General features: G+C 63.3%; 52 protein-coding genes (1 of these 52 running past the window's edge). 17 read left to right on the forward strand and 35 right to left on the reverse strand.

Annotated elements, in window-relative coordinates:
- Positions 1–255: 255 nt before the first annotated feature.
- From AB4Y82_RS18410 to AB4Y82_RS18460, 11 genes are all read right to left on the reverse strand, one after another.
- Positions 256–1,734, reverse strand: a complete 1,479-nt coding sequence (locus tag AB4Y82_RS18410; protein WP_441604997.1) for an efflux transporter outer membrane subunit — start codon at positions 1,732–1,734, stop codon at positions 256–258.
- A complete protein-coding gene (locus AB4Y82_RS18415) occupies positions 1,721–2,917 on the reverse strand; it encodes an efflux RND transporter periplasmic adaptor subunit (protein WP_441604998.1) in 1,197 nt (398 codons plus the stop codon). Before AB4Y82_RS18415 ends, AB4Y82_RS18410 begins: the two co-directional genes overlap by 14 nt.
- A complete protein-coding gene (locus tag AB4Y82_RS18420; RefSeq protein ID WP_441604999.1) occupies positions 2,910–6,119 on the reverse strand; it encodes an efflux RND transporter permease subunit in 3,210 nt (1,069 codons plus the stop codon). Before AB4Y82_RS18420 ends, AB4Y82_RS18415 begins: the two co-directional genes overlap by 8 nt.
- Positions 6,120–6,276: 157 nt before the next feature.
- A complete protein-coding gene (locus AB4Y82_RS18425) occupies positions 6,277–7,710 on the reverse strand; it encodes a sensor histidine kinase (protein ID WP_441605000.1) in 1,434 nt (477 codons plus the stop codon).
- Positions 7,707–8,405 carry a response regulator transcription factor gene (locus tag AB4Y82_RS18430; protein WP_441605001.1) on the reverse strand — a complete coding sequence of 233 codons (699 nt, stop codon included), beginning with the start codon at positions 8,403–8,405 and terminating at the stop codon, positions 7,707–7,709. Before AB4Y82_RS18430 ends, AB4Y82_RS18425 begins: the two co-directional genes overlap by 4 nt.
- 111 nt (positions 8,406–8,516) lie before the next feature.
- Complete coding sequence (rpoH, locus tag AB4Y82_RS18435; RefSeq protein WP_046971328.1) at positions 8,517–9,374, reverse strand: RNA polymerase sigma factor RpoH; 858 nt, start codon at positions 9,372–9,374, stop codon at positions 8,517–8,519.
- A gap of 184 nt (positions 9,375–9,558) precedes the next feature.
- On the reverse strand, positions 9,559–10,260 hold the full coding sequence (ung, locus tag AB4Y82_RS18440) for a uracil-DNA glycosylase (protein ID WP_441605002.1): 702 nt from the start codon (positions 10,258–10,260) through the stop codon (positions 9,559–9,561).
- Positions 10,257–11,099 carry a response regulator gene (locus tag AB4Y82_RS18445; RefSeq protein WP_441605003.1) on the reverse strand — a complete coding sequence of 281 codons (843 nt, stop codon included), beginning with the start codon at positions 11,097–11,099 and terminating at the stop codon, positions 10,257–10,259. Before AB4Y82_RS18445 ends, ung begins: the two co-directional genes overlap by 4 nt.
- Positions 11,100–11,238: 139 nt before the next feature.
- Positions 11,239–12,225 (reverse strand): permease-like cell division protein FtsX, encoded by a 987-nt coding sequence (gene ftsX / locus AB4Y82_RS18450; protein ID WP_441605004.1) that lies wholly within the window; start codon positions 12,223–12,225, stop codon positions 11,239–11,241.
- On the reverse strand, positions 12,222–12,899 hold the full coding sequence (gene ftsE / locus AB4Y82_RS18455) for a cell division ATP-binding protein FtsE (RefSeq protein WP_441605005.1): 678 nt from the start codon (positions 12,897–12,899) through the stop codon (positions 12,222–12,224). Before ftsE ends, ftsX begins: the two co-directional genes overlap by 4 nt.
- Before the next feature lie 118 nt (positions 12,900–13,017).
- Complete coding sequence (locus AB4Y82_RS18460) at positions 13,018–14,739, reverse strand: DEAD/DEAH box helicase (protein WP_441605006.1); 1,722 nt, start codon at positions 14,737–14,739, stop codon at positions 13,018–13,020.
- 492 nt (positions 14,740–15,231) lie between these two features.
- Between AB4Y82_RS18460 and trxA the strand changes: the two genes are divergently transcribed.
- Together trxA and rho are read left to right on the forward strand one after the other, a co-directional pair.
- On the forward strand, positions 15,232–15,582 hold the full coding sequence (gene trxA, locus AB4Y82_RS18465; RefSeq protein WP_121883921.1) for a thioredoxin TrxA: 351 nt from the start codon (positions 15,232–15,234) through the stop codon (positions 15,580–15,582).
- Positions 15,583–15,774: 192 nt separating this feature from the next.
- Positions 15,775–17,535 carry a transcription termination factor Rho gene (gene rho, locus AB4Y82_RS18470; protein ID WP_441605007.1) on the forward strand — a complete coding sequence of 587 codons (1,761 nt, stop codon included), beginning with the start codon at positions 15,775–15,777 and terminating at the stop codon, positions 17,533–17,535.
- Between the two features lie 78 nt (positions 17,536–17,613).
- Here the strand turns inward: rho and AB4Y82_RS18475 are convergent, their stop codons facing one another.
- The gene (locus tag AB4Y82_RS18475) at positions 17,614–17,874 is read right to left on the reverse strand and encodes a GlsB/YeaQ/YmgE family stress response membrane protein (protein WP_441605008.1); all 261 of its coding nucleotides are present in this window, start codon (positions 17,872–17,874) and stop codon (positions 17,614–17,616) included.
- A 465-nt stretch (positions 17,875–18,339) separates the two neighbouring features.
- Here AB4Y82_RS18475 and AB4Y82_RS18480 point away from each other — a divergent pair, with 465 nt between their 5' ends.
- On the forward strand, positions 18,340–19,116 hold the full coding sequence (locus tag AB4Y82_RS18480) for a hypothetical protein (RefSeq protein ID WP_441605009.1): 777 nt from the start codon (positions 18,340–18,342) through the stop codon (positions 19,114–19,116).
- An 88-nt stretch (positions 19,117–19,204) separates the two neighbouring features.
- Here the strand turns inward: AB4Y82_RS18480 and AB4Y82_RS18485 are convergent, their stop codons facing one another.
- From AB4Y82_RS18485 to AB4Y82_RS18500, 4 genes are all read right to left on the reverse strand, one after another.
- The gene (locus tag AB4Y82_RS18485; RefSeq protein WP_441605010.1) at positions 19,205–19,822 is read right to left on the reverse strand and encodes an OmpA family protein; all 618 of its coding nucleotides are present in this window, start codon (positions 19,820–19,822) and stop codon (positions 19,205–19,207) included.
- A 250-nt stretch (positions 19,823–20,072) separates the two neighbouring features.
- On the reverse strand, positions 20,073–20,321 hold the full coding sequence (locus AB4Y82_RS18490) for a hypothetical protein (protein WP_441605011.1): 249 nt from the start codon (positions 20,319–20,321) through the stop codon (positions 20,073–20,075).
- 95 nt (positions 20,322–20,416) lie between these two features.
- Positions 20,417–22,072, reverse strand: a complete 1,656-nt coding sequence (locus AB4Y82_RS18495; RefSeq protein ID WP_441605012.1) for a methyl-accepting chemotaxis protein — start codon at positions 22,070–22,072, stop codon at positions 20,417–20,419.
- A gap of 134 nt (positions 22,073–22,206) precedes the next feature.
- Complete coding sequence (locus AB4Y82_RS18500) at positions 22,207–22,602, reverse strand: GFA family protein (RefSeq protein ID WP_441605013.1); 396 nt, start codon at positions 22,600–22,602, stop codon at positions 22,207–22,209.
- A 126-nt stretch (positions 22,603–22,728) separates the two neighbouring features.
- Between AB4Y82_RS18500 and AB4Y82_RS18505 the strand changes: the two genes are divergently transcribed.
- Positions 22,729–23,571, forward strand: a complete 843-nt coding sequence (locus AB4Y82_RS18505; protein ID WP_441611549.1) for an endonuclease/exonuclease/phosphatase family protein — start codon at positions 22,729–22,731, stop codon at positions 23,569–23,571.
- Positions 23,572–23,856: 285 nt separating this feature from the next.
- Here AB4Y82_RS18505 and rsgA read toward each other — a convergent pair whose 3' ends face one another.
- The 4 genes from rsgA to AB4Y82_RS18525 form a co-directional block, all read right to left on the reverse strand.
- Positions 23,857–24,906: a ribosome small subunit-dependent GTPase A gene (gene rsgA / locus AB4Y82_RS18510; RefSeq protein ID WP_441605015.1), complete on the reverse strand. Its 1,050-nt coding sequence runs from the start codon at positions 24,904–24,906 to the stop codon at positions 23,857–23,859.
- Between the two features lie 389 nt (positions 24,907–25,295).
- On the reverse strand, positions 25,296–25,814 hold the full coding sequence (locus AB4Y82_RS18515; protein ID WP_441605016.1) for a PH domain-containing protein: 519 nt from the start codon (positions 25,812–25,814) through the stop codon (positions 25,296–25,298).
- A gap of 84 nt (positions 25,815–25,898) precedes the next feature.
- Positions 25,899–26,252 carry a hypothetical protein gene (locus AB4Y82_RS18520; RefSeq protein WP_441605017.1) on the reverse strand — a complete coding sequence of 118 codons (354 nt, stop codon included), beginning with the start codon at positions 26,250–26,252 and terminating at the stop codon, positions 25,899–25,901.
- A gap of 50 nt (positions 26,253–26,302) precedes the next feature.
- Positions 26,303–26,947, reverse strand: coding sequence for a glutathione S-transferase family protein (locus tag AB4Y82_RS18525; RefSeq protein WP_441605018.1), 645 nt, complete (start codon positions 26,945–26,947; stop codon positions 26,303–26,305).
- A gap of 112 nt (positions 26,948–27,059) precedes the next feature.
- Between AB4Y82_RS18525 and AB4Y82_RS18530 the strand changes: the two genes are divergently transcribed.
- Positions 27,060–27,647: a TetR/AcrR family transcriptional regulator gene (locus AB4Y82_RS18530; RefSeq protein ID WP_441605019.1), complete on the forward strand. Its 588-nt coding sequence runs from the start codon at positions 27,060–27,062 to the stop codon at positions 27,645–27,647.
- Here the strand turns inward: AB4Y82_RS18530 and AB4Y82_RS18535 are convergent.
- The 3 genes from AB4Y82_RS18535 to AB4Y82_RS18545 all read right to left on the reverse strand — a co-directional run bounded on the left by AB4Y82_RS18535 (position 27,634) and on the right by AB4Y82_RS18545 (position 30,808).
- Positions 27,634–28,149 (reverse strand): hypothetical protein, encoded by a 516-nt coding sequence (locus AB4Y82_RS18535; protein ID WP_441605020.1) that lies wholly within the window; start codon positions 28,147–28,149, stop codon positions 27,634–27,636. The two genes, AB4Y82_RS18530 and AB4Y82_RS18535, sit on opposite strands and share 14 nt — an antisense overlap.
- A 74-nt stretch (positions 28,150–28,223) precedes the next feature.
- On the reverse strand, positions 28,224–29,708 hold the full coding sequence (locus tag AB4Y82_RS18540) for a hemopexin repeat-containing protein (RefSeq protein WP_441605021.1): 1,485 nt from the start codon (positions 29,706–29,708) through the stop codon (positions 28,224–28,226).
- A gap of 569 nt (positions 29,709–30,277) precedes the next feature.
- Positions 30,278–30,808, reverse strand: coding sequence for a DUF6630 family protein (locus tag AB4Y82_RS18545; RefSeq protein WP_441605022.1), 531 nt, complete (start codon positions 30,806–30,808; stop codon positions 30,278–30,280).
- 131 nt (positions 30,809–30,939) lie between these two features.
- Between AB4Y82_RS18545 and AB4Y82_RS18550 the strand changes: the two genes are divergently transcribed.
- From AB4Y82_RS18550 to AB4Y82_RS18570, 5 genes are all read left to right on the forward strand, one after another.
- On the forward strand, positions 30,940–31,629 hold the full coding sequence (locus AB4Y82_RS18550; RefSeq protein WP_441605023.1) for a hypothetical protein: 690 nt from the start codon (positions 30,940–30,942) through the stop codon (positions 31,627–31,629).
- A 177-nt stretch (positions 31,630–31,806) separates the two neighbouring features.
- Positions 31,807–33,123: a lysozyme inhibitor LprI family protein gene (locus AB4Y82_RS18555; protein WP_441605024.1), complete on the forward strand. Its 1,317-nt coding sequence runs from the start codon at positions 31,807–31,809 to the stop codon at positions 33,121–33,123.
- Positions 33,124–33,297: 174 nt separating this feature from the next.
- Positions 33,298–34,125 carry a restriction endonuclease gene (locus AB4Y82_RS18560; RefSeq protein WP_441605025.1) on the forward strand — a complete coding sequence of 276 codons (828 nt, stop codon included), beginning with the start codon at positions 33,298–33,300 and terminating at the stop codon, positions 34,123–34,125.
- A gap of 110 nt (positions 34,126–34,235) precedes the next feature.
- A complete protein-coding gene (locus AB4Y82_RS18565; protein WP_441605026.1) occupies positions 34,236–35,072 on the forward strand; it encodes a hypothetical protein in 837 nt (278 codons plus the stop codon).
- A gap of 401 nt (positions 35,073–35,473) precedes the next feature.
- Positions 35,474–35,758, forward strand: a complete 285-nt coding sequence (locus AB4Y82_RS18570) for a HigA family addiction module antitoxin (protein WP_441605027.1) — start codon at positions 35,474–35,476, stop codon at positions 35,756–35,758.
- 39 nt (positions 35,759–35,797) lie between these two features.
- On the opposite strand, the gene AB4Y82_RS18575 is transcribed toward AB4Y82_RS18570, so the two are convergent.
- Positions 35,798–36,646: a hypothetical protein gene (locus AB4Y82_RS18575; RefSeq protein ID WP_441605028.1), complete on the reverse strand. Its 849-nt coding sequence runs from the start codon at positions 36,644–36,646 to the stop codon at positions 35,798–35,800.
- Positions 36,647–36,658: 12 nt separating this feature from the next.
- Here AB4Y82_RS18575 and AB4Y82_RS18580 point away from each other — a divergent pair, with 12 nt between their 5' ends.
- Positions 36,659–36,760 carry a hypothetical protein gene (locus AB4Y82_RS18580; protein WP_441605029.1) on the forward strand — a complete coding sequence of 34 codons (102 nt, stop codon included), beginning with the start codon at positions 36,659–36,661 and terminating at the stop codon, positions 36,758–36,760.
- 217 nt (positions 36,761–36,977) lie between these two features.
- On the opposite strand, the gene AB4Y82_RS18585 is transcribed toward AB4Y82_RS18580, so the two are convergent.
- Entirely contained in the window at positions 36,978–37,463 is a 486-nt protein-coding gene (locus tag AB4Y82_RS18585; RefSeq protein WP_441605030.1) for a hypothetical protein, read from the reverse strand.
- Between the two features lie 266 nt (positions 37,464–37,729).
- On the opposite strand from AB4Y82_RS18585, the gene AB4Y82_RS18590 reads away from it, so the two are divergent.
- Entirely contained in the window at positions 37,730–38,143 is a 414-nt protein-coding gene (locus AB4Y82_RS18590) for a biotin/lipoyl-binding protein (protein ID WP_441611551.1), read from the forward strand.
- Positions 38,144–38,331: 188 nt separating this feature from the next.
- Here the strand turns inward: AB4Y82_RS18590 and AB4Y82_RS18595 are convergent, their stop codons facing one another.
- The 3 genes from AB4Y82_RS18595 to AB4Y82_RS18605 form a co-directional block, all read right to left on the reverse strand.
- On the reverse strand, positions 38,332–39,078 hold the full coding sequence (locus AB4Y82_RS18595) for a TSCPD domain-containing protein (protein ID WP_441605037.1): 747 nt from the start codon (positions 39,076–39,078) through the stop codon (positions 38,332–38,334).
- Between the two features lie 177 nt (positions 39,079–39,255).
- Positions 39,256–39,852, reverse strand: a complete 597-nt coding sequence (locus AB4Y82_RS18600; protein ID WP_441605038.1) for a histidine biosynthesis protein HisIE — start codon at positions 39,850–39,852, stop codon at positions 39,256–39,258.
- 115 nt (positions 39,853–39,967) lie between these two features.
- Complete coding sequence (locus tag AB4Y82_RS18605; protein WP_441605039.1) at positions 39,968–42,112, reverse strand: adenosylcobalamin-dependent ribonucleoside-diphosphate reductase; 2,145 nt, start codon at positions 42,110–42,112, stop codon at positions 39,968–39,970.
- A 347-nt stretch (positions 42,113–42,459) separates the two neighbouring features.
- On the opposite strand from AB4Y82_RS18605, the gene AB4Y82_RS18610 reads away from it, so the two are divergent.
- The 5 genes from AB4Y82_RS18610 to AB4Y82_RS18630 all read left to right on the forward strand — a co-directional run bounded on the left by AB4Y82_RS18610 (position 42,460) and on the right by AB4Y82_RS18630 (position 49,789).
- Positions 42,460–43,830 carry a Do family serine endopeptidase gene (locus AB4Y82_RS18610; RefSeq protein WP_441605040.1) on the forward strand — a complete coding sequence of 457 codons (1,371 nt, stop codon included), beginning with the start codon at positions 42,460–42,462 and terminating at the stop codon, positions 43,828–43,830.
- A 259-nt stretch (positions 43,831–44,089) separates the two neighbouring features.
- Positions 44,090–45,271 (forward strand): substrate-binding domain-containing protein, encoded by a 1,182-nt coding sequence (locus AB4Y82_RS18615; protein ID WP_441605041.1) that lies wholly within the window; start codon positions 44,090–44,092, stop codon positions 45,269–45,271.
- An 11-nt stretch (positions 45,272–45,282) separates the two neighbouring features.
- Positions 45,283–45,978: an HAD family hydrolase gene (locus AB4Y82_RS18620; RefSeq protein WP_441605042.1), complete on the forward strand. Its 696-nt coding sequence runs from the start codon at positions 45,283–45,285 to the stop codon at positions 45,976–45,978.
- Positions 45,979–46,338: 360 nt separating this feature from the next.
- A complete protein-coding gene (locus AB4Y82_RS18625; RefSeq protein WP_441605043.1) occupies positions 46,339–47,718 on the forward strand; it encodes a leucyl aminopeptidase family protein in 1,380 nt (459 codons plus the stop codon).
- Positions 47,719–48,061: 343 nt separating this feature from the next.
- Positions 48,062–49,789, forward strand: a complete 1,728-nt coding sequence (locus tag AB4Y82_RS18630; protein WP_441605044.1) for a M1 family metallopeptidase — start codon at positions 48,062–48,064, stop codon at positions 49,787–49,789.
- Between the two features lie 263 nt (positions 49,790–50,052).
- Here the strand turns inward: AB4Y82_RS18630 and AB4Y82_RS18635 are convergent, their stop codons facing one another.
- The 7 genes from AB4Y82_RS18635 to mltB form a co-directional block, all read right to left on the reverse strand.
- Positions 50,053–52,317 carry a carboxy terminal-processing peptidase gene (locus tag AB4Y82_RS18635; protein WP_441605045.1) on the reverse strand — a complete coding sequence of 755 codons (2,265 nt, stop codon included), beginning with the start codon at positions 52,315–52,317 and terminating at the stop codon, positions 50,053–50,055.
- 17 nt (positions 52,318–52,334) lie between these two features.
- Positions 52,335–53,336 (reverse strand): lipoyl synthase, encoded by a 1,002-nt coding sequence (gene lipA / locus AB4Y82_RS18640; protein ID WP_441605046.1) that lies wholly within the window; start codon positions 53,334–53,336, stop codon positions 52,335–52,337.
- Positions 53,337–53,346: 10 nt separating this feature from the next.
- On the reverse strand, positions 53,347–54,015 hold the full coding sequence (gene lipB, locus AB4Y82_RS18645; protein WP_441605047.1) for a lipoyl(octanoyl) transferase LipB: 669 nt from the start codon (positions 54,013–54,015) through the stop codon (positions 53,347–53,349).
- 123 nt (positions 54,016–54,138) lie between these two features.
- Entirely contained in the window at positions 54,139–54,426 is a 288-nt protein-coding gene (locus tag AB4Y82_RS18650) for a YbeD family protein (protein WP_441605048.1), read from the reverse strand.
- Between the two features lie 14 nt (positions 54,427–54,440).
- On the reverse strand, positions 54,441–55,673 hold the full coding sequence (locus AB4Y82_RS18655) for a D-alanyl-D-alanine carboxypeptidase family protein (RefSeq protein ID WP_441605049.1): 1,233 nt from the start codon (positions 55,671–55,673) through the stop codon (positions 54,441–54,443).
- Between the two features lie 58 nt (positions 55,674–55,731).
- Entirely contained in the window at positions 55,732–56,679 is a 948-nt protein-coding gene (locus AB4Y82_RS18660) for a septal ring lytic transglycosylase RlpA family protein (protein WP_441605050.1), read from the reverse strand.
- Positions 56,676–57,671, reverse strand: the 3' portion of a protein-coding gene (gene mltB / locus AB4Y82_RS18665; protein ID WP_441605051.1) for a lytic murein transglycosylase B. 33 nt of this gene lie beyond the right edge of the window; only the last 996 of its 1,029 coding nucleotides appear in the window; the start codon falls outside the window, past its right edge — the gene reads right to left on this strand; the stop codon is at positions 56,676–56,678. Before mltB ends, AB4Y82_RS18660 begins: the two co-directional genes overlap by 4 nt.

The following is a 57,671-nucleotide window of genomic DNA, read 5'->3' on the forward strand; positions in this document are numbered from 1 at the left end:
TTTCTTTGGGTTACTTTTCTTTTACTCCGGGCATCCTGCCCTCCGCCCTTCGGGCCGGCTTCGCCGTTCGCACGCGCTCCTGCGCGTGCGTGGGCCAGCAAAAGAAAAGTGACTCGAGCGGCGGCAGCCGTTCGAAACGCCCGCCGCGTAGGCGGCACCCTGGCCTCGAGGCGACAACCAAACACCGAGGCTCTAGACCCCGGCCTGCGCCGGGATGACGATCAAACGCCGGCAATCCAAATCACGCCAGAGAAATCACTTGAGGCCCTGCGCCTTAGCGTCTGCCGCCAAGTGATCCGTCGCAATATCATCACTCGTCCACCCACCACCCAACGCCCGCACCAACTGCACGCTCGCCCGCAGCTGATTCGTCTGCAGCGACAACAAACTCAGATGCGCATTGAGCGCATCCACCTGCGCCGTCACCACGTCGAGATAACTATTGGCCCCCTGCTTGTACAACGCAGTGGAAAGCTTCAGCGTCTTGTCGGCCGCATTGGTGGCGTCGTTCTGATCCACCAAGGCATTGCCGAAGTTATTGATCAACGACTGGTTGTCTTCCACCTGCTGGAAGGCGCTGAGCACGGTACCGCGATACTGCGCACTGGCTTCGTCAAACGCCGCGTGCGCCTGCGCCACCTTGGCGCGACGTAGGCCACCATCGAACACGCTCAGCAACAGGTTCGGACCCAACGCCCACATCTGGCTCGGCGCATTGAGCAGGTTGCCCCAGGCGCCGCTGGAATAGCCGCCGGCCGCGCTCAAGGTCAGCGACGGGAAGAACGCCGAACGCGCCACGCCGATCTGCGAGTTCGCCTCCGCCGTACGGCGTTCGGCCGCGGCGATGTCCGGACGACGCTGCAACAGCGTCGACGGTATGCCGACCGGGACCGTTGGCAGAGCCGGCAGATCGGTCTTCGCATCGATCGCAAAGGTGGATGCCGACTGACCTACCAACACGGCAATCGCGTGCTGCAACACCTCACGCTGCGCCTTGGCCTGCGAGAGCGCGGATTTGGTGGACGACAGCTGCGTCTGCGCGCGATCCACGTCGAGTCCGGAGACCGCGCCGCCAGCGTGCAGCGTGGTCGTTAGCTGCAGCGCGCGTTGATAGGCGTCCACCGTACTCTGCAACAGGTCGATCTGGCGATCGGCGCCCAACAGCTGCAGATAGGTATCGGCCAGCGTCGCTTCCAGGCTGAGGCGAGTCGAGGCGAGATCGGCTGCCGATGCCTGCACCTCTGCGCGTCCGGCTGCCACGTTGTCGCGTACGCGGCCCCACAGGTCCACTTCGTACGAGGCCTGCAGCTGGACCGAATTCAGGTTGTAGTACTCGGGCGACGTCGTGCCGTGCAGCGGCGAGTTGAGCGACTGGCGATTGCGGGTCGCACCCGCGCCCGCGGAAATCTGCGGAAACAAGTCAGCACGCACCTGGGCCAGCACGTCGCGCGACTGCCGATAACTGGCCAGCGCCGCGGCGAGATCGGCATTGTGCGCGATCAGCTGGTCCTCGAGCCCGTTGAGGCGATCGTCGCCGTACAGCTTCCACCAGTCTTCGCGCGGCAACTGGTCGGCCGGCTGTGCCGGCGTCCACGGACCGTTTTGCTGCTGATACTGATCGGCCACCGGTGCGTCCGGTGTCTTGTACGTCGGCGCCATCGAACAGGCGCCCAGCACCAACGTAGCCGCCACCGTCACGGCGAGTTTCGTGGCGATGTACTTACGCTTTGTCATGAGGCTTGCCCGCCTGCGGGTTCTTCGCAATGCGCACTTCGTCGCCATCGGCCAGGCCGTCCGGCGGGTTGATGATCACGCGGTCATTGCCGACCAGGCCCGAGCCCACTTCGATGGTCTTGCCGTAGTCGCGGCGGATGGTGACCTTCTTGAAGTGCACGTGATCGCTCGCGTCCAGCGTGGCGACATGCAGACCCTTGTCGTCGAAGATCAGCGCTTCGGCCGGCACGCGCAGACCCAGTGCGCCCGAACCGATCTTGAAGCTCACGCTCGCGTAGCTGCTCGGCAGCAGCTTGCCGTCGGGGTTGTCGACCAGCAGCTGCACCAGGGTGGTGCCCGAGGTCGGCGTGATCGAGCGGGCGTCCGCTTCCACCTTGGCGGTGAACGACTTGCCCGGATACTCAGGCACGCTGAGCGTGGCTTCGTCGCCGCGATGGATGGCCGGTGCATACACCTGCGGCACGCGCACATACACGCGCAGCTTGCTGGTGTCGGAGACGGTGAACAGCGGCGTGCCGGTACCGCTGGTGTCAGCGGTGATCAGCGCGCCCACGTCGGTGTTGCGGGCGGTCACGCGGCCATCAAACGGAGCTACCAGCCTGGCGTACGACTTCAGCGCCTTCAGTCGATCGACGTTGGCCTGCGCCGAATTGGCCAGTGCCTGCTTGGCGGCGAGATCGCCGTTGAACTGGTCGACCGACTGCTGCGAGACCGAATCGGGATCGGTCTGGCGCAGTACCTGCCAGCGTTTCGCCGTGGTGCCAGCGAGCGCGGCATTGGCCTTGGCACTGGCCAGGTCGGCCAGACCCTGCAGCAGTTGCTGGTCAAGATCGGGCGTATCGATGACCCCGAGCACATCGCCCGCCTTCACCTGCGCGCCGATGTCCTTGTCCCACGACTTCAGGTAACCGCTGGTGCGCGCGAAGATCGGAGCGTTGGTGAACGCATCCATCTGCGCGGGCAGTTCCAGCGGCGAGGAGCCGTTGGCGGATTCGGGTTCGGAGATGACGACGGTGGGGATGGCCTGTTCGTCGGTCCACTGGTGCAGGTTGCGCGCCTGCACGATGCGGGTGGTCACGCCGATCACCACGATCGAGCCGAAGACGACGGCAGCGATCACGGCGGCCAGTCGCAGACGACGCGGCGACAAGTGGACCTCAGGAAGCTGGGTATGTTCAGACATGGGCGGGTACTCCGGCATGGTCAGCCGAATCAGCGTCAGGCGCGTGCTTGTAACGCGCATGCACAATGGAGAAAACGACGGGAACGAAGATCAGCGTGGCGGTGGTCGCAAACAGCAGGCCACCGATCACGGCGCGACCCAGCGGTGCGTTCTGCTCACCGCCGTCGCCCAGGCCAAGCGCCATCGGCACCATGCCGATGATCATGGCCAGCGCGGTCATCAGCACCGGACGGAAGCGCACGAAGCCTGCCTCGCGCGCCGCCAGCGTGGCGTCGCCGTGGATGGCCAGGCGCTCGCGGCAGAAACTCACCACCAGCACCGAGTTGGCGGTCGCCACACCCATGCACATGATGGCGCCCGTGAGTGCCGGCACCGACAACGTGGTGTGCGTGACGAACAGCATCCATACGATGCCGGCGAGCGCCGCAGGCAAGGCAGTGATGATCACGAACGGATCGGTCCAGGACTGGAAGTTCACCACGATCAGCAGATACACCAGCACCGCCGAACCCAGCAGGCCAAACAACAGGCCGAAATAGGCGTCGTGCATGGTCTGCACCTGGCCCAGCAGCGCCACGTTCGCGCCCTTGGGCAGGTCTTTCTTGGTGTCGTCCAGCACCTTCTGGATATCACCGGCTACCGCGCCAAGATCACGGCCCTGAATGGCCGTATAGATCTCCACCATCGACTGGATGTTGTACTGGCTCACGATGGTGTTGCGATGCGTGCGCGTGATGTCGGCCAGTGCGCCCAGCACCTGCGGATTGCCGCCACTCTTGGCGGTGATCGGCAGATTGCTCAGCTGCGCCAGCGAGTCCAGCTGGTACTGCGGCACCTGGGCGGAGATCGGATAGGTGACGTTGTTGTCCGGATTCAACCAATACGTCGGCGCCACCTGCGCCGTACCGGAAAGGTCGGCGATCAGGCTGTTGGTCACGTCGCCTTCGGTCAGGCCCAGCAACTGTGCACGCGTGCGGTCCACGTCGATGCGGAACGCCGGCTGCGCCTGCGACTGCTGCAGGCGTGCATCGACCACGCCGGGAATCTGGCGCAGCTTGTTGAGCAGGATGTTGGCGTACGCGAAGTCCTTCTCCAGGCTCCTGCCGCGGATCTGCAGATCGATCGGCGCGGGCGAACCGAAGTTCAGGATCTGGCTGACGATGTCCGCCGGCGGGAACGAGAACGTGGTGCCCGGGAACAACCGCGGCAGCCTTTCGCGCAGGACCTTCACGTATTCCGCGCTCGGGTGATGACCTTCCTTCAGCGAAATCTGGATATCGCCGTCGGACTCGCCCACTTCGCCGGTATTGTTGTAGATCGTGTTGATCGAGCTCGAATACTGGCCGATGTTGTCGATCATGGCATCGAGTTCGTCCGGCGGTATCACCTGACGGATGGCCTTCTGGATGTCTGCAAATTCCGCCGCGGTGGTCTCCACACGCGTGCCTACGGGAACGCGTGCGTGCACAAGGATCTGGCCGCCGTCGACATCAGGGAAGAAGTTGCTGCCCAGTCCCGGCAACAGCGCGAACGACAGCAGCACAAAGGCGAGGAAGCCGATCACGAACACCTTGCGGTTTTCCAGCGCCAGATGCAGCACGCCGCTATAACCGGCACGGAATTTCTCAAAGCGATTGACGAAGCCCTGCTGGAAGCGGCCGAGCATCGTCTTCGGCGCCGGCTGCTCGATATGCTGGCCATGTTCGTCCACCGTCGCCGGATGCGCCTGCAACAGGTATTTCGCCATGGTCAGCACGAGCGTACGCGACAGGATGAAGGAGAAGATCATCGCGAAGATCACCGCCTCCGCCATCGGCACGAACAGGTAGCGCGCCACGCCCGGCAGGAAGAACATCGGCACGAACACGATGCAGATGCAGCACAGCGACACGAATGCCGGCACGATGATCTGCGCCGAACCATCCACGATCGCGGTGATGACGTCCTTGCCCTGCTCCAGGTGCCAGTTGATGTTCTCGATGGTCACCGTGGCTTCGTCCACCAGGATGCCCACCGCCAGCGCCAGGCCGCCCAGCGTCATGATGTTGAGCGTCTGGCCGATCGCCGACAGCGTGAACACCGAGCCCAGCACCGCCAGCGGAATCGACGTGGTGATGATCAGGGTCGAGCGCCAGCTGCCCAGGAACAACAGGATCATCAAGCTGGTCAGCGCCGCGGCAATGATGCCTTCGCGGACCACGCCATCGATGGAGGCGCGCACGAACACCGACTGATCGCCGATCGGCTTGATGGTCAGGTTGTCCGGCAGCGAATCCTTCATCTCCACCAGCTTCTGGCGCGCGCCCGCCACGATGGCGAGGGTGGAGGTGGAGCCGTTCTTCAGGATCGACAGCATCGTCGAGCGCACGCCATCCACGTGCACGATGTTCGTCTGCGGCGGGGCTCCGTCGCGCACATGGGCCACGTCGCGCACATAGATCGTGGTGCCGTTGACCATCTTGACCGGCAGGTCTTCCAGCTCGTCCACGTGAGTGGCGGCGTTGTTCAGCTCCATCACGTATTCGTACTTGCCGATCTTCTGCGTGCCGATCGGGCTGATCTGCTGCTGGTTGGCCAGCGCGTTCGCCACGTCCTGGGTGGACAGGCCGCGCGCCTGCAGCGCCGCCGGATCCACGTCCAGCTGCACCTGGCGCGTCTTGCCGCCGAACGGATAGGGAATCGCCGCGCCCGGCACCGTCACCAGCTGCGGACGCAACTGGTTCAAGCCAAGGTCGCCCAGCTGCTGCTCGGACAGGCCCTTGCCGGACAGCGCCACCTGCAGGATCGGCACCGTGGACGCGTTGTAATTGACGATCAGCGGCGGCGTGGCGCCGGCGGGCATCTGCTTCAGGATCGTCTGCGCAATGGCCGTCACCTGCGCATTGGCCGTGGCGATGTTCACGCCCGGCTGAAAGAAGATCTTGGTGATGCCCATGCCATTGATCGACTCCGACTCGATGTGCTCGATGTCGTTGACGGTCGTGGTGAGCACGCGCTCGAACGGCGTGTTCATGCGGCCGGACATCTGGTCGGGCGTCATGCCGGTGAACTGCCAGGACACGGCGATCACCGGAATATTGATTTCCGGAAAGATGTCGGTGGGCGTTCGTGCCGCCGACATCACACCAAAGATGAGGATGGTCAGGGCGAAAACGATGAATGTGTAGGGCCGCGTGAGCGCGATCCGGACGATGCCAAGCATGCGGGGGATTTCCGTGCGCGAAATGATGCGTCGCGGCAAATTTTCGCATGCAGCGAAAACTCTCAATAGAGCTTGGAGGATGAAGATAATTTCATGTTCTACGTGGCGCCTGCATTGCGCACGCAGATGAAACTATCTTCATCTGGCCGATCGGCCCTCAGGCCGTCATCGGCGTGACTTCCGGCACGGAGCGGGACAGGCAGGTGCCGACTTTTTCGTCCGGCGCGAGTGCGTAGCAATACAAAGTCAGTCGCGCACCGTTGCTGCTGGCATCGCCGATGTCGAGCGCATAGCCGTGCAGACGCACGATGGCGCTGACGATGCTGAGCCCCAGGCCCGAGCCGCCGGTAGTGCGACTGTTGTCGCCGCGGTAGAAGCGACGCGTCACCGCGTCGCGCTCGTCGGCCGGAATACCCGGGCCGCTGTCGATCACGTCCACGCGCGGGCCACGCTTGTCCATGCTGGCGCGCAGGCTCACCTTGCCGCCCGCCGGGGTGAACTTGATGGCATTGCCGACCAGGTTCGCCAGCGCTTCGAACAGCAGATGCGCATCGGCGCGCACGGGCTGCAGCGACTGGATGTCGACCTCGAAGGTCTGGCCACGATCCTCGGCGACAGGCGCGTAGAACTCGTGCACCTGACGCAGCACCTGCCCCACGTCCACTTCGTCGAAGCAAGCGGCGCGATGACGGTCTTCGAGTTCGGACACACGCAGCAGCGCGCGGAAACGCGTCAGCACTTCGTCGATATCGACGATGCACGATTCCACCAGCGCCGATTCGGGCTCGCCATCAAGTTGCTGCTGCGTGCGATACAGGCGTGCGCGCAAGCGCGTCAGCGGCGTGCGCAGGTCGTGCGCGATGTTGTCGCAGACGCCCTTCACTTCATTCATCAAGCGCTCGATCTCGCCCAGCATCGTGTTGACGATGCCTGCCAGCTGGTCGAGCTCGTCGCCGCGCCGACTGATCGGCAGGCGCTTGGAAAGATCGCCTTGGCGGATAGGATCGGTCGCATCCTGCAGCGCACGGATGCGCTTCTCCGGACCGCGGCGCAACAGGAAACCGCCGAGCAGGCCAGGAATGATGGTCAGCGAGATGCCCCAAAGCAGCGCGCGACGAACGATCGCACCGATGCCGTCGATGGTGCTGATGTCCTTGGCAATGACGAGGATGTCGCCATTGGGCAGCGTCGAAGCCAGGCCGCGTGCGCGCACGCGCTCCGCATCGCGGTCGGAGCGCGGCAGGCCATGCTTGAGCAGGTGCACCTGGCCATCGCGCAGCAGCGACGTGGGCAGATGGTCGATATTGCCTGCCACCGGCTGATGGTCCTTGTCGAACAAGCCCACCGACATGATGCCGTGCGGATCGATCGCGGCGGCGGCATCCACCGTGGTGGCGAGGCGGGCGGGATCGGTCGAGGCGATGTAATGCATACGTTGCTGCAGCATCTGGTCGATGACGCTGTTGAGATAGCGCGTGGTTTCCCACTGGATCGCGCCGACCAGCACCGCGCCCCATACGACGAACAAGGCGCCGTAGATGAGGATCAACCTCGAGGTGGTCGAATGCCAGCTGTTGGGACGTGCTTTCATGACACCACCGGGGCAGTTTCATTGGCGGCCGCGAGCATATAACCGGTGCCGCGCACAGTGTGGATCAACGCCGGTTGGCCGGCGCCGTCGATCTTGCGCCGCAAACGCGCGATATGCACGTCGATCACATTGGTGCCGGGATCGAAATGGAAACCCCACACCGTCTCGAAAATCATCGTGCGGGTAAGCACCTGCCCGGAATTGCGCATCAGGAATTCGAGCAGGCGGTATTCGGTGGGCAGCAGGGTCAGCGGCTGGCCACCGCGATACGCCACGTGGCTGACCAGATCCAGCTCCAGGTCGGCCACGCGCAGGCGCTGGACCGACTGCGGCTGGCGACGGCGCAGCAGCACTTCCGCGCGCGCCGACATTTCATCAGGTGCGAAGGGCTTGGTGAGGTAGTCGTCGCCGCCCGCGCGCAAGCCGCGCACGCGCTCGTCGACATCGCTCAAGGCGCTGATCATCAGCACCGGCGCGTCGCTGCCTGCGCGGCGCAATTCGGCCACCACGTCGATGCCGTCCATGCCGGGCAGCATGCGGTCCAGCGTGATCAGGTCGTAGCCGCCTTGCAGCGCATGCGCCAGGCCATCGCGGCCGTTGGCCACCCATTCCGCGAACATGCCGTGCGCGCTCAACTCCGCGACGATTTCTCGCGCGGTGGTTTCGTCGTCTTCGATGACCAGCACTCGGGGCATGACGGCACTACAAACGGGGATCCGGTGGTGAGAACGCGGGGACAGCCGTGTCCTCGCAAAGGCAAACGGCCCCTGGAGGGGCCGCTTGTCATCTTACGCCGACAGAGAAGATCAGGCCGCGAACAGGCCGCGCATCTTCTTCATGGCGTTGGCCTCGACCTGGCGGATACGTTCGGCGGAAACGCCGTACTCGTCCGCAAGATCCTGCAGCGTGGCCTTGTCTTCGTTCAACCAGCGGCGCTGGATGATGTCGCGCGAGCGCTCGTCCAGGTTCTTCAACGCCGCCGACAAGGTGTCGAGCTGGTTGTCGGCCTGGTCGGCATCGGCCACGTTGTCGTACGGGTCGGCGCCATCGTCGATCAGGAACGCTTCCGGTGCCGGCTTGGCATCGTCCTCGGCATCCGCCGGGGCTTCGAAGCCAATGTCACGGCCCGACAGACGCGATTCCATCTCGCGCACCGTCGCTTCGGGCACGCCCAGATCCTTGGCCACCGTGCGCACTTCTTCGGCGTTCATCCAGCCCAGGCGCTTCTTGCTCTTGCGCAGGTTGAAGAACAGCTTGCGCTGCGCCTTGGTCGTGGCGACCTTGACGATGCGCCAGTTGCGCAGGATGAACTCGTGCATTTCGGCACGGATCCAGTGCACGGCAAAGCTCACCAGGCGCACGCCCTGATCCGGGTCGAATCGCTTCACAGCCTTCATCAGGCCGATATTGCCTTCCTGGATCAGGTCGGCGATCTGCAGACCATAGCCGCTGTAGCCACGCGCCACGTGCACCACGAAGCGCAGGTGGGACATGACCAGTTTGCGGGCGGATTCAAGGTCTTCCTGTTCGTTGTAGCGGCGCGACAGCGCCTGCTCCTCGTCCTGGCTGAGTACCGGAATCCGATGGACCGCCGAGATATAGGCATCCAGGCTGCCGACGACACTCGGCACCGGCAGGTTGGCGGTCACCAAAGCTTGAGACATGGACGGAACCTCCTGTGAGGGAATCAGCTTAGCACTCGGGTATTACGAGTGCTAAAGGCCCCGAAAGGTTCCGGGACCTTTGATGTACTCAATAGTACAGGAATTTGAGGCACCTGTCCAGCAGGCACCCCGGGGAGGCTCCACTATGCGTATCGGGCGGTTCAGCAGCCGTGAAATGCCTGTTTCAGGCTAGTTCGGCCCGCATCGGCAAAGACCAGTCGATAGGCGGCTCGCCGCGGCTTTCCAGGTACTGGTTGGCCGCCGAGAAGTGCCCGCAGCCGATGAAACCGCGATGCGCTGATAAGGGAGATGGGTGCACGGAGCGCAAAATGCAATGGCGGCTGCCGTCGATCAGCTGGCCCTTCTTCTGGGCATACGAGCCCCACAGCAGGAAGACCAGCCCTTCCCGCTCGCGGTTGAGTGCGTCGATCGCCGCATCGGTAAAGCCTTCCCAGCCTTTGCCCTGATGCGAGCCGGCGGTGGCCTGCTGGACGGTGAGCGTGGCATTGAGCAGCAGCACACCGCGGTCGGCCCAAGGGGTCAGGCAGCCGTGGTCCGGGGCCCGGAAACCCAGGTCGCGCTGGATCTCCTTGAAGATGTTCAGCAGCGACGGCGGCGTGGCCACGCCCGGCCGTACCGAGAAACACAGGCCATGCGCCTGGTTCGGACCGTGGTACGGATCCTGGCCCAGGATCACCACGCGCGTGGCATCAAATGGTGTGTGGTCGAAGGCGGCGAAAATCTCCGGACCCGGCGGATAAATCACCTTGCCGGCCTGCTTTTCGCTGCGCAGGAAGTCGGACAGCGCGCGCATGTCCGGGCGCGCCAGATACTCGCCGATGCGGTCCTTCCAGGACGGCTCCAGCCTTACCGGATGTTCCGTCACGCCGCCTCGCCCCGCTCGCGCAGGTGCTGGGATACACGCAGCTGGAAGAGCAGCTTGGTCATCAGCAATTTTTCCTCGATCGGCTTTTCGACCAGATCGTTGGCGCCGGCGCGCAGCAGCGCAGCCTGGTTGGCCGGGTTCTCATCGCCCGTCATCACCAGCACGGGCAGCCTGCCCTTGCTGTAGAGGTATTCGCGGCGGATGCGCTCGAGCAGGTCGCCGCCGGTCAGTTCGCCCTTGAGGCTGACGTCGGTGAGCACGATGTCCGCGCCGACCTTGTCCTGTTCCTTGGCCTTGTCCAGCAGCACCAGGGCGTCCTCGACGCTGACCACGTGATAGACGGTCAGGCCGTGCTTTTCGAGGATGCGGCGGGTCGCCAGCGCGACCACGCGGCTGTCTTCCACGTAGAGCACTTCGCCCTCGGCCGAATCGACGGGCTTCACGTAGCCGCGGATGAACTCCGCCAGCGCCTGGAACCCCAGCGACTTGTCGAAATAATCGGTGACGTGCTCCCCCAGCGTGCGACTGTGCAGGCGACCGTCGACATCGCCCGAGACGACCACGATGGGCACATAAGCCTGGGCGGCGGATTCGCGCACATGGCGGGCGAGTTCCAGCCCGTCCATGTCGGGCAGGCGCAGCGCGATGGTGATGAAGTCGAACGCACCGGCCTCCAGCAGCTCCTTGGCTTCGGCGCCGCTGCCGGCACCCACCACGTCGCTGTCGGGCAGTTCGCTCTTGAGCACGCGGGAGATCAGCTGGCGCACGACTTTGGAGCCATCCACCACCAGCACCCTAGGCGCTGTTCCCACCACTCGACTGCTGAAACTTCCGCTCATCCCCAATCACCCACGTAGTGTCCAGCTGTACCCGCCGACGTCATGCCGGTGCTTCCCCGGTCACCCCGAGCGGGCATGCTGCACCATCCCCACCAAGCTTGCATGACAACATTGCTCCGGGCGTGAGCCGGCGCACGCTTCATGCCGCCTTGCGCAATTGCCAGGCGCTGACCAGGCGGGCGCCCAGCCAGCCGAGCACGGCCGCAGCCACCGGGACGGCAGCCAGCAACCATATCGGCAGCACATCGACCTGCAGCTTGCCGGCATACACCTGACCCAGGCGCTGCACCGGCTCGGCCAGCGCCAGCTCGACCAGCACGGCGAAGCCCACCGCCAGCACGCCGGCGAACAGCCCGTACCAGATGCCCGCATACAAATACGGACGACGCACGAAGGCGCGGCTCGCCCCCACCAGCATCAACACGCCGATTTCCTCGTGCCGGCTGGCGATATCCACGCGCACGGTATTACCCACCACCAGCAGCACGGCCACGGCCAGCAGTCCGGCAAGAATCATCACGATGCGTTCGCCGACGCCGAGCAGCGCCTCGAGGCGCTGCCGCCAGGTGCCACCGTCCTGCACCTGATCCACGCCCGACATGCCGCGCATGTCGGCGACGAGGCGATCCACGCTGTCGGCACTCGCGCCCGCCTTGGGCTGCACTTCCAGCACGAACGGCAGCGGGTTGACGTCCAGCGTATGCAACGCGCCGGAGAAGCCCTGCATCTTGGCCAGCTCGTCCATGCCCTGGTCGGGCGACTTCAGCTTCACGCCGGCGACTTCGCTGCGCTCGCGCAGCTTCTTGGCCATCATGTCGGCGGAGGAGACGCTCTGCCCCGGCTGCAGGAATACGCTGATGGTCTGGTTCTGGCCCAGCGCATCGCCCATCTTCTGCAGGTTACCCAGCAACAAATAGAAGGTGAGCGGCAGCGCCAGCGCAATGGCCATCACGGCAACGGTGAGCAAGGTGCCAACCGGGCGCGACATCAGTCGACGCAGGCTGGCCGCCGCACTCCAGCCGTGGTGTTCGCGCCAGCTCGCCACCGGGCGCGCCTTGGTGCGGATGCCGCGGCTCTGGTCGGAAAGCAGCGGGCTTTCCATCGGAAATTCGGACTGGTTGCTCATAGCACCTCCTGCGCGGCCACATCGGCCACCAGGCGACCGTGATCGAGCACGACCACGCGCTTTTTCATGCGCTTGATCAGCGGCAGATCATGGCTGGCGATCACGACGGTGGTGCCAACATTCTGGAATTCGGCGAACAACCCCATGATCTCCACCGCCAGGGTGGGATCGAGGTTGCCGGTGGGTTCGTCCGCGATCAGCAGGGTGGGCTTGGCGACGATGGCGCGGGCAATGCCCACGCGCTGTTGCTCGCCCGCCGAAAGCGTGGCCGGCAGCTGCCGTTCGTAGGCGAGCAGGCCGACCTTCTCCAGCGCGGCGCGCACGCGCTTGCCGCGTTCGTGGGGCGCCATGCCGCCGATCATCAGCGGCAGCTCGACATTGGCAAACACCGTGCGATCCATCAGCAGGCGATGGTCCTGGAACACCATGCCCAGGCGACGGCGCAACTTGGGAATGCCCGCGCGACCGACCTTGGCCAGGTTCTGCCCATCGAGGGTGACCACGCCGTGCGAAGGCCGCTCGATCAGGCCGAGCAATTTGAGCAAGGTGCTTTTGCCGGCGCCGGAATGGCCGGTGATAAAGGCCATCTCGCCTGTCGCCACCTCGAAGGAGAGCTGCGACAAGGCCTCGTGGCCGCCTTCATAGCGTTTGCTGACTTGGTCGAAGCGGATCACCGCGTGTCCCCAATCCCGAATGCGGCAAGGATAAGGGATGCACGCGTGAAGGTCAGTCGCTTTGTATCGCCATGCTGTCGCGGGTTCAGCCCGCGACAGCCTTTGGCAAGCGAGTCGATCAGTGGCCGATGAAGAAGCGGCTCAGGCGGCGGAAGAAGCCCTGCTTCTTCGGCGCGTCCTGCGCGTCACCCACCTTGCTCGGCGTGATGGCCACGTGGCGCGACGGACGCGAGTGGTTGTTGTCGCCGTTGCTGCGCTCACGCGGCGGACGACGCTCGCCACGCGGTGCGCGCGTGCCTTCGGCGGCCGCGTTGGTGCCGCCCTCGACAGCCACCGCATCGCCTTCGCGACGACGGTTGCGACCGCCACGACGACGGCGACGCTTGCGCTCGGCAGCCTCACCGGTTTCCGCCACGGCGGGGGCCGGCGCGGCCGGCTTGGTCACCACGACTTCGGTGCTTTCGCCAGCAGCAGTCTCGACGCGCGGCTTGCGCGGCTCACGCGGCGGCCGGTCGCCACGCGGGCGATCGCCACCACGGCCACCGCCGCTGCGCGGACCCTTGCGGGGCGAGCCGTCCTTCTCGCGCTGCTCGACCTTGTCGCCAAAGGCGGCGCTGTCGGCAGCGACTTCGGCCATGTACTGCGCGTCCTGCTCACGCGGCTTGGGCATCACCAGCAGCTCTGCCTCGATGTTCGCCACCGGGATGCGCTGGCCGATATAGGTTTCGATATCGGGCAGGCTCATCGCGTACAGATCGCAGGCGAAGCTGATCGCATCGCCCTCGGCGCCAAGGCGCGCGGTACGGCCGATGCGGTGCACGTAGTCTTCCGCGTCCTGCGGCAGGTCGTAATTGAAGACGTGGCTGACCGCCGGGATATGCAGGCCGCGCGCGGCAACGTCGGTACATACCAGGATGTCGAGCTGGCCTTCCTGGAAACGCTGCAGCAGCTTCTGGCGCTTGAGCTGGGGCACATCGCCCGACAGCGCGCCGACGCGGTAGCCATAGCGCTTGAGACGATCGGTGATCTTCTCGGCCGCGGCCTTGGTGTTGACGAAGATGATGCTGCGCTCGGCCTTGGTGCGCTCGAGCAGGTTGAGCAGCAGCGGCATCTTCTCTTCCTTGGCGGGGAAGTAGACCAGCTGGCGCACGCGGTCGGCGGTGACGTTTTCCGTCTCCACTTCCAGCTTTTCGGCGTTGTGCATGTGCTCGTAGGCCAGCTCCAGCACGCGATGGCTGAGCGTGGCGGAGAACAGCAGCACCTGGCGCTGCTCGCGCGCCGGCAGGCGGCGGAAGATGAAGCGCACGTCCTTGATGAAGCCAAGGTCGAACATGCGGTCCGCCTCGTCGATCACCATCACTTCGACGGCGTCGAGGCTGAACACGTGCTGCTTGAAGTAGTCCAGCAGACGGCCCGGCGTGGCGATGATGATGTCGCAGCCGTCTTTGAGCTGCTGGCGCTGCTTGTCGTAATCCACGCCGCCGTAGATCAGCGCGGTGCGCAGGCCGGTGTAACGGCCGATCGACTTGGCGTCTTTCTCGATCTGGATGGCGAGTTCGCGGGTGGGGGCGATCACCAGGGCACGCGGATCGCTGTCCTTGCGCTCGGCCACGGCCGGCGTGGTCAGCAGGCGATTCATCATCGCCACCAGGAACGCGCAGGTCTTGCCGGTGCCCGTCTGGGCCTGGCCGGCGACGTCGCGACCCGTCAGCGCGACCGGGAGGGTCAGCGCCTGGATCGGCGTGCAGCGGGTGAAGCCCGCCTCGTCGAGGCCTTGCTGGAGCAGCGGATGGAGATCGAAATTGGTGAAAAAGGTATCGGTGAGTACAGTTTGGGACATCGTAAAGGGAGCTCGAGTGAGGCAGCGCCCTGGGGCAGCCGCCTGGATCCTTGCCGGTGAGACGCAACAAGGAAGGTGGATAGTCGGCGCGACCGGGACGTGGCGACAGGCGCAATCCCTTTTGGATGGCGCGTGCCGGCGACACGTATCCCTGGCTGGACACCGTCGGGAGCGATGGTATTCGACGGCTCCGCTGCCATAGGTCAGAGGGATGGGCGGCCTAAACCACTGGCAGCCATAGGAATCTCTCTCACCTATGTCAACGGAGCCATCCATGTCCACCGCGAGGGGACAGCCCGTTCAGCATACCGAACAGGCCTACAGACTCCCTTGAATCGCTTGAATCGTGCCCCGAGTTACGTTGGAATGGAGGCCTGCCGCAACGGCACCAGACTTCCTTACGGCACGACCCCGCGCTTCATGGGCACCCCAGTGTAGCCGATGCTGGGCGCGCGGTCGTGAAGCCCCTACCCGCAGCCTTCGGAGACCCCGGTGAGCGACCTGATTACCCATGTAAGCGATGATGCCTTCGAGCAGGAAGTGCTCAATTCCGACACCCCGGTTCTGCTCGACTTCTGGGCGGAATGGTGCGGCCCCTGCAAGGCGATCGCGCCGATCCTGGATGAGCTGGCCAAGCAGTACGAAGGCAAGCTGCGCATCGCCAAGATCAACATCGACCACAACCAGAAGACGCCCCGCAACTACGGCGTCCGCGGCATCCCGACCCTGATGGTGTTCAAGAACGGCAAGGTCGAAGCCACCCAGATCGGCGCCGTCAGCAAGGGCGCGCTGACCCAGCTGATCGACAAGGCCATCGTGGCCCCGACTGCCAAGGCCGTCTAAGGCCTGTTTGTCCAAGGCCAATAAGGCCAACTCAGAAAACTTTTCTGAACTTTACCGGCCGCGGCGCTTTACGCCGCCGCGGACCGGGTGCTAGATTCGATCCACGTTCGTCGGGACTGTCCTGTCCCCCGCGCCATCCGCGCGACGCAACCCTCCCTCCTTTTTTCAACGGCGCCCCGCAGAGGTTTGCCCGTGTCCGATATCGAAAGCAAAGATTCCAACGACGCCAAGAGCGCCGACGCCAAGCCTGTGGCCGAACCCCGTCCGCGCGCACCGCGCAAGTCCGCTGCCGCCGCTGCTGCCCAAAAGGCCGAGAAGCAGGCCCAGCTGGACATGCCGCCGCTGCCGCCGATCGAACGAGCCGCACCGCCAGCCGTCGAAGCCTATGCCCCGCCGGCTCCCGCACCCGCTGCCGATTCGGCACCTGGCGACGGCAACCAGCGCCAGCCGCAGGAGGCCCGCGAGGGCGGCCAGCAGCAAGGTGGTCAGCAGCAAGGCGGCAACCCGAATTTCAACAACCGCAACGACCGCAACGACCGTGATGGTCGTGGCCGTCGCCGCCGGCACGAGCGCAACCAGCCTCGCGGCCCCGGTGGTGGTGGTGGTGGTGGTGGCGGCCAGCCGCACGCGCGCAACAACAACGGCCTGCCGGTGGACGACGAGTACGCCGATGCCGGCAGCAACGATCGCCTGATCAACCTGACCGAGCTCAAGCGCAAGAATGCGCTGCAGCTGCTCGAATTCGCCGAGTCCCTCGGCGTGCAGGAAGGCGTGGCGCGTGCCCGCAAGCAGGACGTGGTGTTCAACATCCTCAAGGCTCATGCCCGCTCCGGCGGCGGCATCTGGGCCGAGGGTGTGCTGGAAATCCTGCAGGACGGCTTCGGCTTCCTGCGCTCGGCCGATGAGTCTTACCTCGCCGGTCCGGACGACATCTATGTGTCGCCCAGCCAGATCCGCCGCTTCAACCTGCGCACCGGCGACTACATCACCGGTCGCGTGCGTCACCCCAAGGAAGGCGAGCGTTACTTCGCCATGCTCAAGGTCGACGACATCAACGGCGATCCGCCGGAGGCGTCGAAGAACAAGATGCTGTTCGAGAACCTCACCCCGCTGTTCCCGCGCAAGGCTTTCAAGCTTGAGCGCGGCAACGGTTCCAGTGAGGACATCACCGGCCGCATCCTGGACCTGGTCGCCCCGATCGGCCGCGGCCAGCGTGGCCTGATCGTCTCGCAGCCCAAGTCCGGCAAGACGATGATGCTGCAGAACATCGCGCAGGCCATCACGTACAACCACCCCGACGCGCACCTGATCATGCTGTTGATCGACGAGCGTCCGGAAGAAGTGACGGAAATCGCCCGCACCGTGCGTGCCGAAGTGATCTCCTCCACCTTCGACGAGCCGGCCGTGCGCCACGTGCAGGTGGCCGAAATGGTGATCGAGCGCGCCAAGCGCCTGGTCGAGCACAAGAAGGACGTGGTGATCCTGCTCGACTCGATCACCCGCCTGGCCCGTGCCTACAACACCGTGGTGCCCAGCTCCGGCAAGGTGCTCACCGGTGGTGTCGACGCCAACGCCCTGCAGCGTCCCAAGCGCTTCTTCGGCGCCGCGCGCAACGTGGAAGAAGGCGGCAGCCTGACCATCATCGCCACCGCGCTGACCGACACCGGCAGCAAGATGGACGAGGTGATCTACGAAGAGTTCAAGGGCACCGGCAACATGGAAGTGCACCTGAGCCGCCGCATCTCCGAGAAGCGCGTGTATCCGGCCATCGACATCAACCGCTCCGGCACCCGCCGCGAGGATCTGCTGATCGAACCGGACATGCTTTCCAAGATCTGGATCCTGCGCAAGCTGCTGCATCCGATGGACGAGCTGGCCGCGATGGAGTTCATGCTCGACAAGATGAAGAACACCAAGTCCAACGACGAGTTCTTCAATTCGATGAAGCGCTGATCGCCCGTCGATAGTTCTACGCAAAGGCCGCCCCAGGGCGGCCTTTGTTGTTTATGGGCGCGACACGCTACGACGCCCTCAACGCATCCACTGTTTGAAAACGCGCAGCATCAAGAGCAAGGCGATGGCGCCCAGGATGGCCGTCACCACCGATGCGATGTACCCATCGCCCACGCTGATGCCGGCGAGATGGGCGAGCCCGCCGCCAAGGCATGCGCCCAGCACACCGATCAGGATGTCGATAAACAAACCGTAGCCATCGCTCTTCACCAGCACGCTCGCGAGGCAGCCAGCCAAGGCACCGAGGATGATCCATAAAAGCAGACTGTATTCCGCCACGGCCCGGCCTCTCTGATACGTCAAACCAGCGCAGCGATGTAAGCGCCACACCAGTGGGTGACCTTGCTGCGTGCCGAGGTTGCACCCCTCGAGGCTTTCCGGCGGGAAGCCAAGCGGCGGCCTAGGCTGTTTGACCTATTTCCGCGCCGCGCAGACGCGCCACCATGAGCCGGCCGCCCGGCGTTACCCAAGCAGATGCATCGTGATGTTGAGCCGGCACCCGCCGCAGCACGCGATGTCCGAATCTGCTGGGACACTGTGCGGAGCCGGCCACCGATGTGTTCTCGTCCGTTGTCAGCGGCAGCCTGTTGCAAGGCTCGCGTGGCTCGTCACCCGCTCGCTCGCGTCACTCCCCTTCCCCATCGATGTCCTGCGCGCGCATCGCCATGGCGCCGATGCATGGCCGTGCCAATTACCGACTGATCGATCCAACACCCACCGGGGATTTCCCCACAGGAGCACGCGATGAAACACACCACGCTCGGGCTGGCACTCACGCTGCTGTTTTCATGCACCACGGCGGCACTCGCTGCCGACAACACAAAGACCATGGTCGTGCGCGACTACACCGACACGGTGGCGCCGGCCGACCAGCAAGCCTATGAGGCGGGCATCAAGGCGTACAACCAGTGCCTCGCGCAGCACGGCTTCAAATACAACTGGGGCGCCTGGGTCCATGAAACGGGCGACACGTATTCCTACTCCTACGTCACCGACCCGGTGCCGTGGTCCGCGTTCGATGCGATGCGCACGGCAGGCAAGGCTTGCGACGGCGCCATCCGCACGGGCGTCAATCCTCATCTGAAGAGCGAGATCAGCGCCTTCATGGAGGTGCATCCGGAACTTAGCCACATGGCGAACGGACAGACCATCAACCAGCCTTATCTCGAAGTGATCAGCTTCAAGTTGAAACAGGGACACGAAGCGCGCGAAGCCTTCATCGACGTGGTGAAAAAGATCACCGCAGCGGCAGAGAAATCGAAGTGGCCGAACTACTACGCCACGGGCGAAATACGCGACGCGGGCGGCGATGCACCCGACTTCCAAGTGCTGATTCCTGCCAAGTCATGGGAGGAAATAGGCAAGGAACCGGCCACGCCGTTGTGGGCCATGGTCGAGAGCGTCTATGGCAAGCCCGAGGCACAGAGCATGCGCAAGTCGCTCAACGATGCCGTGCAAGAACAGAATTCGCATGTGGACAGCTACAACACCGACCTTACCTACAAGGCATCCGGCAAATAACCAGCCTGTGGTCCGACCGGTAAAAGCAAAGGCCGCCCACGGGCGGCCTTTGTTGTGTTGGCATGCGAGATACGCGAAAGCGCGTGGCTTAGCTGCTTCCTGTGCCCGCTGTACTCGCCGTGGTCCCTGCGCTCCCCGCAAAGTCCGTCACCAGCGAGACACGGCGATTGGGCATGCCCTGGTCGCCTGTCGCGCCCTTCACCACCTGGCGGTTTTTCGCCTTGCCGTAGCTCACCGCACGCACCTGGTCGGCATTGAGGCCGCCGGTCTGTACGAGGTAGTCGCGCACGGCTTGCGCGCGCTTGAGCGCCAGCTGCTGGTTGTAGCCGGCAGATCCAGCGGGGTCGGCGAAGCCTTCGGCGGTGATCACCGCGTTGGAGTGGTGATCGCGCATCACCTTCGCAAAGTCGTCGAGCCGTTGCTTGTCCTCATCACGCAACGTGCTCTGATTGGTATCGAAGTGCGCAATGGTGTCCACGCTGATGCGGCCCGCCATGGCCGTGATCTGGGTGTCGTATTGCGCAAACTTGGTGTGCATCTCCTGCGTGATCGCATCGATCTCTTGCTGTTGCTTCTGATCGTTGCTGCGCAGTTCTGCCACAGTGGCATCAAAGTCGGTTTTCTTGACGTAGCCGGTGCAGCCGCAGAGCGCGACCACGAACAGTCCGACCAGGCCACGACCGATACGAGCGCTGGTACTTGCCATGGGGTTCTCCTCTCGTTAGCGGTGCGCAAACACTCGCCGCATTCACGGCGAGCGCATTCGCTCAAGGAGTATGCACGGCAGGCGTCAAGCTGGCGCCAATGCGTAAAATTACGGGTTTGGACGTCTATTCACAAAACCGGGTCACGCGAAGACCGCAGCCAGGTCTTTCATGGCCGCAGTCCATCTCACCATGCGCCAAAAATCCAAAACACCGCATGAATACGGGCGGCAGAATGGGCACCTACGGGGCTCACGACCGCCCCGCCACCTTGCGGAAACGACGCTCCTGCACGATCCACATGCCCAGGCCATAGCCGGCGCCCGCCAGCGCGCCCCACAGCAGGGCGGACTGCGCAACGGTCAGGCGCGGATGCGGGATCACGTACGTCATGATCAGGAACATGGGGAGGCCATAGAGCAGCACCCCATTCAACAGCACATACCGCAACCGTCCCTGCGCGCGGATCCTGGCCCAACGATCGAATTCCCTGGTCTGCATGCGTGCCCCCGTAAGCCTCGCTCTGAAAGTAGAACGATGCTTGAAACGCGCGAGCGACCCATGGGTTGAATGCGGTCATCGGATTCGTTCAGAACTCAGAACTCGGTCCACACCTGATCAGCTGCAGCCAGGCCCGGCGCTGCGCTCCGTGACCTGAAGGACATCGTTGTCCCGGCTGCCCTTGCGCCAGAGGGTCGCGCCGCCGGCTCGCATGGCGCCGCGACCTGCAGGCTGAAATAGGCCACCTGATGGATCAGCACCTGGGACAAGTCCAGCGTGTTGCGGCTGGCGGCACTGGCCTCTTCCACCAGGGCGGCGTTCTGCTGGGTGACTTCGTCCAGCGAGAGCACGGCGTTGTTTACCTGCCCGATGCCCGCCGACTGTTCTTCCGAGGCCGCGGCGATCACCTCGACGATGGTGCTCACCTCGCGCACTTCGTCCGCGATGTCGCTCAACGCGCTGCCCGTGCGCTGCACCAGTGTGGCGCCCTGGGCGACCTTGTCGGCGACGTCCTGGATCAGCCACTTGATGTTCTTGGCCGCGGCACCGCTGCGCTGTGCGAGCACCCGCACTTCCGAGGCGACCACGGCAAAACCGCGGCCCTGCTCGCCGGCACGGGCCGCTTCCACCGCGGCATTGAGCGCCAGCAGATTGGTCTGGAAGGCGATCTCATCGATCAGCACCACGATCTCGCCCACTTGCTTGCTGACTTGCGTGATGGCGGCCATCGCATCGACGGCGGAATTCGCGACGTCGCGACCTTCGTCCGCGCGCTGGCGCATGCGCATGGCCATGCCACGCGCCTGGCTCGCGCCTTCGGCGTTCTGCCTGACCGTGCTGGACAGTTCTTCCATCGATGCGGCCGTTTCTTCCAGCGAGCTTGCCTGCTCCTGCGTGCGCTGCGACAGATCATCGTTGCCTTGCGACAGGTCGCGTGCGGCGGACGTCACCTGTTCGGCGACGTCGCGCACTTGCGTCACGATGCTGGCGAGCTGGCGATCCATGGCGTCAAGCGATCGCAGCGTGTCGCTGAATTCATCGTTGCCTGCGATCACCGTCGCGTTATTGAGCCTGCCTTGCTGGATCGCATTGGCCAGCTTGCGGGCTTGCTCGAGTGGACGCGAGATGGCGCGTATCAGCGCGATGGCCGCAGTAACCAGTAAACCCAGAGCGATCGCCAGCACGGCCAGCGCCAGCTGCCAGGTCTGAGTGAAGCTGGCCGCGGCGGCTTGCCTGGAGTCGGCGGCCTGCTTCGCGTTGATCATCCTCAGGCGATCGATCAGTGCCGTGGCTCGACCCATGGCGTCAGCCACCTTGGCCAGATGCAGCTGGCGTGCCTGATCGGTCTTGCCGGTATCGAGCATCTCGGCTTCGCGGCTCACCTCAGGCCCGACGTCCGCCATCAAGCTGGCCAACTCTTTGGCTACGGTGCACTCCTCCGGGCTCGAAACCATGGCTGGGTAGTACGTTCTCCAAGCTGCCGCCAGGCGCTCGTGACCGAGCTTGATTCGCGCCGACGCATCCCGCCGAGAGGGATCGATCAGCGATTGATTGAGCGCCTGGCGATCATCCACGATCGCCGCACGCATGGCACTGACCGTGATGATCGCCATCACGTTGTTCTGATACATGTCGTCGACCATGACATGCGTCTTGCGCACACCAGCCAGGCCAACCACGCCGACGACGAGCGAGAGCACCAGAGCAAGGCCCATGGTCGCGATAATTTTCAAACGAATGGTGACACGCATGCTGCCGACTCCCCGATGGATGACTCACCCTGTAGGGGAGATCGGCGGAGCAAGGGGCATCCTTGATGGGAGCTTTGATGCGCTACGCGGTAGGCATTTGCCGACGCAGCTCCCGCGGATTTTAAGCTAACGCATCACGCCATGTGTTCGATGCCATCCGGCAACGTGACCCACGGATGCATGCACTCCTCGTACACCGAAATGCTCGGCGCGGGAAAATCGGGATTGGAGAACGCACCCACCGGCACGCCCACCAGACCCTCGACCGAGTCCAGCTGGTAGTACACTGTGGCACCGCACTGCGGGCAGAAGTAGAACGTGGCCGAGCCGCCGGTTTCGCCATGCCGCACATAGGCCGTCGAGTTACCGCGTATCACCACGGCGCTTTCGTGAAAGCGCGCCTGCACGCCGAACACGCTGCCGGTGCGCCGCTGGCAGGCGTTGCAGTGGCAGATGGAGACGCGCAGGGGCTCTTCGGTGGCCCGGAGCATCAGCTGGCGGCAACTGCAGGTGGCAACGCGCTGTGGCATGGCGGGCTCTTTGAGGGCGGCGAAGATGCGGATCGACGCGCGCACTATACGCGGCCCTGTGCGTCCGGGCTGCCCCGCCAACGAACGCTCATGCTACGGTCGGCGCACTACCCGCGGAGCCCTTCCATGTCCCCGTCCCGTGCCTGGCTAGTCGCCACCTTTGCCATCCTGTCCACCATCGCCAGCCTGCCCGTCGCCGCGCAGAGCCTGCGCGTGATGAGCTTCAACGTGCGGGTACCCGTGGCGGCCGATGGCCCCAATCGATGGGAGGCACGACGCGACCTGATGGTAAGCACCATCCGCGAACAACACCCTGATGTGCTCGGCACGCAGGAGCTGCATCAGGAACAGGGCGACTACATCGTCTCCAAGCTGCCCGAATACACCTGGTTCGGCATCGACCGCCACGGCGGCCACAGCGACGAGCACATGGGCGTGTTCTATCGCAGTGACCGATTGACCCTGAAGGACTCCGGCAATTTCTGGCTGTCGGATACTCCCGAAGTACCGGGCAGCATCACCTGGGGACATCCCTATCCGCGCATGGTGACCTGGGCTTTGTTCGAAGACAAAACCACGCACCGCTCCTTCTACTACTACAACACCCACCTGCCCTATCAGGAGCAGGACGAACCGGCGCGGGTCAAAGGTGCCAAGGAAATGCTTGGCCGTCTTGCCAAGTTACCGGCGAACGCGCCCTTCATCCTGACCGGCGATCTGAATACCGATGCCAGTAGTCCGACGTATGCTCTGCTGACCAAGGAGTTGGTTGATACGCGAGCCGTTGCTTCCAAGGTTGAAGGGCCTGAGAAGACATTTCATAACTTCACCGGCAATCCGACGGAGCGGATCGATTTCATTCTTGAGCGGGGCTTCAAGCCGACGCATTTTGCGACGCTGACCGCGCAGAAGGATGGGCGGTATCCTTCGGATCATTTTCCGGTGGTGGCCGACCTCAGCTGGAAATAGTGCGTTAGATCCCGTGTAGAAGCGCACTTGTGCGCGACCGGGATGCATCACGGCGTGGCCTGTCGCGCACAAGTGCGCTCCTACAATAAAGAATCACAGCCGGCCGGGGCGCGATCCAGCACCGCCCCAGCTTCGCCATCACGTCAAACTTTTGAACTGGAGATAGCAGAGCCCCTCTCCTTTGTAGGAGCGCACTTGTGCGCGACCACGATGCGTTGCGGTGTTACCTGTCGCGCACAAGTGCGCTCCTACAAAAGGAATCTCTGAACGCCATGGCGCGATCCATCACCGCCCCAGCCTCTCCCGCTTCGCCTTCATCACCTGCTTTGCCATCGCACCAAACTGACGACTTTGCTCACGCTGCTCGCGCAAGGTCTGCCTGGTGCGCATCGCTTCGCGCTGCAGCTTGCGATAGTTGTCGACGCGTCGTGCATCGAGCGTGCCCTCAGCCAGCGCTGCTTCCACCGCACATCCAGCATCGCCGTGGTGATGGCAATCACCAAAACGACATTGCGAGGCAAGCGCCGCGATGTCCTCGAACACCGCATCCAGTTCCGGATGCGCGGTGGCAAGACGCAGCTCACGCATGCCTGGCGTATCGATCACCCATGCCGCGGAAGCGGTGGGAAACATCTCCCTCGCCGTAGTGGTGTGACGCCCGCGAGCATCGTCTTCGCGTATTCCCGAGGTCCGCTGCGAAGCCTCGCCGATCACCCGGTTGGTGAGCGTGGATTTGCCTACGCCGGACGAGCCGACGAAAGCCACCGTCTTGCCCGGCGCCAGCCACGGCGATAGCTGCGACACTGAGGCATCGTCCAGCGCGTTCACCGCAACAACGGCCACGCCAGGCATCAACTGCTCCGCCTCGGTCACATAGCCCGACACCCCTTCGCCGAGATCCGCCTTGGTCAGCACGATCACCGGCGTCACGCCCGCATTGAGCGCCAGCGTGAGATAGCGCTCCAGGCGCGACGGGTTGAAGTCGTCATTGCACGAGGACACCACAAACAGCACATCCAGATTGGCCGCGATCAACTGGCGCTGATGATCGCCACCCGCGGCGATACGCTCGATCAGCGACTGGCGATCCAGCACGCGCAGCACGCGATCCGCATCGTCCGCGAGCCATACCCAATCACCCACCGCCACGCCGGCAACGAGATGATGCGGCAGCACCACCGACGCCTGCCCGCGCGAGGACAACACCGTCAGCCCGCTGCGATGCACCGCCAGCACACGCGCGGGATAACCGGCCTCGAAATCGGCCAAGGTCAAGGATTGTGCGTACTCAGCGCGCCAGCCGAGCTGGTGCAGCGAAAACGTCTCTAAAGACATGGGAAACACCCTGGAAACAAGGAAAACGACGGCCACGCAAGAGCGGCCGAACGAAGTGCCGGGGTGCGAAACGAGGAATGAAGCGCCAGCCAGCCGAGGGCTGGCAGAAACATCAGAAGCGCGTCGACCCGGCAGAGGCTGCAGCTACAACAATCATTGTTCTTTCCTCCTAAGGCTGGGTTGACGGGACGCGCAGAGTAGCCACGCACAGCGGCCGTTGCAAGTACTTATTTTCGTTAGACGTTACGCATAAAAGAGCGTCCACCCCGGTATTGCAACACACGTGCCGACCCTGGGTTTTCAAGAACGCACGCCCGAAAACGCAGAAGGCCGGCTCATCGGCCGGCCTTCTGTATCGGTGCTGTGACAGCACCTCGTGACGCCATGCGCTACATCTGCTCTACCGGAAGCACGCGACGACGCGAGCGCTCGCGCAGTGAACAATCGCGCAGCGTATCGGCCATCGCCTCCAGATCCGGGATGCCATACAAGTAAACGGACGTCATGCCCGCATCCGACGAATGCAGGTGCACCGTGCTATAGCCCAGCATGCGCTGCCCCAGCGGCTTGTGCAGGTCGATGTGGTCAACACGGAACAATTCCAGGTTGTCCTGCATCTTGGAAAAGAGCCCGCGCTCGATGCGCACGCGTTGCGTGGTGATGGTGAAACGCGTGGAGAGGCTGCGTATCCAATAGACCAGCAAGGCGATGCCGAGGGTGATCACGATCAGCACGTACTGTCCCGCCGAATACACCACCGCCGGATGTCCCTCGAACAGAGTCCGTTCCGTCGTGGCCTCACGCGCCGCCACATAGGCATCGATATCCGTACCGCAGAACCGGCACTTGTGCGCCGTGGCCATGATCATCTCGCCACAGGCCGGACACGGCTTACGCTGCTCGTCCATCTCACACCCCACTGGTTAGTCCCGTGGGGATTATGCGGCCTGCGGCGACAAACTGGCTGAGCGAACGAATAACCCCGCCCCGACTTACCCTGGCAACGGCAGGCACTCCATGATTTCCACCGAATCGCCCGGGAAGATCGAAAAATGCGGGTGGCCCTCGAACAGCTTGGCCGCCGCCTCCTGCGATTCGGCCCGCACCACGGTGTAGCCCGTCATCTGATTGCGGATGCCTTCGATGCCGCTCTTGGATGCGCGCAGCGTTTTGCCGAGCGGCGCTCCGACGTCGACGATGGCGTCCTTGTGCGACTGCACCCAGGCGCCCCAGGCCTGGATGCCCTGCTGCGTGCGCGCCTGCCGCTCCGCGTCGCTGAGCTCATCCCAGCCCGATGCCTTATGGGTCGCTTCCGAGCCGATATAGACCGCGAGAAACTGTTTCATGATTGCCTCCAGGGTGGATGGACGGATGGTGCCAGGGTCGCGTTGCAGTACTACGCCAGTGCGTCGGCTTTCTTCGCGGTTATGGCTGGCCAGGGATCGGCCCAGGCCGGCAAGCGCATCAGCCCATCGAGCCAGCGCACCACGTTCGGATAATCACCAAGCGGCATGCGCGAATGCCGCCACTCGCACGCCATCGAAGCGAGCTGGAAATCGGCGATGGTGAGGCGGCTGCAAGCGACAAAGTCTCGGCCCTCCAGGTGCTGGTCCAACACGCTGGCAAACCTCTTCAGCTCGGGAATCACTGCCGCGATCTCCGCCTCGTCAGGCTCGCCGATATGGAAAGTGGCCTTCACCACATGCTCGAAATAGAACGGCGCCACCGCACTCGCCCAATGCTGGTCGTTCCATGACAGCCAACGCAGCACTTCCACCTGTTCGGCGGGCTCGTGCGCGGGCCACATATCCGAACCCTGCTTGATGCACAGATACGCCATGATTGCGGACGACTCCCACAGCACCGTATCGCCATCGACCAGGGTGGGCACCTTTCGATTGGGATTGAGCGCCGTATAAGCCGGCGTCTTCAGACCGCCGCCCATCAGGTCGAGCTCGATGCACTGCGCCTCGATGCCCAGATGCTTGACCAGCGCCAGCACACGGCGCGGCGCCTGGGCCTTGATCCAGTAGATCTTCATGCCTTCCTCCGCTGCTTGGTTGGGTTGCCGGCGCCCACCTTACCCCGCCGCAAAATATGTTAAAGAACATAATTTGAGGGCCTGCTATACCTGTCCCACGGAGGTTGCAGCCATGCCTTACAGTCCCGAACACAAGGTGCAGACGCGGGCACGCGTGGTCGAATCCGCGCGGCGCCTGTTCAATCGCCACGGCTTCGAACAGGTCACCATCGACCAGGTGATGGCCTCCGCCGGGCTCACCCGCGGCGCCTTCTATCACCACTTCGACAGCAAAGACGAACTCTACGCCGCCGCCGTCGCCAGCTTCACCACCTGCAATCCGTTCGCCGTGAAATCGGCGCAATCGGCGCCGGCCATCGACGATCCCAAACAGATGGCGCGGATGTTGATCGATCTCTACCTCAGCGATGAAGTGCTGGAGAACATCGACATGCATTGCCCGCTCTACGCACTGCCTTCGGACGTGGCGCGTGCCGGGCTGGAACCGCAGCAGGCCTATACCGATCTGATCCGCGGCATGCGGCACATCTATCGCGTGGCGCTCGACGGCATGCGCGATGCGGACCGGCGCGCCGACGCCATGGTCTCGCTATGCGTGGGCGGCATGGTGCTGGCACGCACCACCAATGATCCGCAGTTGCGCACATCGTTGCGTGCCTCGGCGCGGCATCAGGCGCTGGCGTTGCTCAAGACGGAATAGCGTCCCTGGGCACATTCGCGTCGATCCAGTGGATGATGAACTCATCGAGCGCCACCCGCTCGGGAACCTCGATGCCTGCCTCGCGCACGAACGCGGACGCCGCCTTGATCAGCGACTGGCGCGAAAGGCTGCTGGCCTGACGCGCAGCGGCCTGCTTCTGGCGCAACTGCACGATATGCGCCGAGGGTTTCCCGGGCTTGGCGTACTTCTGATAGCGGCGCAATTCGTCGGCGGCCAAGGTGGTATCGAACGCCGCCTGCAGCGTGGCCCTGCGAGCCTGCAGGAGTGCCATCAGAGTCTCCGTGCGGGCGTCAGCTTCGCCCTGCCCCGGCAGCACGCGTGCGAGCGCAGCGGGAGCCTCGGCTCCCTGCAAGGCTGCGAGAAAAGCGGCATAGGGGAAGGGTGCGGTCGTAATCATGGCGATGGCCGGATGCAGATGGCCTCGCACGATACGCGCTTGCGCCACGAACTGCGATGAAGCCGGTCGTATGGCTTCATCCATCGCAAGCGGCTCTCTTTTAAGGAAACGCCTGATATCGCCGCGCAGGCAGGTCAAGCAAGCCGACTGTCATCGATTCACAGCTTGTGCTGCGCCCCCTTGGGCAACACCAGCTTGTGCTCGATCTTGCCGACACGATGGATCACCTTGCCGCCGGCACTGAGTCGGAACGACTGGGTGAAGTTGTGGCTAGGCGTATCGGGCAGAAAGCTATAGGCGCTATTGGCCGCCTCCACGGTCTTGTACGTCCAGTCCACGCACTGCGGCTCGGTGTTCAAGATCGACATCAGATTGGCGGCCGAGTAGGTCATAGTGCCCGCGCCTGAGGAAAGCATGGTGGTGGCGCCGTTGATGTCGCCCACGAAGTTGACCTGAAACGCCACGATGGGCGCGAGATTCTGTGCAGGCTGACCGCTCAGCGATACGGTCTTGTTGCCTATGGTGTGGCCGTGATTGTCGATCAGAGTGAAGGTGACACCGTTGATGTTGTCCGCGGCATCATTCGACAGGCTGATGATGATCTGATAGCCGGCAGGCAAGGTATTGCTCGGCAGATTGGCCAGCCGCTGCAGGATATTGATCACCTGTTGCTGCTTGTTGTGCCAGTTGTCCACGATGCACAACATGCCTGGCGACGTATTGTCGGGAATCAGCAGCACGCAATACTGCTGCGCGCCGTCGTATGCGCCGCTGGCCGAGTACGCGTTCAGTTGAAAGCCGAAGCCATTGCTGCCCGTGATGTCGGTGTCCACGATGATGTGCACCGAGAGCCCGCGCAAATGATTGCACGAGACAAACCAGGGAAAATCGGGTATCGCGCGTATCCTCTGCTTGACCGCCTCACTCGCCGAAACCCGCGGCCCCGGGCTATACAGGAAGTAATTCGAATTGCTGCCCAGGCCCGCCTGTGGAATGGCTGCATATGGGCCTGCGCTGTTGAGCGCCGCGCTGATGCCGTTGCGTCCGAAATTGCCCCAACCCCAGTTCGGCGAAATGGGTTTCGGATAACCCGCATCCACCGTACCCGCACCTTCATCGGCGCGCGTGACGCGTATGTACTGATCGCCCGCAAAGAAGTAGCAACGCGAGCCGCTGTACAACGCCGCGTCGATGCCGTTCTCGCCGAACGATCCCCAGTTCCACACCGAGATGGGTCGCGGATAACCCGCGTCCACCGTGCCGGGCCCGGTTTCGCCGCGGGTCACTCGTATGTATTGCTTGCCTGAGAAGAAATAGCACTTCGAATTGCTGTATAGCGCCGCATCGATGCCATTGGCCCCGAACGCACCCCAGCCCCAGTTCGGCGCAATCGCCCGCGGATAACCCGGGTCGATCGTACCGGGCCCCGTCACGCCACGCGTGGTGCGAATATATTGGCTACCCGCAAAGAAATAGCACTTCGAACCACTGTAGAGCGCGGCGTCGATGCCGTTGGCACCGAACGACCCCCAGCCCCAGTTCGGCGAAATGCCGCGCGGATATCCGGCATCCACCGTGCCCGGACCGGTGTCGTCACGCACGACGCGGATGTATTGGTTGCCTGAAAAGAAATAGTCGTACACGGCAGCTCTCCAGCAGAGGCGCGCGGCCTCTTGCGAGCAGATATTCCGTTGACCCACGGTCCGCATGCTGCGGAGGAAGAGCGTCGAGCACGCAAACGCCCTGTTCGAATCACGGCGGAGATTAGCGCCGGCGCCGCGCATGCTCCATAGCGCATAAGCGCTGTAGTCAGGCGTTTTACTTAGACCGTTTGATCGGCGAAAACCCCGCGAGGCCATGCGCCGCGAAATGGCCTCGGCATCAGCAAGAACATGCGATGCAACTGCGATGCCTGGCTATACGTATCTCAACGAAAGCGCGTATCTCGGTATCGGTGGCCGTTGAAAGGGTGAGGCACGTCAGTCGCGCACAGGGTGCGCTCCCACAAAGGCTTTTCTTGGTGAGTGGTGTTTCATGGTGGGTGGTGTTTCGTTGTCGGCGACATGTCGATGTGGGAGCGCCTCCCCTGTGGGAGCGCACCCTGTGCGCGACGCTCTTCATCACGCCCCTCGATTCAAATCACGCCCCACACCGGCCACAGCACAACCCAGGGCTGTTACTCAAACGAGAACACCGCACATGCATTCCGCGCTCAACCGATCTCGTTACCGCGATGCAGATGAATCCCCAACTCCGGCGCCAGCTCCCGCATCGGCTCGATATCCCGGCTCAACGACATCCAACCCGCCACGCTGTCATCGTCCGTATCGCGCACCCATAGCGTGTAACCGTGCGGCGCGAGATTGTCGTAAGCGACGCCAAGCAGATCCGCGGTGTCGATATCGGCGTGGTATTCATCCTCGTCCGTATCGCCATCCCAATCGATGGTCAGGTTCCAGCGAGCGGCAAGCTCATCAATCGCCTGCACCAGCGCCCGCGTGTCGCCGGCATCCACATGGAACGTGGCCCGCCAATCCGCCACCTGCCCCACCACCTGCGCAACATCGATCTCATCCTCCGCCAACTCCGCCACCGCCTCGCGATACCCCGCGAACTGCTGAAACGCCGCGTCGTCATCGCCGGGATTGATCAACAGCAGAAACTGCCAGACGCGCGCGTCGAGCGAGTCGTCGTCATCGTCGAAGGGCTGGGTGGTGTCGAAATCGTCGTCGGAGGAGTTCATGGCGGGGCGTCCAGGGTTAGGGAGGCATCATCTCACTCAAACGGGCCGCCGAGAACCGCAGCCTGCCTGGGTTCGCGTGGCCATAGGCACGCGAGAGGCCATATGCTTGGCATGAACCAATAGGGGGAGCTATGGATTCGGCGACACTTACTTTTTCTGCCTTGAACGAGCGCATCGACGCCCTGCCTGACCATGAGAGCCTCGCGATAGCACCGACGAGGCGCCAAAGGTGGGGTTTCATTCTCGGGTTCAGCGCTGGCTTTATCGGTCTCATTGCTGGAAAGGCGATGCCAGACTCGACCTGGACTGTCGTCTTCACTGCGACCATGTTGACGATCGAAGTCGTGGCGCTGGCCGTTGCGCTCATACCGCGTCGACCGTGGCGCATTCCCGGTTTTGCCAAGGAGCGGCGCCAATTCGCTGAGCAGCTGGATTTCGATCAACACCACTACGATCGCCTCGTCGCGTGGATCCGTGCCTTTCCAAGGGCTCGTATTGAAGCCATGGGGGAGTATGCGTCACGTCGTCACGAACTGCTGAAAGACAAGTACCCGCTGCTTTCGGGTGGCCTGGAAAAGCTAGGCGCGCTACCTGTCGTAGCGGCGCTCTATCTGCAGTTCAAAGACCTTCACTGGCCGCCTCACCCCACGTGGCCGGAACTCATTCTCGGATTCGCTTTGGTTTCGCTCTACTGGGCCAGCCTGTTAGTTGCCAGCGTCCGCTTTCGCGCGCAGCTGTTCGTAACGCTTTTGACGCGAGCGATGGAATCGGCGGACGATCTCAACCAAGAGTCAGCCTCCGCGACCTCGGTCCTTTCTTAGCAATATTTCGAGCACGCCAAGGTAGTGCAAGTTGCGGCACGCGCCTCTGTGCCTTTCCTCACAACCATCTCCCTCTGGTGCCTCCAAGTTGCCTCAATGAGGGCTTCGATATGGCCTCAAAAAAATGTGAGACTTACGAATCGGCCCCCAGGGATGAGCACCATGTGGCTTAGGCGAATGACGGCTTTGGTTCTTTGCAGTCTCAGCGGACTCGCCGCAGCGGCGGGTATTAGTTGCGACAAGGCCTCGAACTCGATTGATCAGGCGATCTGTCAAAGCCACAGGATCTCGGCCCTTGATGAACAGATGGGCCAGGCCTATGCGGAAGCGGCACAACGGGCACGCGGCGAGCAAGAGAAGCTGCTGCGCGACCAGCGACACTGGCTGGCAGAGCGCAACGAGCTGATCCATGGGCTGATTGGCGAGAAGCCCTTGACCACGAAAGAGGACCGACTGGAGAAGCCGCTGGCTCGCTTCTATCAGGATCGCATCGCGTATTTGAGCCACGTGTTTCGCGACAGAAAGGATGCTTCGCCACTACTGACCGCTATCGCAAGCAAGCTTTCCAAAGACGAGGACCGTGGCTATCCCAAAGACCCTTGGAATTCACTTGGCGGCGACGGCTCCATCTTCCTTGCACCTCAGGAGGAGGGGGCCGATGCGAAAGATGTCGGCTCCAAGATCCCTGTTGATCCTGGCAAGCCGCTAACGGATTTGATCAACGAGCTCGTCGACAACGGCGACACGACGAGGATCACGCTGGCAATGCTTCCCGATCTCGGCATAGGCGGCATGTACACGGTGGCTGGCACGCTGCATTGCGCGAACTGGGCGCTTTTCACTTGGCGCGGCCGCACATTACAAGCTCTTATGACACCGCATGTTCTGCAACAGAACTGCTGGACGACCCAAGGAACCATTGTCTCATTTCAGGGAGCGACACACGCCCTGTCGCTCGGAATCGCTCTGACAGACTCCACCATCCGGACGCAGGCGCTGACCGGTGGCAAGTGGATCGCGCCGAACCGGTTGGAAGTGCGTTACGACTATGAATTGCAAAGCCCACAGGGTTTCTGCGCCGAGGACAATCCGCGCTGCAGCGACCTGATCGCACTGGCGAACACCTATGTCGCTCGTTATGACCGCAGCCGGATACCAGAACTGCTGTCTGCCACTGCGCTGTCTGATGAGGAGGCGGCCAGCTATGCCACCATGCAGGCATCCATGGACGATCAGGGCGGAGTGCTCCCCACGTTTGGCCAGACAATCAACGATGGCTACAGCGCTTTCGGCGATGGCGCGATTACCTTTCCCTTGCGCTGGCACGGCGAAGTGCTACTGGGAAGGATCAGCCGGGCGAGCCTAGGTTGGCGCGTTGGAGACAACTGGCTAATCGGTCTCTGGCGATTGTCGGGGCAATCGTTGGAACCGATCGTGGGCGTGCGTGTGCCCGTCGTGCGAACGGGTTATTTGCACTCTGCGATTGTGCCCTAGAAATAACATCCAGACTGCTAGGCAAAGGTCTGGCAAAGCCGAAGGCTGTCTAACAACGGGCCAATTTAACTTACCCGCCCCATTCATCCCAAGAACGCTGCGCCAATCGGCCACTTTTGCTCGCGGCCTGACCCCCTGTATGTTGCAGAGAATTGCGGCACAAAGGGGAGAGCCGTGGCTAAGCGCAGGGGAAGCGGGATTGAAACTATTTCATTCATGCCATGGCAAGTGGGAATTGTGCTTGGTGTGATTGGATTCGTGGTCGTCCGGTACAGTATCGGGTGGATGGTTTCATCCAGCAATAACCCAGTCTTAGCTGGCATTGGGAAGGCCAGTGCCGCCGGTTCATTTGCACCCATGGCCTGGGTAGTCCTACTTGGGTGTTGGATCGGTGCGGTTTCATCTTTTTATCGCCAGCGATACCGCAAACGACTACTCGAATCCCAGACCGGTCTCGAAAGCGTTCGCGCCATGAGCTGGCAAGCCTTCGAGCAGTTGGTCGGCGAGGCCTTCAGGCGACAGGGCTATGCTGTCGAAGAGACAGGTCTTGGTGGCGCGGACGGCGGTATCGATTTGCTCCTGCGCAAGCAGGGAAAAACGGTGCTGGTGCAGTGCAAGCAGTGGCGGTCAAGACAAGTTCCCGTCACCGTGGTTCGCGAGATGTTTGGCTTGCTCGCGCATCACAACGCAAGCAGCGTGATCATCGTTTCCACGGGAGACTACACCGCGGATGCCCGCCGGTTCGCGACGGGCAAGCCTATCGAATTGATCAATGGTGATCAGCTCCTGGCGATGGTTCAGAACGTGCAAACGGCCGCTACGCCCGCGCATCAGGAGCCGGCGCTCGCGACGGCGGCGGCGAAGCCCTCCGGCGTCGCTCCAACATGCCCTACTTGCGCATCGGAAATGATTCGCCGCGAAAATCGCCGCACGCACGAAGCATTTTGGGGATGCCCGAGTTATCCGCGTTGCCGAGGCACGCGAGTCATTTCCCAAAGCTGATCTCGCAGCGACTACTTACAACTTAGGACCTATCGTTCCCCTCCAACACTGGGTGCTAGCGTTGCGCGCCACATCAGCGCTTCGCATTCCCACCTAATTGGAGACGGGCCATGACGACCCTTTACGCTTGGGCCACGCCGGCTTTCTCGAGCGACTCGCCCGTCGACCACACGTTTGTCACTGATTACGACAACCGGATCGATCCGTATAAAAGCATCAAGGCTGTAGAGAAAGCTCAGGCGAACTACTGGTACTGCTGGGGCGACTTTCACTGCCAGGGCGAAAGCTCAGAACAGCCCCAGGGTTATCTCGGCAGCGCCAGCGGCGACTTTGCGTTGGCGCAGTGCCTGTGCCTTCCCAACAAAGAGTCGGACAGTATCCCTCCGCAAACCCGGCCCAACGCCTGCGGCACGATTTACTACTACGGCCTGGATGGGGTCTGCCACCAGCTAGCCAATCAGGTGCTCTGGGCCACGGGTGGCACGGGCACGACGCCGTTGACGGTGGCGTTGGCGCGGGGCTACCGTGCCAGCAGCTTTATCTATGGCGCGTACGGCATCCTGCATCACGACTGGAACGCCAATATCTCGCGCTGCGCGGCTCCTCCTTCGTCTCCAAGTGCGGTCAACACCATGGACGCCAACGACGACTTCGCCATCCACGCCCAGCGGGTGCTGGCGTCGCTCAATGCGTCGGAGAAGCTCGCACCCCTGCTGGCATTGCGTGACAGCGTGCGGAAGGAGCAGCTGGCCCAGAGGGAGGCCGTTGTCAAAGGAGAGGTCATGCCATCGGCAGAGGCTCTGAATGCGCGCAACCAGGCCTACTTTCAGCGCGCGGCGGCGTTGCTGACCAGCGCGGAGTTCGAGGCTGTCTTTGGATTCGCACCCAATCGGACGATCGATCTGGTCGATCCGACGATTGCGCGCCAGCCAGCGGGCAAGGCATAACTGGATAAGGGTGCGGGGCGGACGTTCGAACGGGTTTGATGCGGTAAGAAACGTACAGCCGCGTACGTTCAACCGCCGCAAAGCACTCGATTACGCGGCAGCCGGCAGCGAATCTTCTGAAAGTGCACGCCAAACGATATTTCGTTCGATATGCGTCGTGTTTTTACGACTTACTAAGACTCTTCTGATGGTGGCGCAACAATCGGTCGCTTAATCTGAACCTGCTCCCGAGTTGTCAGGACAACCCGGCCAAGCATGCGACCGCCCTACTGGCGGAGCACCAACGGCCCGTCGAGCGACGGGACTGGCTGGACTGATGGGCGGTCGCGTTTGCGCCGCCCATTTCCTTTTTTGGGGCTGCCTCTCTGGCTGAATCAGGGTCTGGCATTGGGAGTAACCCGATGAACCGCATGCACAACCCGGCGCATCCCGGCGAGGTGCTACGGGAGTATCCGGGCGATATCACCGTCACCAGCGCCGCACAAAAGCTTGGTGTCACCCGTGTCGCGCTTTCCCGCATTCTCAATGGTACCAACGGCATTTCCGCCGACATGGCGCTGCGCCTGGAAGATGCTCTGGGCACCAGCGCCATGATGCGGGCGGAGATGCAGGTGCGATACGACCTGTGGAAGGCCAGCCAAAAGAAGCGCCCAAAGATTCGGCGTATTCATCTTTCTACGACTTGAACGCCCTGGCGTCACGCACGGGCCAAACCGCCTTGTCGGTCACTGCAGCCCCAGCTTTTCCAGCTCCTTGCGCAACGCCCGCTCGCTTTCGTCGCCGGGTCCCCACCCGACCAGCTTGCCCACCTGTCTCCCGTCCCTGAAGAAGTAGAAGGTCGGCGTTGACCACGTGTCGATGGCCTTCCAATCGCTTTGCCGATAGATGTAGTTCATGCGGGCAAGCGGATGCATGGCGTTCCAGGCGGCGACGTGGCGAGGTTGCATGCGGCCGTCCTGGGGCATCAGCCAACGGGCGTGGCTGGCGAAAATGGCCTTCAGACGGGGATCGGCTTCGATGGCCGCCACCGCATCGCGGGAGAAGTGGCACTGCGGGTGTCCGATCACCACGATATCGACTGCGCCGCTCAACCGGATGGGCTGCAGACTTGCCGACAAGCCGTCGTCGGTCAGGATCAAGGCAGATGGTCCCCGGCCGTCGGCCAGCGCACCAACGACGGTGGGAGCAGGATCGCTGCTCGCCGTCGGCCAGCTGGCAAGCACCGCATGAGCAGCGTCGAAATCACGCACGCTTATCAGCGCCACGTACAAGTCCTGGTAGTGACGCACCCCATCAGCATGCAGCGCACGCAGCCGATCGAGATCGGCCTGCATGTCCCGAACGTAGCGCTGGTCGAACGTGTAGAACGCCGTGTCGGAGGCGGCACGGAACAGCAGATCAACCGAGTCCTCGGTCAGCTCCTGCAGGATTGCCGATTCCTGCTGGTCCGCGATGTTCGTCGAATAGAGTTCAACGATGGCTGCCGGACGGGTGGCCGACGGTAATGCATCCAGCGCGGCCTCTGCGTTGTGGAATCGGTCGTAGCGCTGATCGATGGCGGCGGCCTTGGGCAAGCCCTGGCCCGCATGGCCACTCGCGAAAAGGAGGACACCGACAAACACGAGCACGAAATTTGCGCGCATCTTCATTGCCATCTCCAGTGTGATCAATGCTGGAAAGACCACTAGCGAAATATTCCGGCCTGCGGCTCAACGGCTAGCGCCGGAGTCGTACGGGATACCACTGGGGATTTAAACCAACCATTCGCATAACACCGATTGAGATGTAGCGATTGGTCCCTTCGTGAGTAGGTTGATAACCGCGGCAAAGTCGATCTTCAGAGTCAGGGTCATTTCTGTACGCGAGAGTAGTGAGCCTGAGCTGACCCGAGTTTGACGGACACCCTCACTCAACGGCTTCAACCTTATACAACTGAGTCAAACGCTCGGGGTTTACCTCCATATCGCCCACAAAGACCCCGTATCGCATGACCTCGCGATAGACCCCTTGATGCTTCGACTGTTGAGGCCAGCGAAACTCCAGCACGCAGCCTTGAGACGTCACCTGGTACCTTGTCGATACGTAAGGACGGCCATCATAGGTTTGCGTGGAGCTTCCCAGCAGCCTCAAGCTGGCGGTTGATTTCTCGGAACACAATTTGTTCTCGACAATCACTAGAGGCCCATCTGCCATCTCGCCTTTCTGTTCCACCGTCCAAATCCGATCAGCACCGGCGTCCTTCATGCTGATGACAGCGCCGATCCTGATGAAGCACCAGTTCCGGGTGCCTATTTCGCAGGTCAGCTGCGGTGTCGCTGGAAATGAAGGCGACGAACTCGCATCAGGGAATCCTGCTGCAAGTGCCACGGCAAGAAGGATTGATGAACTCATTCGCAGGTCGTCTCCATCGCAGTCACAGTAGTGGAAATGGAGTCACGCTTACTCCCAAAGCGGCGCGAAGTGAACCTGACTCCGTTTTGATCCTTGTTAGGACTCGTCCGATAGCCAAGCCCTGGCTGCCGAAATAAATTCTAAGCCAACTATGCGGAGCGTCCTTAAGCGAGATATCGCGGCAACTTTGAGATAGGTCTCATTGATCGTACCCGCGGAATAGATTTAGCGTCGAAGGCAAGACCTTTCTACGGATGGATCCACATTTGGCTGAGCACGCGTTGTTTCGGCGAGAGGTTTTGCAGGCGCGGGCACCCGCGACCGTCGGCGCTATTCGTCTCGCCACGCCACTATCACACCGCGTATGGGCCGCTCTTGGGGTGTGCTTTGCCGCCAGTCTGTGCGTGTGGCTTGGAGTGGGACACTACACGCGGCGCGAGCGCGTTGTTGGCAACCTGACGCCCCAGGCGGGCCTCCTCACCGTCTCGGCGCGAGTCCTCGGTAACCTCGCAACGGTACATGCTACCGAAGGCGCGACAGTACGCGCGGGGGATGCGCTGGCCACCATCAGTACTGAGCGCAGCAGCGCCAAGCTCACCAAGCCCGGGATCGCTTACGTCGACAAACACAGCAAAGAGCTATTCGGCAATGGGGTGGGATTGGAAGTGGATGATGACTAGGCGTCCGGAGCGCGTGCATCTTTACGAATGCACAGATGCAAAAGGGATCAATATTTTCGCGTACACCCCGCAAACCGGGTAAAGAAAAAGGGCTTGCAGCGATGCAAGCCCTATTTCCTTGGCTGAGAGGGCGGGATTCGAACCCGCGGCACGCTTGCAAGTACGCCTGATTTCGAGTCAGACGCTTCTCACCCGCACTTGCTATACCCACAATTCAAACAAGTCTGACACCCATCCATCAGCACCAGCGCCTGCGTATTGCACTTGGCGCAAAGGGTGGCGCCCGGCGGGAAGCCGGTGGGGGATTCGGTGGCAGCGGTTTCCGTGGTGGTGGCAGCAGCCTTCTTGCCGCTCGTCACCGCCTCATAGGCAGCGCGCTTCTCGGCGACCAGCTTGCGGGTGGACTCGTCCATTTCCGGGTCGTGGATCAGGCCGATCATCTTCATGTGTTGCTCGATGACCGCGCCGATCTCGGCGACGATGGAGGGCATGTAGACGCCGCCGGCTTTGAAGTAGCCGCCGCGGGGGTCGAAGACGGCCTTCATCTCTTCGACCAGGAAGGTGACGTCGCCGCCTTTGCGGAACACGGCGGAGAGGATGCGGGTGAGCGCCACGATCCACTGGAAGTGGTCCATGTTCTTCGAGTTGATGAAGATCTCGAAGGGGCGGCGCTGTTCGTAGGGGGTGCCGACGTTGAGCACGATGTCGTTGATGGTGACGTACAACGCGTGCTCGAACAGCGGTGACTTGATCTTGTAGGTGGAGCCGACCAGCGTCTCGGGACGCTCCAGGCTCTCGTGCATCTGGATGATTTCCGCCTTGGGCGCTTCCTTGGAAGCTGCCGGTGCAACGGCGGGCGCAGCGGCGGACGCGGCCTTGTCCTCGGGCTTTACGACGTTGTAGCCCTTGATCTTCTTTTCGATCTTGATCGCCATGGTGTGTTCTTCCGACGGGTTGGCGGCGCGGCGGTTTGTTTGGCTAAGAACCGGCGTCTTGAGGTGGTCGCGCGTTTGGGCGGTGTCGCTACTGGATTCCGGCCTGCGCCGGAATGACGAACTTTTAAGAACGATCCGGCCCGGCGTGTTCAGCGCCGGGCCGGGTCGCGTTACGGCTTACTTACGGCGTGCGGCTTTCTTGGCGACCTTGCGGACGGCCTTCTTCACGCTCGCCTTCTTGCTGGCAGTGGACCTCTTGACCGCCTTGGCGGCCTTCTTACCGGCGACCTTGCGGACCGCCTTCTTAACGGCGGCCTTCTTGGCCGTCTTTTTGATGACCTTCTTGACGGCCTTCTTGGCAGCGGACTTGCGCACTGCCTTCTTCACGGCCTTCTTGGCGACCTTCTTGGCGGCTGCCTTCTTGACCGCCTTCTTGGCGACCTTCTTGGCAGCTGCCTTCTTGACGGCCTTCTTGGCGACCTTCTTGACGGCGGCCTTCTTGACGGCCTTCTTCACGGTCTTCTTGGCAGCTGCCTTCTTCACGGCCTTCTTGACTGCCTTCTTGGCGGTCTTCTTGCCGGCGGCCTTCTTCACAGCCTTCTTTGCAGCAGCCTTCTTGGCCGGAGCAGCCTTCTTGGCCGCGGCCACCTTCTTCTTGGCGCGAGCCTTCTTGGGCTTGGCTGCCGCGGTCACTTCGACCACGGGAACCTCGACCGGCGCGTCTACGACCTGGGCGGTTACTTCTTTCACATCAAACTCGGTATCGATGGACATGCGTGTTATCCCCTCCGACGTGGATTCTGGACTTTATGTTGAGCCTTGCCGCAAGGACACTACGGTATTGCTCTTGGCAGTGGGCTGACACCCGAGATCAGGTATCGCGGATAGTTTAGAACTTTCCGTAATACCCTTCCTTCAAGGCATCGAACAAATTGGCGGCGGTATGCATTTCGCCGTCGTATTCCACTTCTTCGTTGCCTTTCAGTTCGACAACACTACCGTCCTCCAATTCGAAGCGGTAGAGGGTGCTCTCAAGGTCGGCTTCTTTAACCAGCACACCCTGGAACGCCGCGGGGTTGAAACGGAACGTGGTGCATCCCTTCAAACCCTGCTTATACGCGTAAAAATAGATATCTTTGAAATCTTCGTACGGGTAGTCGGTGGGGACGTTCGCCGTCTTGGAGATGGACGAGTCCACCCACAGCTGCGCCGCCGCCTGGATGTCGACATGCTCCTTGGGCGAGATGTCGTCGGCCGAAACGAAGTACTCGGGCAGCTTGGACTTGGCGTCGTCCGAGTAGGGCAAGGCATCGGCATTGATCAGCGCGCGGTAGGCCAGCAGCTCGTAGCTGAAAACCTCGACCTTCTCTTTGGTCTTGCGGCCTTCGCGGATCACGTTGCGCGAGTAGTGGTGCGCAAAGCTCGGCTCGATGCCGTTGCTGGCGTTGTTGGCCAGCGACAGCGAGATGGTGCCCGTGGGCGCGATCGAGCTGTGGTGGGTGAAGCGCGCGCCGGTTTCGGCGAGCTCGGCCACCAGGTTGGGCGCCACGCTGGCGATACGCTGCATGTAGCGGCTGTACTTGGCGTGCAGCACGCGGCCGGGGATGGTGTCGCCGACCTTGTAGCCGTCGGTGGCCATTTCCGGACGCTTGCGCAGCATCTCGCCGGTGACGGTGTAGTCACGGGTGAGCACGGGCGCGGGGCCCTTTTCCTTGGCCAGGTCCAGTGCCACTTCCCAGCCGGCGACGGCCATCTCGCGGGAGACTTCTTCGGTGAAGGCCACCGACTCGGCGGTGCCGTAGCGCATCTTGAGCATGGTGAGCGTGGTGCCCAACCCTAAGAAGCCCATGCCGTGGCGACGCTTGGAGAGGATCTCGTGGCGCTGCTGTTCCAGCGGCAGGCCGTTGATCTCCACCACGTTGTCGAGCATGCGGGTGAAGATCTTCACCACTTCGCGGTATTCGTCCCAGTCGAAGCGGGCCTTGGGGCCGAAGGGGTCGCGCACAAAGGTCGTCAGGTTTACCGAGCCCAGCAGGCACGAGCCGTACGGCGGCAGCGGCTGCTCGCCACACGGGTTGGTGGCGCGGATGTGCTCGCACCACCAGTTGTTGTTCATCTCGTTGACCTTGTCGATCAGGATGAAACCCGGCTCGGCAAAGTCATAGGTGGACACCATGATCATGTCCCACAGGTGGCGCGCACGAATGTGCCCGTACACTTTGCAGGCCACCAGGCCGTCGTCGCGGCCCACGTAGTTTTCGTGGGTGGGCCACTCGCGCCAGACGATTTTCTCGGCGTCGGTGAGGTCGACTTCGTCCTTTTCCTTGACGTGCACCGGGAAGACGAGCGGCCAGTCGTGATCGTGCTCCACCGCCTGCATGAAGCCGTCGGTGATCAGCAGCGAGAGGTTGAACTGGCGCAGGCGGCCGTCTTCGCGCTTGGCGCGGATGAATTCCTTCACGTCCGGATGGCTGACGTCGAACGTGCCCATCTGCGCGCCACGACGGCCACCGGCCGAGGACACGGTGAAGCACATCTTGTCGTAGATATCCATGAAGGACAGCGGGCCGGAGGTGTACGCACCGGCGCCGGACACATACGCGCCGCGCGGACGCAGCGTGGAAAACTCGTAGCCGATGCCGCAACCGGCCTTCAGCGTGAGACCGGCCTCGTGCACCTTCTCCAGGATGTCGTCCATGGAGTCGCGGATGGTGCCGGACACGGTGCAGTTGATGGTGGACGTGGCGGGCTTGTGTTCCAGCGCGCCAGCGTTGGAGGTGATGCGGCCGGCGGGGATCGCGCCACGGCGCAGCGCCCACAGGAAGCGTTCGAACCAGTGGTCGCGCAGCTCCGGCGTGGCTTCCACATCGGACAGGGCGCGGGCGACGCGCTGGTAGGTTTCGTCCACGCTGCCATCGACCGGCGCGCCGGACTTCGCCTTCAGGCGGTACTTCTTGTCCCAGATATCGTAGGACGCAGGCTGCAGCGGAATGACGGTATCGCGGGTTACGGCTGGTGCACGCGCGGTGCTCATCGGCTTCCTGACCTCTCGGTTTGGCCTCACGGCCCCGTGTTGGTGTTGTTCTGTTCGGCTAAGCCGCTCGTATCGGGTCGCGCCTGAAAAGCAAAAGCCGCGCGTAGAGCCCGATCCTTGCGTTCCCTGCCCGACCCTTCGGCTACTCCCCCCTGAGAGTGCCCTGTGACACCAGCTCTTGGGTTTAGGCCCGGCCTAGTCACACAAGATGTTGTGGTCGCGAACGAGGGAAAGTTACCGCTGCCCTTTCGCCTTGTAAAGTAAATTCGTCAATACCAAACGGTGGAACCGCCGACGCCGCGCCGAGTCGAATGACCAACGATTCGACCCACGCACAAGGAGTCCCCATGTTTCTTCGTTTCGTCCGCCGACTGGCCGCCGCGGTTTTGGTGTTGATTGCCGCGACACCCTTCGCCAGTCACGCCGCGCTACCCGTGTCGATCGATGGACAACCACTGCCTTCGCTGGCGCCGATGCTGGAGAAGGTGACGCCGGCGGTGGTGAACATTTCCACCAAGACGCGGGTGCAGGTGCGCGATCCGTACTTCGACGATCCGCTGTTCCGGCAGTTCTTCGGCCTGCAGGGTTCGCCGCGTTCGCGGGTGGAACAGAGCCTGGGTTCGGGCGTGATCGTGGATGCGGCCAAGGGCTACATCCTCACCAACAACCATGTGGTGGGCGGCGCCGACGACATCACGGTGACGCTGCAGGATGGCCGCGACTTCAAGGGCAAGCTGGTCGGCACCGATCCGGACACCGACGTGGCGGTGGTGCAGATCCAGGGTACGAATCTGCAGGCACTGCCGATGGCCGATTCCGCGCAGCTGCGCGTGGGCGACTTTGTCGTGGCCGTCGGCGATCCATTTGGCCTCGGGCAGACGGTGACCTCGGGCATCGTGTCGGCGCTGGGCCGCTCGGGCCTGGGCGGCACGGGCTATCAGAACTTCATCCAGACCGATGCCTCGATCAACCCCGGCAACTCCGGTGGCGCGCTGGTGAACCTGCGCGGCGAGCTGGTCGGCATCAACACCATGATCTTCTCGCCGTCGGGCGGCAACGTGGGCATTGGCTTTGCCATCCCCACCAATCTCAGCACGGAGGTGATGAAGCAGCTGATTGTCCACGGCAAGGTCAACCGCGGCAACCTGGGCGTGGAAACGCAGGACATCACGCCGCGCATCGCCAAGGTGCTGGGGCTCAAGGACAGCAACGGCGCGGTGGTTACGCGCGTCAACTCCGGCTCGGCGGCGGAGAGTGCGGATATCCAGGTGGGTGATGTGATCACCGCGCTCGATGGCAAGCCGCTGCGCAACGCGCAGGATCTGCGCAACGCCGAAGGCCTGCTGCCGCTGGGCAGCACGGTGACGCTTGCGGTGCAACGCAATGGCGCGGTGCGCAACGTCAGCGCCAAGCTGGTGCCGGAGAAACTCGCCACGGTGGATGGGGCCAAGCTCGATGCACGACTGACCGGCGTGACCTTCAGCGAGCTCCCGCAGAACCTGCGCTCGCAAGGCCTGGGCGGTGTGAGCGTGAGCACCGTGCGTGCAGGCAGCCGCGCGGCGCAAGCGGGCCTGCAGGCGAACGACGTGGTGATCGGCATCGGCAACCTGCGTATTCCCGACCTGCGCACCCTGCAGCAGCTGGCAGGCGTGAATCCGCGGCAGCTGGTATTGGTGGTGTCGGGCGATGATGGCGTGCGCTACGTAGATATCCGTTGATGTCACTCCCCGCCGCGACAAGGCGGCTCATGTCGCAATGGAGCTGCGACAGGCCGCTTTGTCGTGACATGCGGGAACGGGGGATAAACGCGACTGGCGATGCGTGTCCGTCGTCGCGTTTTTCCACGATGCAAGGGCAGGAATTCGCTTGCGGTTTGCGTGCAGGCTGGCTGAAATAGCCGAGTTACACCTTTCTTGCACGCACGCCCAGCTAAGGCGGCCTGCGAACCATCATCATCATTCGAGGTTCCCCACCGCCATGTCATCACGCATTTCCCGCCTGCTCATCGTTGCGATGCTTACCGCATTCGCAACCACCGGCGCCCTCGCGGCCGCCAAGACCACCAAGACCACCAAGAAGCCGACCACCCCGACCGCACCGGCACTCGTGTGGCGCGGCGACTACGCCACCGCCCGTGGCGTGGTGGAAGACGTGAGCAAGGCCTGGGAAAAGAGCGGCAAGGGCCGTATCGAAATCCAGCCGTTCAACACCGCCTCGGGCCTGGACGCCGTGGCACACGGCCTGGCCGACATCGCCGGCAGCGCGCGCAACAGCGCCGGCGGCACCGAGACCGACCTGGTGTTCACGCCGGTCGCGTTTGACGCGCTGGTGATGATCACCCATCCGTCGAACGGCACGGGCAACCTCACCGTCAAGCAGCTGCACGACATCTACTTCGGCAAGATCACCAACTGGAAGGACGTCGGCGGCAAGGACGCGCCGATCAACCTGTATGCCGTGGCCAGCCCGGGTGACGGCGTGGAATACAGCCTGCGTCGCCTGATCTTCGGTCGCGGCAACCAGCCGGTGGCCGCACCGCGTCTGTACGTCAACACGGCCAAGCTGGAAGAAGCCGTGACGCTCGACCCGAATGCACTGGGCGTGACCACCCTGTCGGGGGTGGCCAGCAACAGCAAGGTGAAGATGGTCAGCGTGGACGGCGTGCGTCCTAGCCTGTCGACTGTCACCGATGGCAGCTACGTGCTGTACACCCCGCTGTATCTGGTCACCAACAAGGAAAGCCCGAAGGCCGCGCAGATCACTGCCTTCATGGAATTCCTGCACACCGACGAAGTGCGTTCGCTGGCGCGCGCCCACCAGCTGGTGCCGTACACCGATGCACCGCAGCTGGCCCAGAACGACAAGACCCGCCGCGAGAAGCTGCTCGCCGAGAACGGCATCAAGATGGACGTGGTCGCCGATCCGATCCCGACGGCAACGCCGGTGACCGCGCCGACCGCACCGACGGCCGCTGCCGTAACCTCGCCGACGGCTGAAAAGGGTGGCGCTACCGGCCAGACCTACACCGTCTCCAAGGGCGACACGCTGGGTGTGATCGCCAAGAAGTACTCGGTGTCGGTGGCCGATCTCAAGAAGTGGAACGACCTGTCCAGCGACAACGTGAAGATCGACCAGGTGCTGAAGGTCAGCGGCAACTGATCGCACCGCACGTGCGCATCCGCGCCCTGACGCTCGACCTGGACGACACCTTGTGGCCGGTACTGCCGGCCCTGGAGCGTGCGGACCGCGATCTGGATGCGTACCTGCGCCAGCACTATCCCGACGTCGCGCGCGCATGGCCCATCCCGGCCATGCGTGCGCTGCGTGCCGAGGTCGCCGCCGAGCGCACCGATCTGGCCCACGACTTCACCGCGCAGCGCCACATCACCATGCAACGGGCCTTCACCGCCTGCGGCATCGACGAGGCACCGCTGGAGACGCTGTGGGAGGTTTATTTCTCCGCGCGCAACAGCGTCGAGCTCTATCCCGACAGCCTGCCCGCCCTCCAGCGCCTCGCTGGACGCTGGCCGGTGGTCAGCCTCACCAACGGCAACGCCGACCTCGATCGCATCGGCATCCGCGAACACTTCGCGCATCACATCTGCGCCCGCGACACCGGCATCGCCAAACCCGATGCACGTATTTTTGTGGCTGCCGCCGAGCACCTCGGGCTGCGGCCTGAAGAAATCCTCCACGTTGGCGATGATCCGGAACTGGACGTCGTCGGCGCCCGCGATGCGGGCCTGCGCACCGCGTGGATCAACCGCCACGGCCATCCCTGGCCCGGCCTCCTCGGCACCGCACCTGACCTCGACCTGCGCGATATGAGCGCGCTGGTGGATTGGCTGGAAGCGCAGGGTCAGTAGCGAGGCGTCGCGGCTCTTCCCGTAGCGCACCCTTGTAGGAGCGCACTTGTGCGCGACCAGCCAACGGAGCGGTACACCCCAGCGTGACGGTCGCGCACAAGTGCGCTCCTACAAGGGTGTGGCAGCCCATGCCGCGCGACCGCCTTCTCTGTGGGAGCGCACCCTGTGCGCGACAAGCCTACGGAGCGTCACACTCCAGCGTGGCAGTCGCGCACAGGGTGCGCTCCCACAGAGGTTGGCGCCAGGCGGGGAAGCCAGGCTCCCACCCAAATACCGTCTCGCCCCCGCCCCCAAAAGCGCGCATCATTAACCATCACCAAAAGCCCACCGCGCCCGCACAGCCGCCGCGCAAGGAATTCCATGTCCGTCCTGATCGAACGCAAAGCCGGCGAGCGCCAGAGCATCGCCATCGAGACCACCGACATCCAGCACCTAGCCGCCACCAAACGCCGCCTCAGTGCCGCGCAGCGTCGTTGGGTAGCGGACTCCGCCTTCGAAGCGGCGCCCGGCACGTTCGCGCTGATTGCGGATGAGAGCGGCAAGCTGGTGCGCGTGCTGGTCGGCGTCGATGCCAGCGATGCACTGAGTGCGCTGGGCGCGCTGCCGCGTACGCTGCCGGAGGCGACCTATCACCTCGCCGACGAGGGCGTGCTCAAGGACAAGCTGCAGGCCGCGCTGGGCTGGGCCCTGGGCGCCTACGAATTCACCCGCTACCGCAAGGCGCGCCGCGCGCCGGCCAAGCTCGCCATCGCCGCCGCGGACCTCGCCACGCTGCAACCGCTGGCCGAGGCCACCACCCTGGTGCGCGACCTGGTCAATACGCCGACCGAGGACATGGGCCCCAAACATCTCGCCGATGCGGTCAAGCAACTGGGCAAGACGCACAAGGCCAAGGTGCGCGAGTGGGTGGGCGATGAACTGCTCGATGCCAACTTCCCCACCATCCACGCCGTGGGCCGCGCCAGCCATCGCTCGCCGCGACTGATCGAACTGAACTGGGGCAAGAGCAGCGACCCGAAGATCGCCGTGGTCGGCAAGGGCGTGTGCTTCGATACCGGCGGCCTGGATCTGAAGCCCGCCGACGGCATGCGCTGGATGAAGAAGGACATGGGCGGCGCCGCCCACGCGATCGCACTTGCCGGCCTGATCATGCAGGCCAAGCTGCCGGTGCGCCTGCAGCTGCTGATCCCCGCCGTGGAGAACGCGGTGTCGGGTGCAGCGATGCGTCCGGGCGAAGTGATCACCACGCGCGCTGGCATCACCGTGGAAGTGGACAACACCGACGCCGAAGGCCGCCTGGTGCTGTGCGACGCGCTCACCTATGCGGGCGAGCAGAAGCCGGATCTGATCATCGACTACGCAACCCTCACCGGCGCCGCACGCATCGCGCTTGGCCCCGACGTGCCGGCGCTGTTCGCCAACAACGATGACGCCGCCGACAGCGTGATCGCCGCCGGCCGCGCCGTGAATGATCCGCTGTGGCGCCTGCCGCTGTGGCGTCCGTATCGCAAGATGCTGGAGTCCTACCTGGCCGATATCGCCAACTCCGGCGCATCGCGCCACGCTGGCGCGATCACTGCGGCGCTGTATCTGGAACGCTTCGTTCCCGAGACCACGCCGTGGCTGCATCTGGATACTTATGCGTGGAACGACGGCGACCGGCAGGGTCGGCCGCGTGGTGGTGAGGCGCTAGGTCTGCGTGCGTTCTTTGCGTTTCTGCAGAAGCGCTACAAGGGCTGAGTCGTTACCGATATCGGCAAAAAAAGGCGGCGCATGGCGGCGCCTTTTTTTGTGGGGCCGCCTCTCCCTTGTAGGAGCGCACTTGTGCGCGACCGCGGAGGTTGAGGTCATACCTGTGGTCGGTTGTCGCCGCACTTTTCTGCACAGAGGAATCGACGGAGCTCCGCGGTCGCGCACAAGTGCGCTCCTACAAAGGTAGGGGTGCGCCAGGAGGTTCGGTGGTGCGAAGAGGAGCGGTCACGCCAAGAGGCGGGCGTAGCGCGAAGCGGCTCGTGTGGCGCAGGTCGGTGACAGCATCGCCATCGACTGGCATCCTCCGCCCTATTCACCACAAGGCTTCCCCATGACGCGTCTGCGCCCTCTGACACTCGCTCTCTGCCTCGCGCTTTGCGCGGCCACCCACGCCGAAGACGCGAAGCCATCCGAACAGCCGCCGCTCACCGAACAAACGCTACGCACCGGCGGCGCGATGCCCGCCGAACAGCAGCGCGTAAACTTCGATCACGCCGAGCTGCACTTCACGGTGGATATCGCGCAGCAGAGCATCGATGCCGACGCGCGCCTCAGCTTCAGGGCGCGCGAAGCAACCGACACCCTGCTGCTCGATCTCGATCCGCATCTCGCCATTTCGAAGCTATCCGTCAACGACAAGGCATTGGCCAACGACAAGTGGAGCAATCCCGATGGGCGCCTGCGCTTGGCACTACCCAAGCCGCTCGCCAAGGGCGAGAAGGTCGTCATCGATATCCGCTATGGCGGCAAACCGCACGTAGCCAAGAAGGCGCCGTGGGACGGCGGCTTCGTCTGGAGCCACACCGAGGACGGCCAGCCGTGGGTCGCCACCGCGGTAGAAGGCGAAGGTTGCGATCTGTTCTGGCCGTGCATCGATCATCCGCAGGGCAAACCCGACCTGGTGGATACCTATGTCACCGTGCCCAAAGCGCTGGCGGCGCCGGGCAACGGTGTGTTGGTCGACATCAAGGAGCACGGCGCCACGCACACCTATCACTGGCGCGCGAAACACCCGACCACTTATGCCATCTCGCTCAACATCGGACCGTTCGACGTGCTGAAGGGCGATTACCGCAGCCGCTACGGCAACACCATCCCGATGCAGATGTGGTATCTGCGCGGCCACGAGGCGCAGGCCAAACAGCTGTTCGCCGAGTTCCCGCGCATGCTCGACTTCTTCGAGCGGGAGATCGGGCCCTACCCGTTTGGCGACGAGAAGATGGGCGTGGTGGAAACGCCGCATCTGGGCATGGAGCACCAGACCATCAACGCCTACGGCAACGGCTATCCGCGCAGCGAGTACAGCTTCGACTGGCTGCTGCAGCACGAGTTCTCGCATGAGTGGTTCGGCAACCAGCTCACCAACGCCGACTGGGACGACATGTGGCTGCATGAAGGTTTCGGCACGTATATGCAGCCGCTGTTCGGCCAGTACCTCTATGGCGACATGCCGTATTTCTCGATGCTTCAGAACGAACGCAGCCTGGTGAAGAACGCCTATCCCATCGTCGCGGGCCACAGCCAGTACGAGGAGGACGTGTACAACGCCAAGCAAGGCCCGGGCAACGACATCTACAACAAGGGCTCGCTGATGCTGCACACCTTGCGGCAGATGATCGGCGACGAGGCCTTCTTCGAAAGCATTCGCCGGCTCGTATACGGACGCCCCGATCCCAAGCCTGGCAATTTCGCGCCGCACTACGCCACCACGCACGACTACATCGAGATCGTGAACCAGGTGAGCGGCCGCGATCTCAACTGGTTCTTCGATGTGTATCTGCGCGAAGCCGCGTTGCCGAAGCTGGAGACGCGCCAGGAAGGCAACATGCTCACGCTGCACTGGCAGGTGCCGCACGACAAGCCGTTTCCGATGCCCGTCGATGTGCAAGTGGGCGACAAGCTGCTGACCGTCCCCATGAATGGCGGCAACGCCAGCATTGCCGCACCTACCGGCGCGCTGGTGATCATCGATCCCCGCAGCAAGCTGCTGCGCGAGATGCCGCATTTCGCCGATTACCAGCAGTGGAAGAAGGAACAGGCGGAGAAGAAGGCGAAGTAGCCAGCGCGAACGCTTCGGCCTTCGTCTCTCTTGTAGGAGCGCACAAGGTGCGCTCCTACAAGAGATGGGCTCGCGCAAACGTTGGGCCGGACACCTCCCTTGTAGGAGCGCACTTGTGCGCGACCACCTGACGGAGCGGTACATCGCAGCTCTGCGGTCGCGCACAAGTGCGCTCCTACAAAGAGCTTCCGACATGAGGCGACTGAGACCTCCAAAAGAAAAGGCGGCCCATGGCCGCCTTTTCTTCATCAATCTCAAACCCGTCAGTGCGCCGCGGGCCCCTGCTGCGGCTGCGGCTTCCCCGGCGCTGCGGCAGCCGTGGTGGCGCTCATGTTCGAGTACTTGCCACCATACGGCAGCACTTCCGCCGCCAGCTTCGCATCGCCCTTGATCAGGCCGGCTGCATCGAACAGGATGTGGGCCGTTTCGTCGAGCTGCGGATCGGCTGCCTTCTTGGCGTCCTTCTCCTGCTTCAGCTCGCTCTTGAGGCTACGCTCGTTGGCGTTGAGGCCATCGTCCACCGCCAGGGTGTCGTCATCATCAGCCGCATTGCCGTCGATCGCCTTGTGGCGGGCGCGGAAATCGGCCTGGATGGCGTCCAGATCCTTACGCTCGGTTTCGCGCTGGGCGAAGTTGAGCGAGATGGTGGTCTTGTCGCGCATCTTGCGGTACTGCGCCAGCTCGTCGAGCATCAGCTTCCAGCCCGGCGACTTGGCGGTGCGCGCGTCGTGCCTGGTCTGCAGCTGGTTCAAGTACGCCTTGAGGTCGGCAACCGGCTTGTAGTCGGCCGGCGCGATCTGCGTCCACGGCAGCGCGTTGTCGTAGGTCGATTCGCCGAAGTCCTTCTCGTCGCCGTTCTTGGGGAACTGGATGTCCGGCGTCACGCCCTTCAGCTGGGTGGAGCCGCCATTGATGCGGAAGAATTCCTGGATGGTCATCTTCAGCTCGCCGAACTGCGGCTTCTCGCTGTTGTTGCGGGTGAAGCGGTCCAGGTCCACCAGGTTCTGCACGGTGCCCTTGCCGAAGGTCGGCTGGCCGATGATCAGGCCACGGCCGTAGTCCTGGATCGCCGCGGCAAAAATCTCCGAGGCCGAGGCCGAACCACGATTGACCAGCACGGCCATCGGACCGCTCCAGGACATGCCCGGCTCGTCGTCGCCCTGCACCTGCACTTCGCCGCGCGCATCGCGCACCTGCACCACCGGGCCCTGGTCGATGAACAGACCGGTGAGCTCGTTGGCTTCGGCCAGCGAACCGCCGCCGTTGTTGCGCAGATCCATCACCACGCCTTCCACGCCCTCGGCCTTGAGCTCGCCGAGCAGCTTGGCCACGTCGCGGGTGGCGCTCTTGAAATCCTTGTCGCCTTCGCGGCGCGCGCCGAAATCGGAATAGAAGCTCGGCAGGTCGATCACGCCGATCTTGCGGGTGACGCCGGCGTCCTTGATCTCGATGACCTTCTTCTTGGCGGCCTGCTCTTCGATGCTCACCTTCTGGCGAACCATGCTGACCAGCTCGTGCTTGCCGTCCACGCCCGCATCGGCCGGGAGAATCTCCAGGCGCACGGTGGTGTCCTTCTTGCCGCGGATGCGCTTGACCACGTCATCCACGCGCCAGCCGATCACGTCGACCATCGGGCCGCTGGTGCCTTCGCCGACGGCGACCACGCGGTCGCCCACGTGCACCTTGCCCGACTTGGCGGCCGGGCCGGCCGGCACGATCTCGCGGATCGCGGTGTACTCGTCGCGCGTCTGCAGCACGGCGCCGATGCCTTCCAGCGAGAGCTTCATGGAGATGTCGAAGTTTTCCGCCGCACGGGGGCCGAGGTAATCGGTGTGCGGATCGGTGGACTCGGCATAGGAGTTCATGAAGGACTGGAACGCGTCCTCGCCATCGAGCTGCTTCACGCGGTCGATGTAGCCGGCGTAGCGCTTGTCCAGCGTCTTGCGGATATCGTCATCGGTCTTGCCGGCAAGCTTCAGGCGCAACCAGTCGTTCATGGTGCGCTCGCGCCACAAGGTGTCGAGCTCGCCCTGGTCCTTGGGCCACTCGGCCTTCTTGCGGTCGTAGTTGTAGCTCTCGTTGGTGCTCAGGTCGAAGCCCTGCTTGAGCAGGCCGCGCGCATAGGTCATGCGCTCGATCGCACGCGTGATGTACAGGTTGAACATCGAGAACGGACCGGTCAGGTCCTGGTTCCAGATGGCATCGTCCATCTGCGTTTTCAGCGGCGCGAACTTGGCCAGGTCGGCCTGGGTGAAGAACACCTTCTCGCCGTCGAGGCTGTCGACATACGCCTTGTAGATCTTCTGCGACATCGCATCGTCGAGCGGCTTGGCGTCGTAATGGAAGCGCGTGAGGAAGCGGGCGGAAAGCTGCGCCGCCTGTGCCTGCGTGACGGAGGGCTTGAGCGGCAGCGTGGAGAACTTGCGCGGCGCGTTGTCGCCGGCGAGATCGGCAGCGGACTGCGCATGGACACCGACGCCGGTGACGGCAAGGGCAAGCAACAGGGCAAGCGAGGGGCGCAGTTTCATAGGGTCTCGGGAAGCTCTCAGGCGTGCTCGGTGACACCTGCGGCGTGAGCCTGCAGGTCAGCGTGGTAGGACGAACGCACCAGCGGACCGGACGCGACGTGATGGAAACCCATCGCTTCGCCGGCTTCGCGCAGTTCGTTGAACTCGTCCGGCGTCCAGTAACGGACCACCGGGTGGTGATGCGGCGTGGGCTGCAGATACTGGCCGATGGTGATCATGTCCACATCGTGCGCACGCAGATCACGCATGGTCTCCAGCACCTGCTCCATCGTCTCGCCCAGGCCCAGCATGATGCCGGACTTGGTCGGTACCTCCGGATGCTGCGCCTTGAAGCGCTTGAGCAGGTCCAGCGACCACTGGTAGTCCGCGCCCGGACGCACTTCGCGATACAGGTGCGGCACGGTTTCAAGGTTGTGGTTGAACACGTCCGGTGGGAAGTCCTTGAGCACTTCCAGCGCGCGCTCCATGCGGCCCTTGCCGCGGAAATCGGGCGTGAGGATTTCGATCTTGATGTCCGGCGCCGCATGACGCGTCGCGCGGATGCACGCGGCGAAATGCTCGGCGCCGCCGTCGCGCAGGTCGTCGCGATCCACCGAGGTGATCACCACGTACTTCAGGCGCATGTCGCGGATGGTCTCGGCCAGGCGCGCCGGTTCCAGCGGATCGGGTGCGGCCGGACGGCCATGCGCCACGTCGCAGAACGAGCAACGGCGGGTGCAGACCTCGCCGAGGATCATGAAGGTGGCGGTGCCCTTGCTGAAGCACTCGTGGATGTTCGGGCACGAGGCTTCCTCGCACACTGTCACCAGCGAGTTCTCGCGCAGGCGCGATTTCAGCTGCTGCACGGCGTTGCCCTGCGGCAGGCGCACGCGGATCCAGCTCGGCTTGCGCAGCGTCGGCACGGTCGTGTCGAAGCCGGCGCGGTTGAGCCCGATCTTGTCGTTGCCCAATTGCTTCTCGACACCGGTGGTGCCGACAACGCTGATCGGGATGACTTTGGAAGTGGAGATTTCGCTCATGTAGGCCAGCTCAGACCGCTACGCGAGCGGGTAGTTCAGGGAGTATGGGGGGCGCCGCCTCGGCGACGAATCCGAACTGGTGGCAGAACTCCTCCACCAGGGCGTCCTCGACGTCCGAAAGGCGCGACGGACCGCCCAATTCTAGCACTTGCGTGACCGCCAAGTCCTTGTAACCGCACGGATTGATGCGGTGGTACGGCTCAAGATCCATGTTCACGTTGAAGGCCAGGCCGTGGAAACTGCAGCCCCGCCGCACGCGCAGGCCCAGCGCGGCCACCTTGGCGCCTGCCACGTAGACGCCCGGAGCACCTTCGAGGCGCTCGGCGCCGATGTTCCAGTGGCCCATCGTATCGATGATGGCCTGCTCGATCTTGTTGACCAGCTCGCGCACGGTGACCCCGACGCGACGCAGGTCGATCATCGGATAAGCCACGATCTGGCCCGGGCCGTGATAGGTCACCTGGCCGCCGCGATCCACATGGATGACCGGGATATCGCCCGGTGCCAGCACGTGTTCGGTCTTGCCGGCCTGGCCGAGGGTGAACACCGGATCGTGTTCCAGCAGCCACAGTTCGTCCGGGGTGTCAGGCCCCCGGTTGTTGGTGAATTGGCTCATCGCCTCCCAGGTCGCCTCGTAGGGCTGGCGACCGAGACGACGAACTTTGAGCGGCAGGGACATGGGGAATGGCCTGGGGACGGAGGTCATTATCTGCGGTCGTGAGACCACCCTTGCAAGGGCTGGAAGTCACTGAAAAGCCGGCGGGCGTGGCGGCCCGCCAGGCTTGGGCGTCTCGAACCGGCGTTACAGCGTGTAACGGATATCCGGATCGGCCCGCAGCGAGGCATGCGCCTCGTCGTACTGCTCGCGCGACTCGGCGCGGAAGCTCACCGTCACCGAGATGAAGTTACCCTCGCGAGAGTGGCGGTGCTTGACCGTCTCATGCAGCACGTGCACGCCGATGCCTTCGAGGATCTGCGGCACGCGGGCCTGCAGGTCCGCACTGGCGTTGCCCATGGCGGTGATCTCGAATTCGCCGGGGAACTGGAATCCCTGGCCCTCTTGGGGCTCGATGGAGTCGATATCGCGCATCAGTGCAACCTCCCTCACTTCTTTTCGTCAGGCTTCTTGTCGCTATGGAACCACAGCATGATGCTGTCCCACAGGCGGCCGAAGAAGCCAGCCTGCGGCGCATCGGCCAGCGCCACCAGGGGCACGTTTTGCACCGGCTGGCCATCGAGCGTGACGCGCAGCGTGCCGACCTGCTGGCCCTTGGTGAACGGTGCCACCAGCGTCGCCGGCACGTCCAGCGTGGCCTGCAGCTTGTCGTAGTCGCCGCGCTTGACGGTGACCAGCACGTTGTCGGCCACGCCCAGCGGCAGCTGGTTGGACTGACCCTTCCACAGGCGCGGCGTGGCCAGCGGCTTGCCGCCGTCATACAGCTTGTGCGTCTCATAGAAACGGAAACCGTAGCTGAGCAGCGCCATGGCCGCGTCCGCACGGGTCTTCTCGTTGGTCGAGCCCATCACGATAGCGATCATGCGCGAATCGCCCTGCTTGGCCGAGGCGGCCAGGCAGAAACCCGCGGCAGCCGTGTGGCCGGTCTTGATGCCATCGACGGTCGGGTCACGCCACAGCAGCAGGTTGCGGTTGTGCTGCTTGATGCCGTTCCACTCGAAATCCTTGATCGCCGAGATCGCATAGTCCTCGGGGAAGTCGTGGATCAGCGCGCGCGAAAGAATCGCGATGTCGCGCGCCGTGGAGTAATGGTTGGCGATCGGATAGCCCGACGCGTTCTGGAAGTTCGTGTTGGTCATGCCCAACTGCTTGGCATAACCGTTCATCAGGCCGGAGAACGCCTGTTCCGACCCGGCCGTGTGTTCGGCCAGCGCAATGGCGGCGTCGTTGCCGGACTGGATGATCAGGCCGTACAGCAGGTCCTTGAGCGGCACCTGGCTGTTGAGCTTGAGGAAGCTGGTGGAGCCGTCGGTGCCCGCACCGCCGCCGCGCCACGCGTTCTCGCTGATGGTGACCGGGTCGTTCATGTGGACCTTGCCGTTGGCGACTTCGGCAGACACCACATAGTCGGTCATGATCTTGGTGATCGAGGCCGGCTCCACACGCAGGTCCGGCTCCTTCGAGGCGAGCACCTGGCCAGTGGCGTAATCCATCAGCACCCAGCTCTTGCCATCCACATCCGGCGGCGGAGGCACCGGGGCCTCAGGCATCACCGGGCGCGGCACCGGAACGGGCTTGGGCGGAGTCTGCTGGGCAACGGCCGTGCCGACGACCAGGGCGGCCACGGCAAGCGAGGAGAGGGTACGGCGGATCAGGTTCATCGTTCGATTCGGTCCAATGGCTATCGCGGCGCCGAAGCGCCGCAAGAATTTCAATACATCAGTCTACCGCGACCTGCGGCCGGGGCAGCCCCATGCCTTCGATTCGCGTGGTCACATCGTCGGCCTGGTCGACGCTGGCGAGCGGGCCGACCCGCACGCGGCGGATACTGCGGCCGTTGATTTGCGCATCCACCACCTGTACCGGCGCAAAATTTGCCGATCGCAGCTGCTGCGCGACGCGCTCGGCGTTGACCACGTCGGAGAATGCGCCCACCTGCAGAAAAATACCTGGCCCGGGGCTGGCAGGTTTGGGCGGCGGCGGTGGCGGCGGCAAGGCCTGGGCGGTCAGCGGCTGCGAGGGATCGATCGCGCGCACTTCCACCAGTCCCGTGCCCTTGGGCCATACGCCGATGCGCACGGCAGCCGCATAGGACAGATCGATCACCCGGTTCTCGTGGAACGGGCCGCGATCGTTGATGCGCACGATCACGCTCTTGCCGTTTTCCAGATTCGTCACTCGCGCATAGCTGGGGATCGGCAGCGTCTTGTGCGCGGCGCTGAACTGGTACATGTCGTAGTCCTCGAGACTGGACGTCTTGTACCCGTGGAATTTGTTGCCGTAGAACGAGGCGATGCCGCGCTCCACATAGCCGTTGGGCGAAGCCAACACGTTGTAGCTCTGGCCGAGCACGGTGTACGGCGACTTGTTGCCGTACAGCGCGCGCGGCTCAATTTTCGGCACGGGCTCGGGCAGCTTGGCGATGACCTCCGGCGGCGGGCCCACGGGCACGCTGTCGTTGTCGTCGCGATAACGGCTGCTCTGCGGGCGGCTGGTGTCGTCATTGACGCCGCCGCGCGACGACGAGGACGAGCCGCCGCTGCTACCCGACGAGTAAGGCCCACGCGACGATCCGCTGGGGTGACTCGTGGAGGGACGGGTCTTGCCGCCACTGCAACCGGCCAGCAGCGCCATCAACAGAAGAGGCAGCGCAAGCCGCCAGGTCATTGCGTGGTATCCATCCCGGTGTTCCCCTGGCCGTTGGCCCCTTGGGCAATCGCCTGCGCCAGCTGGTGCACCGCCAGCGCGTAGAGCGGACTGCGGTTGTAGGTGGTGATCACGTAGAAATTCTGGAAGGTGTACCAGTACTCCATGCCATCCGCACCCTGCAGCGACTGCAGGCTGGTGGGCTGCCCGGGATTGAGCGACTGCACGGGCGCGTAGCCCCACGCTTCGAGCTGCTCGAGCGGCCATTGCGGTTTGGAGTCCTTGACGGAAATGGGCTTGGCGGCGCTGTCGGCACGGGCAGGCGCGGCCACCAGGCCACCGGTCTGCCAACCATGCTTGGCGAAGTAATTGGCGACGCTGGCGAAGATATCGGGCAGCGAGTTCTTCAGGTCGATACGGCCATCGCCATCGGCGTCCACGCCAAAATCGCGAATGCTTTCGGGCATGAACTGCCCCCAGCCCTGCGCGCCCGCGTACGAGCCGGTAAGCGTATCGACGGGACCGGCCAGGTGGTTCTCCGGCAATTCAAGCAGCACCTTCAGCTGCTGGCGGAAATACGTGGCACGCGGCGGGTAATACAGGCCCAGCGTCACCAGCGCATCGAGCACCTTGTACTTGCCGGTGATGCGGCCGTACGAGGTTTCCACGCCGACGATCGCCACGATGTACTCGGGCGGCACGCCATACTGCTTGCCGATACTGTCCAGCAGGGCGCGATGCTCGCGATAGAACGCGATGCCGTCATTGATGCGCTGGGGCGTGAGGAAGATCGGCCGGTAATCTTTCCACGGCTTGGCTTCGGCCGGACGGCTGATCGCATCGAGGATGCTCTGCTGCTTCTTCGCGCCATCCAGCAAGGCATTGAGCGAGGCGCTGCTCTTGCCCGTATCGCGGGCCACTTCGCTGACCAGCTGTTCCTGACCGGGATGGGTTTGCGCGAAGACCGGCGTGCATGCCGCGGCGAAAAACAGGCCCAGCGTGGCGATAAGACG

The sequence above is a fragment of the Dyella sp. 2YAF14 genome (assembly GCF_052114725.1).
GTDB lineage: Bacteria > Pseudomonadota > Gammaproteobacteria > Xanthomonadales > Rhodanobacteraceae > Dyella.

Bases quoted from the DNA above. Each gene is read 5' to 3' on its own strand.
- AB4Y82_RS18410 (WP_441604997.1), bottom strand. From the start codon at position 1,734: ATGACAAAGCGTAAGTACATCGCCACGAAACTCGCCGTGACGGTGGCG.
- AB4Y82_RS18415 (WP_441604998.1), bottom strand. From the start codon at position 2,917: ATGTCTGAACATACCCAGCTTCCTGAGGTCCACTTGTCGCCGCGTCGT.
- AB4Y82_RS18420 (WP_441604999.1), bottom strand. From the start codon at position 6,119: ATGCTTGGCATCGTCCGGATCGCGCTCACGCGGCCCTACACATTCATC.
- AB4Y82_RS18425 (WP_441605000.1), bottom strand. From the start codon at position 7,710: ATGAAAGCACGTCCCAACAGCTGGCATTCGACCACCTCGAGGTTGATC.
- AB4Y82_RS18430 (WP_441605001.1), bottom strand. From the start codon at position 8,405: ATGCCCCGAGTGCTGGTCATCGAAGACGACGAAACCACCGCGCGAGAA.
- rpoH (WP_046971328.1), bottom strand. From the start codon at position 9,374: ATGTCTCAAGCTTTGGTGACCGCCAACCTGCCGGTGCCGAGTGTCGTC.
- AB4Y82_RS18445 (WP_441605003.1), bottom strand. From the start codon at position 11,099: ATGAGCGGAAGTTTCAGCAGTCGAGTGGTGGGAACAGCGCCTAGGGTG.
- ftsX (WP_441605004.1), bottom strand. From the start codon at position 12,225: ATGAGCAACCAGTCCGAATTTCCGATGGAAAGCCCGCTGCTTTCCGAC.
- AB4Y82_RS18460 (WP_441605006.1), bottom strand. From the start codon at position 14,739: ATGTCCCAAACTGTACTCACCGATACCTTTTTCACCAATTTCGATCTC.
- AB4Y82_RS18480 (WP_441605009.1), top strand. From the start codon at position 18,340: ATGAAACACACCACGCTCGGGCTGGCACTCACGCTGCTGTTTTCATGC.
- AB4Y82_RS18485 (WP_441605010.1), bottom strand. From the start codon at position 19,822: ATGGCAAGTACCAGCGCTCGTATCGGTCGTGGCCTGGTCGGACTGTTC.
- AB4Y82_RS18490 (WP_441605011.1), bottom strand. From the start codon at position 20,321: ATGCAGACCAGGGAATTCGATCGTTGGGCCAGGATCCGCGCGCAGGGA.
- AB4Y82_RS18495 (WP_441605012.1), bottom strand. From the start codon at position 22,072: ATGCGTGTCACCATTCGTTTGAAAATTATCGCGACCATGGGCCTTGCT.
- AB4Y82_RS18500 (WP_441605013.1), bottom strand. From the start codon at position 22,602: ATGCCACAGCGCGTTGCCACCTGCAGTTGCCGCCAGCTGATGCTCCGG.
- AB4Y82_RS18505 (WP_441611549.1), top strand. From the start codon at position 22,729: ATGTCCCCGTCCCGTGCCTGGCTAGTCGCCACCTTTGCCATCCTGTCC.
- rsgA (WP_441605015.1), bottom strand. From the start codon at position 24,906: ATGTCTTTAGAGACGTTTTCGCTGCACCAGCTCGGCTGGCGCGCTGAG.
- AB4Y82_RS18515 (WP_441605016.1), bottom strand. From the start codon at position 25,814: ATGGACGAGCAGCGTAAGCCGTGTCCGGCCTGTGGCGAGATGATCATG.
- AB4Y82_RS18520 (WP_441605017.1), bottom strand. From the start codon at position 26,252: ATGAAACAGTTTCTCGCGGTCTATATCGGCTCGGAAGCGACCCATAAG.
- AB4Y82_RS18525 (WP_441605018.1), bottom strand. From the start codon at position 26,947: ATGAAGATCTACTGGATCAAGGCCCAGGCGCCGCGCCGTGTGCTGGCG.
- AB4Y82_RS18530 (WP_441605019.1), top strand. From the start codon at position 27,060: ATGCCTTACAGTCCCGAACACAAGGTGCAGACGCGGGCACGCGTGGTC.
- AB4Y82_RS18535 (WP_441605020.1), bottom strand. From the start codon at position 28,149: ATGGATGAAGCCATACGACCGGCTTCATCGCAGTTCGTGGCGCAAGCG.
- AB4Y82_RS18545 (WP_441605022.1), bottom strand. From the start codon at position 30,808: ATGAACTCCTCCGACGACGATTTCGACACCACCCAGCCCTTCGACGAT.
- AB4Y82_RS18550 (WP_441605023.1), top strand. From the start codon at position 30,940: ATGGATTCGGCGACACTTACTTTTTCTGCCTTGAACGAGCGCATCGAC.
- AB4Y82_RS18555 (WP_441605024.1), top strand. From the start codon at position 31,807: ATGACGGCTTTGGTTCTTTGCAGTCTCAGCGGACTCGCCGCAGCGGCG.
- AB4Y82_RS18565 (WP_441605026.1), top strand. From the start codon at position 34,236: ATGACGACCCTTTACGCTTGGGCCACGCCGGCTTTCTCGAGCGACTCG.
- AB4Y82_RS18570 (WP_441605027.1), top strand. From the start codon at position 35,474: ATGAACCGCATGCACAACCCGGCGCATCCCGGCGAGGTGCTACGGGAG.
- AB4Y82_RS18580 (WP_441605029.1), top strand. From the start codon at position 36,659: ATGGCCACTCGCGAAAAGGAGGACACCGACAAACACGAGCACGAAATT.
- AB4Y82_RS18585 (WP_441605030.1), bottom strand. From the start codon at position 37,463: ATGAGTTCATCAATCCTTCTTGCCGTGGCACTTGCAGCAGGATTCCCT.
- AB4Y82_RS18595 (WP_441605037.1), bottom strand. From the start codon at position 39,078: ATGGCGATCAAGATCGAAAAGAAGATCAAGGGCTACAACGTCGTAAAG.
- AB4Y82_RS18600 (WP_441605038.1), bottom strand. From the start codon at position 39,852: ATGTCCATCGATACCGAGTTTGATGTGAAAGAAGTAACCGCCCAGGTC.
- AB4Y82_RS18605 (WP_441605039.1), bottom strand. From the start codon at position 42,112: ATGAGCACCGCGCGTGCACCAGCCGTAACCCGCGATACCGTCATTCCG.
- AB4Y82_RS18610 (WP_441605040.1), top strand. From the start codon at position 42,460: ATGTTTCTTCGTTTCGTCCGCCGACTGGCCGCCGCGGTTTTGGTGTTG.
- AB4Y82_RS18615 (WP_441605041.1), top strand. From the start codon at position 44,090: ATGTCATCACGCATTTCCCGCCTGCTCATCGTTGCGATGCTTACCGCA.
- AB4Y82_RS18625 (WP_441605043.1), top strand. From the start codon at position 46,339: ATGTCCGTCCTGATCGAACGCAAAGCCGGCGAGCGCCAGAGCATCGCC.
- AB4Y82_RS18630 (WP_441605044.1), top strand. From the start codon at position 48,062: ATGACGCGTCTGCGCCCTCTGACACTCGCTCTCTGCCTCGCGCTTTGC.
- AB4Y82_RS18635 (WP_441605045.1), bottom strand. From the start codon at position 52,317: ATGAAACTGCGCCCCTCGCTTGCCCTGTTGCTTGCCCTTGCCGTCACC.
- lipA (WP_441605046.1), bottom strand. From the start codon at position 53,336: ATGAGCGAAATCTCCACTTCCAAAGTCATCCCGATCAGCGTTGTCGGC.
- lipB (WP_441605047.1), bottom strand. From the start codon at position 54,015: ATGTCCCTGCCGCTCAAAGTTCGTCGTCTCGGTCGCCAGCCCTACGAG.
- AB4Y82_RS18650 (WP_441605048.1), bottom strand. From the start codon at position 54,426: ATGCGCGATATCGACTCCATCGAGCCCCAAGAGGGCCAGGGATTCCAG.
- AB4Y82_RS18655 (WP_441605049.1), bottom strand. From the start codon at position 55,673: ATGAACCTGATCCGCCGTACCCTCTCCTCGCTTGCCGTGGCCGCCCTG.
- AB4Y82_RS18660 (WP_441605050.1), bottom strand. From the start codon at position 56,679: ATGACCTGGCGGCTTGCGCTGCCTCTTCTGTTGATGGCGCTGCTGGCC.